A 54816-nucleotide genomic window follows, 5' to 3' on the forward strand; every position below is an offset into this window, starting at 1 on the left:
CTGAGCTCCTTTTCCCCTTTTCCCCAGGCCCTACGACGACTATTTTTGTTTTTTATTTTTTAAATCCATAAGAACCAAACAGCCGAACAGAGGCTCCCGAACCGTTGGCCATTGCACTTCCCCTCAGCCTGTGAAACCGTGGGACACCTCAGCGCGCTCAGGTCTTCAGGACGATGAAGGTGGTCTGTTCACAGTCCGAACTGAATAGCGCTCTGCAATTGGTGAGCCGTGCAGTCGCCACACGCCCCACGCACCCGGTTTTGGCCAATGTCTTGCTCACCGCCGATGCCGGCAGCAACCGCCTCAGCCTGACCGGTTTTGACCTAAGCCTGGGAATTCAGACGTCCCTCGCCGCCAGTGTGGAAACCAGCGGCGCCATCACACTGCCGGCCCGGCTGCTGGGAGAGATCGTGTCGCGCTTGTCCAGCGATTCTCCGGTCACCCTCGCCGTAGACGATTCTGGTGAGCAGGTTCAGCTCACCAGCCTCAGCGGTAGCTACCAGATGCGCGGCATGAGCGCTGACGACTATCCCGATCTTCCGATGGTGGAGAGCGGCATGACGCTCAAGCTGCAACCTGAACGGTTGGTGCAGGCCCTCAAAGGCACTCTGTTTGCCAGCAGTGCTGATGAAGCGAAGCAACTGCTCACCGGCGTGCATCTCAAATTCAACCAGCGAGCTCTGGAAGCGGCTGCCACCGATGGTCACCGCCTTGCCGTGCTCAATGTTGAGGATGCCCTGCAGGATGCGGCCGTGACCGATGCGGTGGACGACGAGGGGTTCGCCGTGACTCTTCCATCGCGCTCACTTCGGGAGGTGGAGCGGCTGATGGCGTCTTGGCGGTCCGATGAACCGGTCAGTTTGTTCTGTGATCGCGGCCAGGTGGTGTTTCTTGCGGCCGATCAAATGGTCACCAGCCGCACCTTGGAAGGCACCTATCCCAATTACGGCCAGCTGATCCCCGACGGTTTCACCCGCACCTTTGGAATGGACCGTCGCGCCCTGATCGCTGCTTTGGAGCGGATTGCTGTTCTCGCTGATCAACACAACAATGTTGTGAAATTCAGCAGTCAGCCCGAGGACGGTGTTGTTCAGATCAGTGCCGATGCGCAGGATGTGGGCAGTGGCTCTGAATCGCTTCCCTCCAATTTGGAGGGTGACGCCATGCAGATCGCCTTCAATGTTCGCTATCTGCTGGATGGCCTGAAAGCCATGGGCTCTGATCGGATTGTTCTGCACTGCAACGCGCCCACCACGCCGGCTGTGCTCCGTTCCGAGGAAGCGTCCGAAGCCTTCACCTATCTGGTGATGCCTGTTCAGATTCGTTCCTGATGTGTCGCTACCGGATCAGCTGCTCCTCAGTGATCTTCTGAGTCATACGGTTCGTTGTGATCTGGGTCTGGATCACGGGCCTGGGGTCATGGCCTGGATGCATCCGCCGGTGCATCGTCTTCTGGGCTGGGTCAGCCGTCCATCAGCCCTGCGCATGTCACGGGATGTCTGGCGTTTGAACCAGTGTTGTGGTTTGAGCGATCAACAGGTGTTTGTGCGTGGCGAGCCGGCGGTCACCGATCAGGTGACTCTGGAGCGCTTGCCCACGCTGATGGATGCAGCCTTGCTGGATCGTGACGGTGAGCGGATCGGCAGCGTTGTGGACCTTGATTTTCGACCTGCCGATGGCGCGATTCTTCACTACCTGATCGCCCGCAGCGACCCGCGGTTGCCGGGGAGTTCCCGATGGCGTTTGGCTCCCGATCGCATCCTTGATCAACAACCGGGTCAGATCCAAACCGGCCTGATGGGATTGGACGATCTGCCTATGGCCCGCGCCAGCGTTCGGCACGATCTGCTCCAACGCACCCAACACTGGCGGGACCAGTTGCGTTCCATGGGTGATCGGGCCAGCGATCGCCTGGAGGGTTGGTTGGACGACTCGCCCATCGATGAGTTGCGATCGGAAAGCGTGCGCTTCAGATCCGACGACGAGGATCAACCAAGAGAGGTGTCTGGACCTGAAGTCTGGGACGACGAAAGCTGGGATGAGCCCCCCTCTCGTCGCCGCCGCGAGGACGAAGATCCCTGGGTCTGACAGGCGGTCGGCAACACTGGGGGGAGGTGCTCCGCGATTCGTGGTTTCCTCCCCTGCGTACGACATAGCTGCAGCCCTGAAGCAGGAAGGGCTCAAGCCCACTGACTGGGATGAGATCTGTCGGCGTCTCGGCCGCGAGCCGAATCGAGCCGAACTGGGCATGTTCGGGGTGATGTGGTCCGAACACTGCTGTTATCGCAATTCCCGGCCTCTGCTGAGTGGTTTCCCCACGGAGGGACCACGCATCCTTGTTGGACCCGGCGAAAACGCTGGTGTGGTGGATCTCGGTGGGGGCCACCGGTTGGCCTTCAAGATCGAAAGCCACAACCACCCCTCCGCCGTCGAACCCTTTCAGGGGGCGGCCACAGGGGTGGGCGGCATCCTGCGTGACATCTTCACGATGGGGGCCCGTCCGATCGCGCTGCTGAACGCTCTGCGCTTCGGCCCACTTGAGGATCCCGCCAACGTTGGCCTGATGGAAGGCGTTGTGGCCGGCATTGCCCATTACGGCAACTGCGTTGGGGTGCCGACGGTGGGTGGCGAGGTGGCTTTTGATCCTTCCTATTCCGGCAATCCGCTGGTGAATGCCATGGCCCTTGGCCTGATGGAGACCGAGGAGATCGTCAAATCCGGTGCGATCGGCGTCGGCAATCCTGTGGTGTACGTGGGCAGCACTACCGGTCGGGACGGTATGGGGGGAGCCAGCTTTGCCAGTGCTGAGCTCAGTACCGATTCCTTGGATGATCGCCCCGCTGTGCAAGTGGGCGATCCGTTTTTGGAGAAAGGGCTGATCGAAGCCTGCCTTGAGGCCTTCGCCAGTGGTGATGTGGTGGCTGCTCAGGACATGGGCGCCGCTGGTCTCACCTGCAGCTGTTCGGAAATGGCTGCCAAAGGGGGCCTGGGGGTGGAACTGGATCTGGACCGTGTTCCGGCCCGTGAAACCGGGATGACGGCTTACGAGTTCCTGTTGTCGGAATCCCAGGAACGGATGTTGTTCGTGGTGAAGGCCGGCCGGGAGGACGCCTTAATGCAGCGCTTCCGTCGCTGGGGCCTGCAGGCGGCGGTTGTGGGCAAGGTCCTCCAGGAACCGATTGTGCGGGTGTTGCATCACGGTGCCGTCGCCGCTGAGGTGCCGGCCACGGCTCTTGCCGATGACACTCCAATCGAAAAACATGCCCTGTTGCAGGAGCCCCCGGCAGACCTTCAGGAGCTCTGGAGCTGGACCGAGCAGGAGCTTCCGGAGCTGAGTGATGCAGCGGCAGCGCTGCTTCAGCTTCTGGATGACCCCACCATTGCGAGCAAGCAGTGGGTTCACCGTCAGTACGACCAGCAGGTGCTGGCCAACACGGTGGTCTCGTCTGGAGCCGCTGATGCCGCCGTGGTGCGGTTGAGACCTCAGCAAGGCGATGGATCCATGGCCGCATCCAATCGTGGTGTTGCTGCCACGGTGGACTGCCCCAACCGTTGGGTTGCCCTGGATCCCGAACGCGGCGCTCAGGCGGCCGTTGCAGAAGCGGCACGCAACCTGAGTTGTGTGGGGGCGGAGCCCCTGGCGGTAACCGACAACCTCAATTTCCCGTCACCGGAAACACCCAAGGGCTTCTGGCAGCTGGCCATGGCCTGCCGCGGGATCTCCGATGCCTGCCGTGCCCTCAACACTCCCGTCACTGGAGGCAATGTCTCGCTCTACAACGAGACCAAACAGGACGACGGCACGATGCAACCGATCCACCCCACGCCGGTGATCGGGATGGTTGGTGGTGTGGATGACATCAGCCGTGTGACTGGCTTGGCCTGGCAACAGCCCGGCGATGCGATCTTCCTCATCGGTGTCCCCCCGGAGGATGGTGCCGATCCCAGCCTTGGTTTGGCCGGCAGTGCCTATCAGCAGCAGACCCTTGGCTCCTTGGCCGGACGACCGCCCAAGCCCGATCTTGCCCTCGAAGCAGCGGTGGGGCATTTGGTGCGTGAGGCCATTGCTCAAGGTTTGTTGGCCTCGGCCCACGATTGCAGTGATGGCGGCTTGGCCGTGGCGTTGGCCGAATCCTGCATCGCTTCTGATCTGGGCATCAGCGTGACCTTGTCCACAGGCTCAGCGCGCCTGGAGCGGGTTCTGTTCGCCGAAGGTGGCAGCCGGGTGATTGTGTCGGTGAATGCAGCATCCCTCCCTGCATGGGAGCAGTTGATCGGATCCAAGCCAGAGCTTTGCGTCACCCAGCTGGGCAGCGTGACTGCGGAGCCTCGATTGGTGATCCGATCCGAATCAGCCGTTCAGCTTGATCTTGAGGTGCAACGCTGTGCTGCTGTTTTCCGTGATGCGTTGCCCCGACGGATGCATTCGGAGTGATTGAGTCAGGCGTTGCCTGACGGTCGTTTCTCTTCCTTATCTCTCTGACTTCGGATTCATCATGTGCGGCATTATCGGAATGTTCTGTGTTGACTCAGTCAACCAACAGATCTACGACAATCTGCTTCTGCTTCAGCACCGTGGTCAGGACTCGGCAGGGATTGTCACGATGGACAATCACACCTTCCATGTGCACAAACAAAGGGGACGTGTGCGTGAAGCCTTTCGCACAAGAGACATGCGAAAGCTGCTGGGCAATGCCGGGATCGGTCACGTTCGTTATGCCACCCGTGGAGCTGCTGCGTCAGAAGAGGAAGTTCAGCCGTTCTATGTGAATGCCCCCTATGGCATCACTTTCGTTCACAACGGCAATCTCACAAACACCCTTCAGCTTGAGCAGGATCTGTTCAAGATTGATCGTCGTCACACCAATTCCACCAGCGATACGGAGATGCTGGTCAATGTGTTGGCCACGGAGATTCAATCCCAACTCACAGGTCGTGATCTGACACCGGATCAGTTGTTTGATGCGGTGGCGTCACTCCATCACCGCGTTCAGGGCTCCTATGCGGCGATCGCTTTGATTGCGGGCCACGGAATGCTGGCCTTCCGGGATCCCTACGGAATTCGTCCCCTGATTCTCGGCAGGCGGTTGTCTGACCAAGGTCGTGAGGAGTGGATTGTCGCCAGTGAATCCCTGGTGATTGAAAACAGCGGTTACGAGATCGTTCGTGATGTTGACCCTGGAGAAGCAGTGTTCATTGACGTTGATTCGAACTTGCACCAGCGTCAGTGTGCGGAATCTCCACGATTGATTCCCTGCGCATTTGAGTACGTGTATTTGGCGCGGCCGGATTCCGTCATGAACGGCATTTCGGTGTATGAGTCCCGGCTGCGCATGGGTGATCGCCTGGCTCAAACCATTGCCGAAACGTTGCCGGCTGGTGATATCGATGTTGTGATGCCGATTCCTGATTCAGCAAGGCCTTCTGCGATGCAGGTGGCCAAGCAATTGGGCCTTGATTATCGCGAAGGTTTCTACAAGAACCGTTATGTCGGTCGCACCTTCATTATGCCGGGTCAAGCGGAACGCAAGAAATCAGTTCGGCAGAAACTCAACGCTCTTGGTACTGAATTTGTCGGAAAGAATGTCTTGATTGTGGACGATTCGATTGTTCGTGGCACAACGTCCCGCGAGATTGTTCAGATGGCGCGCAGCGCTGGTGCCAACAAGGTGACGTTCACGTCGGCTGCTCCCCCGGTTCGCTATCCCAATGTTTATGGGATCAACATGCCAACCCGGGCTGAGCTCCTTGCCCACGGCCGAACAAGTGAGCAGATCTCAGATGTTCTTGGGGCTGATCATGTTGTGTATCAGACCGTTGAGAATCTGCTGGAAAGCATTGTTGAGAACACTGAGATCAAGGATCTCGAGATGTCTTGTTTTGATGGTCACTATGTGACCGGTGGAATCGACGAAGATTATTTCCAGTGGTTGGAGCAGAATTGCCGCTCCTGATCGGGGCTTAGGGATTCGGTTGAATGACGTTGATCACATCAACGATGGTCTCTCCCTTTTGAAGAGACGCCTGTTCCGTGGGTTTGTCTCCGGGTTTTGAGACGTTGATGTTGTCCGCATCTAGGCGCCCGTGACGATCCTTGCTGGTACGCACACCCACAAGACCTGGTCCGGTGCTGATGCCCACCAGACGATCAGATTCCGCATCAATCTGCACCGCCATGCTGCCGAGATCGCCTCGCTGGTTGTAGCGCAGGCCTGAGCAGTCGATTCGCATGATTACTCCCTGCCTGGTGATCAGCATCAGTGGGGTCTGTTCCGTGCAGACGGCTCCAACGATCTGTTCCCCGGGGAGCAATCGCATGGTCATGGGTCCCTGTGCCAATCGACCCATCAACGGAAGTGAATCTTCAGTAACTCGCAGTCGTAGAAGGCGACCGATGTCGCTGATCAGCATCAGCGTTCCTTGATCGCGGCAGATCACTGCACTGTTGAGCTCGACTCCCTCTTTCAACTTGAGAACGCTGGTGGCCCGACCGGAAAGGTCCACCACTTCGCTGAGGGGGAGCCGCTTGAAGCGTCCATCGCTGCTGAGCAAGCCCAGACTCAGGTCGTCGATGTTCTGGCTGGGCAGCGACAGCAGCGAAACGATGGGGTCCCCGTCGAGTCCCGTGGGCAGGAATCGGTCAATCGGGCCGGGTTGCTGTCCAGCAAATTCCCAGCGCACCTGGGCGATGCGTCCCCCCGCACTCACCGCCAACAGTCGTGGTGGTGGCTCGATCGGAAGGATCACCCGTGCCGGAGATGGTGCATCACCAATGGGGCATGGATCATTGAGGTGCAGTCGGCCCAGCACCTGGGGGGTGACGATCTTCACTTGGCCATCGGCCTGGATCAGCACCCGTCCATCTCCGGGCAGCGCAGCCAGGGCCTGCTGACGCAGCAGTTCTGTGTTCGGCCGTTGGCTGGCTGCCCGTTCGGCCATCAGGGCATCACCGCCCTCCACCAGGCGGGTTCGCCGCGGAGTGCTGAAGCGTTTTTTCAACGCCTTGAGCTCTGTCACCATCGCGTCCAGCAGCTGATCCCGGTTGTCCAGGAGCAACTTCAGGCGTTGACGTTCCGCTCGAAGCTCATCCAGCTCCTGGCGCAGGCTTTCCTGCTCGAGTCCGGTCAGGCGCCTCAGGGGCATGGCCAACACCGCATCCGCCTGCCGTTCGCTGAGGTCGAGACGCACCATCAGGCTGGCGCGGGCTGAGGCGGCGTCATTCGCCTCCTGAATCATGGCGATCACAGCCTGAAGACTGTTCAGGGCTGTGATCAGTCCTTCCACCACCTCAAGCCGGTCTTCGGTCTTGCGCAGGGCATGGCTGGTGCGCCGGATCAGGGTCAGTTCCCTGAAATCGAGGAAGGTCTGCAGCAGTTGGCGCAGCGACAGTTGCTGGGGTTGTCCATCCACCAAGGCGAGAAGGATGGCTCCGAAATTGCTCTGCAGTGCCGTTCGCCGTTGCAGATCCTTCAGCACCTTCTCGGGATCTGCATCGCGACGCAGCTCCACCACCACACGCATGCCTTCGCGATCGCTTTCATCGCGGATGTCTGCAATTCCGCCGATTTTTCCGTCGTTGACGGACTCCGCCAGTTTTTCGATCCAGCCGGCCTTGCTGAGCTGGTACGGCAGTTCGGTGACGACCACGGCATTGCGTTTGTGGCGCCCTTTGCCCGGTTGCACCTCTTCGGTGTGGGCCACGCCACGCATCGGGATGCTGCCGCGTCCATGCAGGTAGGTGTCCCGCAGGCCTGAGCTGATCAGCACTTCACCGCCTGTGGGGAAGTCGGGCCCTGGGATCAGCTCCAGCAGTTTTTCGTCACTCAGCTCCGGCTTGCGGATCAGGGCGATCAGGCCATCCACCACCTCTCCGAGGTTGTGCGGAGGAATGCTGGTGGCCATGCCAACGGCGATGCCGGAGCAGCCGTTCAGCAGCAGGAAGGGAAGCTGAGCCGGAAGAACGGTGGGTTCCTGTTGGGACCCATCGAAGTTCGGTGCGAAATCAACCGTGTCCTCACCGATCTCCTCCAGCATCGCCTGGTGAGAGATCGGCGCCAGGCGGGTTTCGGTGTACCGCATGGCCGCCGGTGGGTCGTCGTCCACCGAGCCGAAATTGCCATGGCCGTCGAGCAGTGGATGACGGCTGGAGAAGCTCTGAACAAGCCGCACCAAGGCGTCGTAAACGGCCTGATCACCGTGGGGGTGGTATTTGCCGAGGACGTCACCGACAACCCTCGCGCATTTCCGATAGGGGCGGTCTGGGGTGAGCCCCAGTTCCTGCATGGCGTACAGAATCCGCCGCTGGACGGGTTTGAGACCATCACGGGCATCGGGCAACGCCCGACCCACGATCACGCTCATCGCGTATTCGAGATAGGAGCGCTGCATCTCCTGATGCAGGGCGATCGGTTCAACGCGCTCCTCAGCCATTCGGTCTGTCGCTCTCCGACCGGAAGGCGCTCAGCCTACAGATGATCACTGGCTTTTCTTCCACGTTGCGTTGGCTTGGGCTCGCTCCACGCTGTTGGTGAGCTGCGGCTCGCTCAGCAATTCTGCCGTCGCTTCACGGATGCGCACACCCCAAAGCTGTTCGGCTTGATGCAGGGGCAGAACGTAGTTGGGGTTCTTGGCCAATGCTGTGGATGCCAGCTGGATCGCCTCGGTCTTCTCACCCTGTTGATGCAGCGCTGCGGCCAGGGCCAGCATCGGTTCTGCGTTGGACTCCAGCTTCAACACCCGGCGCCAACGCCGCACGGCTTCCTGCCGCTGGCCCATCTCAAAAAGCACCAGGGCCTGGTTGTTCAGGGCTTCCCAGAACTCCGGCTTCAGGGCCGTGGCTTGTTCGAACGACTTCAGGGCCAGAGGGAGTTCGCCCTGCATGATCCTGGCGTTGCCGAGGTCGAAATAGGCCGAAGCGTTGTTCGGATCTAATTGGAGTCCGCGGGTAATCAAGGGAACGGCATCGTCCGGTCGCTCCGCCCGCAGGGCGATCGCTGCTTCGGCGAACCACAGGCCGGCTTTTTCAGGATTCAGCTGCTTGGCCCGGGCCAGAGATCGGCTTGCGTCCTTGAGGTCGTTGTTGCGCAGTTGAGCCTCCGCAAGGATCGACCAGAACCGTTCGTCATTGGGGTTGAGCCGCACCGCCAGAGCCGCCAGTCGTGCTGCGTCCTTGGCTTGCCCCAGCTGAAGCAGCTGTGCAGCAGTCCGACCGATGCCGATTGATGAGCCCTTGAGTTCCGCTTCGGTGGGCAGATAGACGTAGGGGATCAGGGCGTTGGCTGCTGGGGCGCCGAACCAACCCCCCAGAACGACCAGTGCAGCCGCCAGCGTTCGACGCAAGCCAATTCGACGCAGCACTGGAGCGAGGGTGGAGTCGCTAAAGCGTAGGTGTGGGATCCGGTTGTGCTGCAGCGGCGTTGCGACGCCACATCCAGGGTTTGATCCGTCGCAACGCCGATCCCCGCAGGTTTTGGTCCCAGACGCTGTCGTCCCAGCTCTGGATCTGCTCCTTCTGCAGATTCAGCAGCCATGGGCGTGGCTGCACCTCGGGATCACTGCTTTGGGGCAGGCTTCGGTGGTTCCAGGGGCAGACGTCCTGGCAGATGTCACAGCCCGCCACCCACGGTCCAAGGGCGGCGCGAATGTTTTCCGGTAAGTCGTCCCCACGGTTTTCGATCGTGTGAAAGGCCAGGCAACGTCTTGCATCCACCACAAAAGGTTCACGGATCGCATGCGTGGGGCAGGCATCGATGCAGGCGCTGCAGCGTCCACAGAGGCTGCGGGCTGGTGGGTCGGCATTCAAGGGCTCCGTTGTCAGCAGATGGCCGATCACCATCCAGGAGCCCCGTTCGGGGTGAATCAGGTTGCTGTGCTTGCCGATCCAGCCCAGGCCGGCTTCCTCAGCCCAGGCCTTGTCCAGCAGCGGTGTGGCGTCAACACAGGCGCGCCAACCGCAGTCGGGCCGTTGTTCCGAAAGCCAGCGACCGATCCGTCGCAGCCGTTGATCCACAACCCGGTGATAGTCACGCCCCCAGCCGTAGCGGGCGACTTTGAGGGAGCCGGGGGAGGATTCAGCGTCGACGTAATAGTTGAGGCCAACGGCGAGAAGGCTCTTGGCTCCGTCCAACAGCAGCCTGGGGTCTCGCCGACGGGGGGCGGCCATCCAGGCCATGTCAGCTTGATGACCATGGTCTAACCAGCGCTGCAGAGCTTTGGTGCGCAGCTGCAGCCGAGGACTTCCCGGGATTCTGGCAATGCCAACGGGATTGAACCCTTCCTCAGCGGCGCGGCGCTTCAGAGCCTCGCTTAAACGAGTTTGCTGATCGGTGACATGCCCTTGCATCGACCTTAAGGTTGGGCGCTTATCAGCATCTTCTCTGTGACCGGCACTGAGACAGGACGGCTTGCTCCCTTGCTGCGCTGGCTTGGTTTGACCCTCGTGGTGATCCTCGTCCTGCAGATGCTGGCTGTTCTTGTCGGTGTCGACTGGGGTGCGGATGCTCCACGCCCGCAGGTCACCGGACCGCTGGTGGCCCTTGCTCCTCTGGGATTTGCCGGTTTGTTGATCTGCCTGATCGGATCACGGCTGGATCACCCCCATCAGCAGCGCACTCCTTTGCGTCTGCTGATCGCCGTCCTTTCAGCGCTGTTGGCCCTCGGCATGGTGATTGCCGTGCCCATTTCCCTGGATGGGGGTGCGGGTGACGTGGCCCGTCAGCGCAATCTGGATCAGGGCCGCGAAGCGCTGAAGGATGCTCGAGCCTTCCGAGCCGATGCAGCGCAAGTCACCTCCCTTGGTGAGCAGCTGGCCCAGGCCGGTCAACTCGCTGCCGATGCCACCGAGGACGACAAGTTGCGGGCGGCACAAAAGATGGTTGACGATCAGATCGCCCAGATGGAAGCCCAACTCAAGACCGTTGAGACCGGCCAGGCCCGTGAATCCCAGCAGCGGTTCATCGGTGGAACCATCACGGCTGTGGTTCTTGCGATTGCGTTTGCGCTCCTTGCGTTCACGGCAGTGCTCTGACCGCTGGTTAGGTTGGTCAGACTTCACTCAAAGCTGGGCGCAGTAGCTCCTTGGTCCAGTCCAATCCCAGACCTGATCTGCCGCTGTCCGCAAGGCTTCGGCAGGATCTGAAAAACGACCTGATTGCAGGGTTGCTGGTGGTCATCCCGCTGGCGACAACAATTTGGCTGTCAACGATCGTCAGTCGCTTTGTTCTTGCGTTTCTGACCTCGATACCGAAGCAATTCAATCCGTTCATCACCCTGAATCCACTGCTTCAGGATCTGATCAATCTGGCTCTCGGTCTCACGGTGCCTCTGATGGGCATCCTTCTGATCGGCCTGATGGCCCGAAACATCGTGGGTCGCTGGCTGTTGGAGTTCGGTGAAGGCACCTTGAGCCGGATTCCCCTGGCTGGATCGGTCTACAAGACGCTGAAGCAGCTGCTTGAGACCTTTTTCCGCGACAACTCCTCTCGCTTCCGTCGTGTTGTTCTCGTTGAGTACCCACGGGAGGGATTGTTCAGCGTTGGTTTTGTCACCGGGGAGGTGGGGCCTTCCCTGCAATCCGATCTGAAGGAGCCTCTGTTGAGTGTGTTCATTCCCACCGCTCCGAATCCCACCACCGGTTGGTACACCCTTGTTCCAGCTGGATCCGTCCGAGAGCTTGAGATCAGCGTTGAAGAAGCGTTCCGAACGATCATTTCGGCCGGCATCGTCAACCCCGATGATCGTGAAGCTCCAGTGAATCGGAGTTTCTCCAGCCTCATGGCCCAGTTACGGGCTTCTGCATCTCCTTCCAGCTGAGTCATGGCCACACGATCCCTTACACGCGAGCTGGCCTTGCTGGTGCTTGGTCAAGTGCCGGAACAGAAGTCAGCCTCAGTTGCTGATCTGGCCCTTGATTCGATCCTGGACCAAGCCCTCGACACCCTCACCCAGCACTGGCGTGAGTCGCTTGATGCCAGTGCTGCCGAGCTCGATCAAGCACAGCAGTCTCTGCTGGACAGCGAGCTACAGCAGGGCGAACCAGGAACCCATGACACCGTCCGCATCCATCTGCGCGCCTCTTTGAGTTCCGCTGAACAGGTGCTGAATGGTTTGTCAGCCAGCCTTGAGTTGCCTCGGCTGTTGCTGCTTGGCGACCAGGAGCAGATTCGCCGCGGCGCCATGGAGCGGGTTCAGAAGGTGCTCACCCAGCGCGAGGGCATCGACAAACGGTTGGATCAGGTGATGGAGGGCTGGAGACTGACCCGGCTTCCGCGGATCGATCGAGACATCCTCCGGTTGGCTGTCGTTGACCTGGAAAGCCTGCGTACTCCCGCTCCGGTGGCGTTCAACGAGGCGGTTGAGCTGGCCAACCGTTACAGCGATGAGCAGGGTCGCCGGATGATCAATGGTGTGTTGCGTCGCTTCCATGACGCTCAATCGAAAGCATCGGCCTGATGGTGTTCAACTGGTTCGAACGACAGGCTGAGGAGTCACCGACGCCGGAGCCGACGCCCACCCCCGCGCCGACGCCGGAACCGATGGCTGGTGGGACTGATGCCCCCGTTTCAGCGGCGCCGGAGCCGACTCCAGCTCCTGCAGCCAGTGAGGAAGAGGATGAGGCTCTGATTTGGGCCCGTGAGGCCTATGCCCGGCTGAAGGCTCAACAACAGGCCGCGGCCTCTGTCGCCGAAGCGGCCCTCCAGCCCACCCCTGCGCCCAGTCCAGAACCAGCGCCTACACCTTCACCAACCCCAACTCCAGGACCGGCACCGTTACCAACGCCGTCCCCGCTCCCGAGTCAGCCACCAAATCCCACGCCGACTCCAGCGCCAGCCCCCGGACTGTCGCTGCTGGAGCAGGCCGCGGCTCAACGCCAGCAGCGTCAGCAGGATCTGGATGAACGGGCTCTCGAGGTTCCCCCTGCACCCACGCCGGCTCCCACCCCTGCGCCAGCTGTCGACTCAGAAGAGCCGCAGTTGGGTGACTTTGATCAGGATTTCACCTGGTCTGCCGAAGTGCTTGCGGCCCAGGGCCGTCGCGTCGATCAGGTTTCCCTTGAGGAAATCGATTGGTTGGGTCGGCTGCGCCGCGGCCTTGAAAAGACCCGTCAGGGGTTTGTCACCAGCCTTCTGGAGAATCTCGGTGATGATCCGCTGACGCCGGAGGTTCTCGACGATCTCGAAACCCTGTTGCTCCGGGCTGATGCCGGCGTCCAGGCCACCGATCAGGTGCTGGATGCCTTGCGACAGCGGATGAATGAGGAGGTGGTCGATCCTGCGGAGGGGATTCGCTTCCTCAAGGAACAACTGCGTGGCCTGTTGGATGCCCCGATCCAGGCCAGTGGTGTTCCCCTTCTGGCGCCCGAACGGGATCGCCTCAACATCTGGTTGATGGTGGGGGTGAATGGGGTTGGTAAGACCACCACGCTTGGAAAACTTGCCAACCTTGCTGTTCGCAGCGGCTATTCAGCTCTGATCGCGGCCGCCGACACCTTCCGGGCTGCAGCTGTCCAGCAGGTTGAGGTCTGGGGAGAGCGCAGTGATGTTCCAGTGGTGTCCAACCCCAGCAGCAACGCCGATCCCGCTGCCGTTGTCTTCGACGCGATTGGTGCCGCTCGCTCGCGCAAGTCTGATCTGTTGTTGGTGGACACCGCCGGACGCTTGCAGACCAAGCACAACCTGATGGAGGAACTCCAAAAAGTCAGAAAGATCATCGATCGTTTGGCGCCGGAGGCGAAGGTTGAATCCCTGCTGGTTCTTGATGCCAGCCAGGGTCAGAACGGGCTTCGCCAGGCCATGGCCTTTGCCCAGGCGGCAGGTCTTACCGGCGTTGTGATCACCAAACTCGATGGCACGGCCCGTGGCGGAGTCGCGCTGGCGGTGTCGTCTGAGGCTGGATTGCCGATTCGTTTCATCGGCGCTGGGGAAGGGATTCGCGATTTGCGCCCCTTCAACAGTTTTGAATTCGTTGAGGCTCTGCTGGCTGGACGCTGAAGCGTTGCTACCTTGCGGACCCTGGGGGTGCGAGGTTGAGCAGCAAGCCGCCCGGACGTCATCCCAGCTCAGCGCAGCGGACCGGGAACCCCTCGCCCGAGGCGATGGCCTCGTTGCGTCAGCTGTTTGACAGCCTCAGCAGCGAACAGCGCCGCAATCAGGATCTGTTGGTCTCCCTGGGGTTTGCCCTCCGCAGCTTCACCAACCTCCAGCGCTTTCTTGAGCTTGTGCCTGTGGTGGCCTCGCGTCTGGTGGGTGTTGAGGGGGCCTTGCTTGTTCCGTTTCAGTCGGATGGTCGCCTCTGGCGTGATCAGCTGCAGGGGACTCCAGCTGAGCCGTCCCAGGATCTGCTGCGGCGTTTGGCAGCCTTTGAACCCGGCTCTGCCGTGGGCTTCGGCAGCGACGATCAGCAGCTGCTGGCGCTCGACCGGCTGGTGCAACGCTGCCTTCCCAAAGCGGCTTTGTTTGCCACGTCTGTGACGGCTCGTGGTCGGACGCGGGGCCGCCTTTACGTGTACGCCCGTAACGGCGCGTTGGTCTGGACCGAGGTGCACCGTCGGCACGTTCAGTTGGTGGCGGATCTTGCTGGCGTTGCTATCGAAAATGATCAGATGCTGCAGGACGCCCGCCGGCATGAGCGGGTGGATCGACAACTCAGCATCGGTGCAGAGATTCAGGCCCAGTTGTTGCCGGACCGTTGCCCCGTGATCGAGGGCGTTGATCTGGCCGCGCGCTGTCGGCCTGCGTTTCAGGTGGGCGGTGACTACTACGACTTCATCCCCACCCGTCCGGAACTCATCGGTCGACGCCGTGAGCGGGGTCGCTGGGCCCTTGTGATGGGTGATGTCATGGGCAAGGGCGTGCCCGCTGGTTTGCTGATGACGATGCTGCGCGGAATGCTGCGCGCGGAGGTTCTAAGCGGTCTGCCACCGGATCGGATTCTTCACGACCTCAACCACCTGGCGCAGGAAGACCTGGCGCAGTCGCACCGGTTTGTGACGCTGTTTTATTCCGACCTGGATCCGCGCACGCTGCGGCTGCGTTATGCCAATGCGGCCCACAACCCGCCCCTGCTTTGGCGTGCCGAGCGACGGGTGATCATGCGGCTCGATGCGGCTGGGCTGCTGATCGGTCTCCAACCCGAAGCTGAGTTCGCACTTGGCGAGATTCGCCTTGAACCGGGAGACGTGTTGCTCTACTACACCGATGGCGTCACCGAAGCACCGGGGATAACGGGCGATCGTTTCGACGAAGCGCGGCTGATTCGTGCCCTTGAAACGGCCTGTCGCAGTGGTCAGGGAGCGCAGGGAATTCTTGAAAGCCTGTTTGAACGCTTGGACCGTTTTGTTGGTCCGGATCGTCAGCTGGAGGACGACGCGTCGCTTGTGGTGCTGAAAGTTCCGGAGGCGGTCACGCTGCCGAGTGTGCAGGGACGGTCCATCGCCTGACAAGCTGAAGAAATCGACGGATGAATGATGGCTGGTGGGGTGACCGGTGGTGCAGCAGGCACCTGGAGCGATCGTTTTGAGCAGGGTCTGCATCCCTTCATCGAGGCGTTCAACGCCTCCATCGGTTTTGACCTGACCCTTCTTCAGGAGGATCTTGATGCTTCGATCGCCCATGCCCGGATGCTCGCCAGCGTGGGAGTGATCACGGAAGCGGAGGCTGAGCAGCTGGTGGAGGGTCTTGAGACCGTTCGTGCTGAGGCGGCATCCGGCAGTTTCCAGCCCGGCCTGGCAGATGAGGACGTTCATTTCGCCGTGGAACGCCGGCTGATTGCCCTGCTCGGTCCCGTGGGCAAGAAGTTGCACACCGGACGCAGCCGCAACGATCAGGTTGGGACTGACCTCCGCCTCTGGCTGCGGCGACGGCTGGATGGCCTGGATCAGGATCTGCAGCGGTTGCAGGGGGCGTTGTTGACCCAGGCGGATCGCCATCGCCGCACCATGATTCCTGGGTACACCCACCTGCAGCGGGCCCAGCCGCTCTGTCTCGCCCATCACCTGCTCGCCTATGTCGAGATGCTGGAGCGCGACCGTGAGCGACTTCAGGATGTGCGCAAACGCGTGAACATCTGCCCGCTTGGCGCTGCCGCCCTGGCGGGTACGCCGGTTCCGATTGATCGCCAGCGCACCGCGAAGGAGCTCGGTTTTTCAGCGGTTTATGCCAACAGCCTCGATGCGGTCAGTGATCGCGATTTCTGCGTTGAGTTCTCCGCTGCCGCCTCCTTGGTGATGGTGCACCTCAGCCGTCTGGCGGAAGAGGTGATCGCCTGGGCATCCGAGGAATTCGGCTTCGTGCGGCTCAGTGACCGCTGTGCCACGGGCAGCAGCCTGATGCCCCAGAAGAAGAATCCCGATGTGCCTGAGTTGGTTCGGGGCAAGACCGGACGGGTCTTCGGACATCTCCAGGGATTGCTGACCATGATCAAGGGTCTTCCTCTGGCGTACAACAAGGATTTTCAGGAAGACAAGGAGGCGCTGTTTGATGCCTTCCGCACAACCCGTGATTGTGTTGAGGCGATGGCGATTTTGTTTGAGGAAGGCCTTGATTTCAGGGTCGAGCGCCTCAATGAAGCGGTGGAGCAGGATTTCTCCAACGCAACGGATGTTGCCGACTATCTGGTGTCTCGCGGTGTTCCATTTCGCGAGGCTTATCAATTGGTCGGCGCTGTCGTCCGGCGCTGTCTGGAGCAGGGATGTCTGTTGCGGGACCTTGATCTGAGTGCCTGGAAGGAACTCCACCCGGCCTTTGAGGCGGATCTGCACGACGCCTTGGCTCCCCGTGCTGTTGTGGCCGCCCGTCGCAGTGAAGGGGGGACAGGATTTGAGCGTGTTGATGAACAGCTTCAGCGCTGGTTACAGCGTTTCAACGGAACTCAGCCGGTGGGATGACTCTCACCCATAACCGGGTCTACGCTTAATCAGCCAGAGGTATGTCACTTCGTTCCGGAGTCATGGCCCGATGGCAATGTTCAAGGCCTCATCGGTCCACTGTTTCGTACCCGGTCCACGCAAAACGTGAGCATTTTTGTCGGCAACCTTCCCTTCCGCGCTGAGCAGGAAGATGTGATCGAACTGTTTGCCCAGTTCGGTGAAGTGACCAACTGCGCGCTGCCCCTCGAGCGGGATACAGGCCGCAAGCGTGGTTTTGCCTTCATTGAGATGGCCGATGAGTCCACCGAAGAGGCAGCGATTGAGGGGCTGCAGGGTGCCGAACTGATGGGCCGTCCTCTGCGGATCAACAAAGCGGAGCCCCGCGGCAGCGCCCCCCGTCGTGGTGGCGGCGGTTATGGCGGTGGCGGCGGTGGTGGCTACGGCGGCGGTGGTGGCGGTGGCGGTTATCGCGGTGGTGGTGGCGGCTATGGCGGTGGCGGCTATGGCGGTGGCGGCTATGGCGGTGGCGGCGGCGGTGATCGTCCTTCCGGTGCACGGGGCTGGGAAGACCGCAGCTATGGCGCCCGCGATAACGCTGGGGAGGGCAATGCCTACGACGAAGGGCGCAGCCGTCGTCGCCGTGGATCGTCCAGTGGCGGTGGCGATGACTATTCCGGTTACGGCGGAGCTGAGGGCTGACCTCAGCCGTTGATCAGAGCCCTGCGTCCTTGAGCTGCTGCCCGGCATTGAGCAGCACATCCAGATCGGCCCCGGGGCGCTGGGCTTTCTCCCCCAGCTCCCGGCGCCAGTGCCGTGCACCCCGGACGCCTTCCACGAGTTGCACCAGGTGACGGCAGAGGTCCCAGATTCGTCCTCCTCGCTCCAGATGAGCGGCCGCATGGGGAAGCAGTCCGTTCACAACGTCTGACGCCAGGATCTGGCGTGATTCCTCTCCAAAAATGAGGGCATCGACGCTGGTCCAGCGCAGGGGATGGCTGTAGGCCGCTCGGCCCACCATGGCGCCATCGCATCCTTCCAGTGCCTGAAGGCAGTCTTCAGGGGATTCCAGCCCCCCGTTGAGTTCAATCACCAGGTCGGGGCGGCGTTGCTTCAGCGCCACTACGCGCTCATGCTGCAGCGGAGGAATCGTCCGGTTCTGCTTGGGATCAAGGCCCTCCAGCCAGGCCTTACGGGCATGAACAGCGAAGCGGCTGGCCCCTGCCAGCGCCACCCGATCCACGAAGTTCGTCAGCAGCGCATCGCTGTCGAGATCGTCAATGCCGATCCGATGCTTCACGGTCACGGGGAGTCCCCCTGCGTCCACCATGGCTTCCACGCAGCGGGCAACCAGATCCGGTTCCGCCATCAGGCAGGCTCCGAAATTTCCGGCCTGCACCTTCTGGCTGGGGCAACCCACATTGAGGTTGATCTCGTCGTAGCCCCAGTCCTGCGCCAGTTGTGCCGCTTCGGCCAGCAGGGCTGGGTCGTCCCCCCCCACCTGCAGGGCGATGGGATGCTCCACAGGATCGAAGTCCAGCAGCTTGTTGCGTCGCTTGCTGTGGTGCAGCGCCTGGGCCACCACCATTTCGCTGTAGAGCAGGGACCTGCGGCTGATCTGCCGCATCAGCACCCGGAAGTGGCGGTCGGTGCAATCCAGCATCGGGGCCACACTGAAGCGGTAGGCAGCGGTGGATCCGGAGGCAGTCATCAATCCATTAGAACCGCCCGAGATTCCCGCTTCAGCACCGATGAGCTTGAGTGCCGCCGTTCTGTCCCGTCGATCGTTGCTGTTGGCGGCAATAGCAGGGGTGTTTGGCAGTCTCTGGAGACCTCAGCCTGTGCTGGCCGCATCTAAAGCTGGCGATCCCTCCTGGGATCTCAAGGCTGACCAGTGGCGTGAGCGGTTGTCTCCCCAGGCCTATGACGTGTTGCGCAATGAGGGAACGGAGCGCCCGTTCACCAGTCCGCTCAATGGGGAGAAGCGTTCCGGCATGTATCACTGCGCTGGTTGTGATGCAGCCTTGTTTTCGTCGGAGGCCAAATTCGACAGCGGCACCGGCTGGCCCAGCTTCTGGCAGCCCCTGGATGGAGCCATCGCCACGAAAGTAGATTTCAAATTGATCCTGCCGCGTACGGAATACCACTGCAGCCGTTGTGGTGGGCACCAGGGCCACGTGTTCAATGACGGACCGCGACCCACCGGCAAGCGCTACTGCAACAACGGTGTCGCCCTCCGCTTCCAGCCCGCTTGATCTGATTGTTGTTGGCGGTGGTCCTGCCGGGTACATGGCGGCTATCACTGCAGCTGAGCAGGGGGTTCGGCGGGTGCTGATGCTGGAAGGCACCCCTGAGCCTCTCCAGAAGGTGCGGATCAGTGGTGGCGGTCGCTGCAATGTGACCCATGCCTGCTGGGACCCCAGTGAACTGGCGACCCATTACCCCCGTGGCAGTCGACCCCTGCGGGGGCCCTTCAGTCGCTTCGCCTGCGGCGATGCGATCGCCTGGTTTGACGAGCATGGGCTCACGCTGGTGGAGGAACCCGATGGACGGATGTTTCCGCAGCAGAACCGTTCTGAGGCCGTGATTCAGTGCCTGCAGAAGGCGGCAAGGGCGTCGGGTGTCCAGCTGCGCACGAAGGCGATGGTCCAGCAGGTGCGCGTTCACCCCGAGGGGGGGTTTGTGCTCGAGGGCCGCGGCCTCGAGCCTTTGCATGGGGGCTGCTTGATGCTGGCCACGGGTGGGCATCCCAGTGGCCGAAACCTGGCGGCAGCCCTCGGCCACCAGGTGGTGCCGCCGGTGCCATCGCTGTTCAGCCTTGCCCTGCAGGCACCGGCCCTGTCGGCCTGCAGTGGCATTGCCATCGACGATGTGGGTCTTGATCTCAAGCTGGGCGATCAGCGCTTCCGCCAGATCGGGCGGGTCCTGATCACCCACCGTGGTCTGAGTGGACCCGCCACGTTGCGCCTCTCAGCCTTTGCAGCCAGGGCCCTGCATCAGAACCGCTACAGGGGTGAGCTGAAGTTGGATTGGAGCGCAGGCTTGGGACGGTCGGGGCTGACCGAGCGGTTTCAGCAATGGCGACAGGAGCAGGCCCGGCGAACCCTTGCAGCCGCGAAGCCCTTCGAACATCTGCCGCGGCGGTTGTGGCAAGCCTTTTTGACCATGGCTGGGGTGGAGCCAGAGCGCCGTTGGGCGGATCTGCCGATCAAGGCGGAGCGTCGATTGGTGGAGCTGCTCTGTGCGCAGAGTGTGCCGATCCAGGGACGTGGACCCTTTGGGGAGGAGTTCGTCACCGCCGGCGGTGTCGCCTTGGGGGAGGTCAACCTGGCCACGATGGAGAGCCGCCGCTGTCCCGGTCTTTACCTGGCGGGTGAACTGCTGGATGTGGATGGGGTGACCGGCGGTTTCAACTTTCAGGCTTGCTGGAGCGGTGGTTGGCTGGCGGGCCAGGCCATCGCTGCAGTGCTCACTGGATCTGATCAAACACGGTGAACATCGGCAGGTACATCGCCAGCAGGATGGATCCCACGATTCCGCCCACCACCACAATCATCGCGGGCTCGAGCATCGAGGTGAGCGCTTTGACCATGGCGCCGACTTCGTCTTCGTAGAAGTCCGCCACCTTGCTGAGCATTTTGTCCATCTCACCGGTTTCCTCGCCAATGGCCAGCATGTTCAGGGCCATGTCGGGCAGCACCTTCTGACGGATCAGCGCATTGCTCAGGAGCACCCCCTCCTGAACCATGCCCCGCGAGGCAAGGATGGCATCGGAAATGATCGCGTTGCCGGCGGTTTCGCTCGAGATCTCCATTGACATCAGGATCGGCACACCGGCTCGCGTGAGCGAACTGAAGATCCGGCAGAACTGAGCTGTCGCTGTCATCAGGATCAGTTCGCCGAACAGTGGCAGCTTCAGCATCAGGCGGTCGATCGTTCGATGACCGTTGTGGGTGGCGTAGAACCGGTTCAACATCCAAATCGCCAGCAGGATCACTCCGACTGCATAAAGCGAGGCCGAGGAACGCAGCAGGGCGCTCAGATCAACGAGCAGCCTGGTGAAGGCCGGCAGCTCGGCGCCCAGATCTTCGAAGATCCCCGCGAACGTCATCACGGGTTTCTCCCACCAGCAGAACGTCAGGGTCCTGGCGCATGAAGGCCCGCAGTGCCGTGGCGAAATCGAAGCCCTTGTCACGGTTCACCTGGCACTGGGTGATGCCCGGCAGGGTGTATTCGATCGGGTCCTCCACCGTGGAGATGTTGATGCCCGGATCGTTGCGCTCGGCGAGAAGTGAATAGAGGGTGGTCGACTTTCCGGAGCCCGTTGGTCCTGTGACCAGGATCATTCCAAAGGGTTTGGACCCCAGCTTCCGCACCAGGGCCAGGGCATCGGGATCGTCGATCAGCTTGTCCAGCCCCAGTTGGGTCGCTCCACTGTCCAGCAGGCGAAGACAGACCTTTTCACCGAAGCGACTGGGCAGCGGCTCCACGTATTGCTGGAGCACACCGTCCTGGCGGAAACGCAGACGCAACCCCTTCTGCTGTGGCTCCACATGGATGTCACTGGCTCCCACTGACATGGCCTGCAGCAGGATCCTGTCCACCAGCGTCACCACGGGCGAGGCCTCCGCATCATTGAGGCTGGTCTCAAGGTCAAGGGCATCCCGAGCCAGTTGGGCGTCGCTGTCTTCCTCGCTCTCCAGCACCTCATCGGGGCTGAAGTCGTGGAGAAAGGACTCAGCATTCAGATCGAGAGTGCTTGCTGTCTCTGCCGGAGCAGGGTTGCTCGAGTGTTCTGCGGCTGGCGGGTTTGGTTCCGTCGTTGGCTGGTCTGTTTCTGTGGCCAAGGCCCGCTGCAGATCCGCTTCGATGGCGGGGTGTAGGCGGATCGTGCGGTGTTGCTCCGGCAGCTGATCGTTCAGTTGTTGCCATTCCTGGTCTCGCCACTGGCTGGGGATTGCGATGTCCAGGTGGTCAGCACCGATGGCGATCGGCATGGCCTGCAGTGCCCGCCATTGATCCGGGCTGACGTCCGGGAGGGCGTCGCTGAGCAGCTTGCGGCTTTCCAGCAGTTGCTCTGGGCCCGGAACCGGTTGCTGCAACAGCAATTCAAGGGCGAAACGCTGCCGTGCCGTGTCGCCGGCATCGGGGGTGGGCAGCGTCAGAGTCATCGATGGCGACAGAGGTGCGGGCTTCCGCAGCTTGTGGGAGGTAAGCGTTGCCCTTCAACATGTCTAGACAGCAATCCCTGAGCGGTCAGCATGAGCGGCGACGCCTCCACCCCAGAGCAGGACCAGACCGTTGAGTCCGGTGCTGTTCCAGCCACGCCGGAGTCCGCTCCAGATGCGCCCGAGGTGACGTCTGAACAGGCTCCTGCAGCGGTGGATCCGGCCGATCGGATGCAGCAGCTCGAGCAGGAGTTGAGCGGGTTGAAGCAGGAGCACGAGACGCTCAACAGCCAATACATGCGCATTGCGGCGGATTTCGACAACTTCCGCAAGCGCCAGAGCCGCGACCAGGACGACATGCGTCAGCAATTGGTCTGCTCGACCCTCACGGAGATTCTCCCCGTTGTCGACAACTTCGAGCGGGCCCGTCAGCAGCTGAATCCTGAAGGTGAGGAAGCCCAGGCGCTGCACCGCAGTTACCAGGGTCTGTACAAGCAACTGGTGGAGGTGCTGAAGCAGCAGGGGGTGGCCCGGATGGAAGTGGTTGGCCAGGAGTTCGACCCCAACCTGCATGAGGCCGTGCTGCGGGAGGAAAGCAGCGAGTTCGCTGAGGACGTGGTGTGTGAGGAGCTCCAGCGCGGCTACCACCGCGATGGGCGTGTGCTGCGCCACGCCATGGTGAAGGTGTCGATGGGTCCAGGACCATCCGATTCAGCGTCAGCGCCTGCTGAGGCCGCAGCGGCAGCGGATCAGACGGCGGAGGAGGCCTGATGGCCGACTTCTACGACCTGCTCGGCGTCAGCCGGGATGTGGATCCCGACAGCCTCAAGCGGGCTTATCGGCGCATGGCGCGTCAGTACCACCCCGACATCAACAAGGATCCGGGAGCTGAAGACCGTTTCAAGGAAATCGGCCGCGCCTACGAGGTGCTCAGTGATCCCCAGACCAGGGCCCGTTATGACCAGTTCGGTGAAGCCGGACTTGGTGGTGCGGCCGGTGCTCCCGACATGGGGGACATGGGCGGATTTGCCGATCTGTTCGAGACGTTTTTCCAGGGCTTCGGTGGACCTGGGGGTGCTGGAGCTGGTCGGCCGCGGCGTCAGGGCCCTCAGCAGGGGGATGACCTGCGTTACGACCTGACGATTGATTTCGAGCAGGCGGTGTTCGGTCAGGAGCAGGAGATCAAGATCCCGCATCTGGAGACCTGCGACACCTGCGGCGGTAGCGGTGCCAAAGCGGGCAGTGGACCCACCACCTGCGGTACCTGTGGCGGCGCCGGGCAAGTGCGCCGTGCCACCCGAACTCCCTTCGGCAGTTTCACCCAGGTCGCCGAGTGCCCCAACTGTGGCGGTACGGGCCAGGTGATTTCGGATCCCTGCGGGTCCTGTGGTGGCCAGGGTGTCAAACAGGTGCGCAAGAAGCTGCGGATCAACATCCCTGCCGGGGTGGACACCGGAACACGGCTTCGTGTGACCGGTGAAGGCAACGCCGGACCCCGGGGAGGCCCGTCCGGTGACCTTTACGTGTTCCTCACCGTTCGCAATCACCCGCGCTTGCAGCGGGATGGCCTGAACATCTTCTCGGAGGTCAAGGTCAGCTACCTCCAGGCGATTCTTGGCGACACCATTGAGGTGGAAACCGTGGATGGCAGCAAGGAGCTGGACATTCCCGCCGGCACCCAGCCCGGCACGGTGCTCACCCTGCCGAACCTGGGCATTCCTAAGCTCGGGAATCCAGTGGCACGGGGCGATCAGCGCGTGACGGTCACCGTGGATCTGCCGAAGCGGATCAGTGATGTGGAGCGGGAGCTCCTCGAGCAGTTGGCGGGTCACCATTCCGCCCGCGGCAAGCAACACCACCACCACAACAGTGGTCTGTTCGCTCGCTTGTTCGGTCAGAAGGGATGAGCAGGCGTTCCCTGGATCTGCGGGGAACGCCCTGTCCGGTGAATTTCATTCGCTGCAAGCTCACCCTCGAGCAGATGAGCAGCGGTGACTGTCTGGAGGTCTGTCTCGATCGGGGTGAGCCTGAGGCCATGGTTCTTCCAGGTCTGAGGGATGCAGGCCATCATGTGGAGTGCATTGATCAAACGCCGGATGCCATCACCATCGAGGTGATCCGCGGTGGCTGACACCGGCCGTTCGGTGGCATCCGGGATGGTGGTGGCGCTCCAGGCCAACTACCTGGAGGTGGAGCTGGATGCCGCACCTGATGGATGCCCAGGGCGGCTGCTCTGCACCCGTCGCACCCGGCTCAGCCATCGGGGTGAAGCCGTTTATGTGGGCGATCGGGTTCGCGTCGAGGCGATTGATCAAGGCCAGGGGCGTGCCGTGGTGGCCGAGGTCGAGCCACGCCACAGTTTTCTCACACGCCCACCGGTGGCCAACGTCTCCTTGGTGGCTGTGGTGTTGGCAGTGGAACAGCCCAGTTTTGACCCTGATCAGGCCAGTCGCTTTCTGTTGACGGCGGAACGGACCGGGCTGGAGGTGATCCTGCTGCTCACCAAGACAGACCTTCTTTCAGGTGCAGCGCTCGAGCGGCTGGTGACCCGGTTGAAAGGGTGGGGCTATGACCCGCTGGCGCTGTCAAGTGCAGCCGGAACGGGCATTGATGCTTTACGGCAGCGTTTGGCTGGTGCGCAGCTTTCGGTGCTGTGTGGGCCTTCTGGGGTGGGCAAGAGCAGCCTGCTGAACCAGTTGCGCCCTGACCTTCAACTGCGCACGGCTGCGGTGTCCGGTCGACTGCAGCGCGGGCGCCACACCACCCGCCACGTGGAGCTGTTTCCCCTGGGGCCGAGCGCGAGGGTGGCTGACACTCCCGGGTTCAACCGCCCCGATCTGCCGGATGACCCCCAGGAACTGGGGGTTCTCTTTCCTGAGCTGCGTCAGCAACTTGATCCCTGGCCTTGTCGCTTCCGCGACTGCCTGCATCGCGGTGAGCCCAGCTGCGGTGTGTCCACGGACTGGGAACGCTATGCCCTGTACAAGGCCGCGTTGATCGAGCAGAGCAGCCTCAGCCGCCCATCCCGGGGAGGTTGAGATTTAGGCCACCGGTGAGTTCTTCCATCCGGCCCTTCATCGTGGCGGTGGATTGCTCATAGGCCGCCTGCAGAGCTTCAAGGGTTGCCGTTTCGCTGGCCTGTTGGCCCTCCTGCAGCAGGGCTGGGTCCAGTCTTACCCGCAGGGGTTGCTGGTTGCCCGACAGCCAAACGCTGGCGCGGCCATCGCTGCTCTTGCCTTCGATCTCCATCCCGTCCAGTTCGTCTTGCAGGGCCTGAGCGTTCTGCTGAATCTCCTGGGCCTTCTTGAAGGCTTCGGTGAGCTGGCCGAAATTGGGGAGTCCGAACCCTGCCATGGCGATCCTGTGGGAGCCGGAAGGTTAAGCCGCCGAAGCGAATCCCAGCCGTTTCACTTCGGGGTGCAGACGGATTCCGTGTTCGGCTTCGATGCGGTCCTGCACCAGCTGGATCAACTGGGCGATGTCCTTCGCCTCGGCATCACCGGTGTTGACGATGAAATTGGCATGCACGGTTGAGATTTCGGCGCCGCCGATCCGGGTTCCCTTCAGTCCTTGCTCTTCGATCAGCCGTCCGGCCTTGAGCGGTTCGGGATTGCGGAAAACACTGCCGCAGCTGGGTTGTTGGTAGGGCTGCGTGGTGGTGCGGTGACTGAGGTTCGCCGTGGTGACCCGCTTCAGTTCATCCGGATCGTGACCGGGCTGCAAGCGGAATCGTGCCGACAACACCACGAGGTTGTCGTCTTGAAGACGGCTGTGCCGGTAGGCGAAGTCCAGTTGATCCCGCTGCAGCTCAAAGCAGTTGCCCCCTTCCATGGGCATGACCCGCACCGACTCCAGCCATTCCGCTGTGCAGCCTCCCTGGGCTCCTGCATTCATAACAGCCGCACCGCCAGCGGTTCCCGGGATGCCTACCGACCACTCCAGACCATGCAATCCAGCGCGGGCAGCGCGTCTTGCCAGTGACGGGATCGGTTCGCCGGCGAGCACCTCCACGGTCCCCGTGGTGGCATCAAGCTGCAGCCCCTGAAGTTTGCGCAGACAGAGCGAGAGCCCCGGCAGGCCGTCATCGTGAATCAGCAGGTTCGACCCAGCGCCGATGACGCGGCAGGGCATGCCCTGGTGAGCAGCCCATTCGATCCAGGCCTGGGTTTCCTCAAGGCTGGCGGGTTCGGCCAGCCATTCGGCCGCTCCTCCCACCCGCCAGGTGGTGTAGTCCGCCAGCTTGACTCGGGCCTGCGGTAGGCGGGCATCGCACTGCTTGGTCATGACGTCAGCCTTGACCACAGTCCATTCACGTCGCCAGCACCCATGGCCAGAACAAGATCGTTCTCGCGGCTGTGCTGGATCACCAGCTCGGTGAGTTGATCGAGAGTGTCTGCGACGGCGATTTCAAGATTCGGTTTCAGCTGGCGCACCCGATCCGCCAGGGCGTTGCTGCTGATGCCCTGCAGCGGTTGCTCGCCTGCGGGATAGACGGGAGCCAGCAGCAGCAGATCACAGTTCTGTAGGGCTTTGGCGAAGCCATCGAGGAACTGCCTGGTGCGGCTGTAGCGGTGCGGCTGGAACACCGCCAGGAGCCGTTGTGGTGCTGTGGGGAGCGGACTGCGTCCACTGCGCACCATCAGGCGTGCCATCTCCAGGGTTGCCTGCACCTCACTGGGATGGTGGGCGTAGTCATCAACGATGTGACGGCCCTTCCAGGTGCCCCGAAGATCAAATCGGCGGCCCGGTGTTTTCAGGCCAGCGAGGCCCTCCACCAACTGGTCGAAGGGGAGACCTTCCATGCGGCAGGCGGCCAAGGCGCCTGTGGCATTGCTCAGGTTGTGCAGCCCGGCCATCGGCAGGGTGAAGTCGCCGACGGGGTGGCCGGCTTCATAGAAACGGGCGACGCAGCGATCGCCTTCAAGGCTCAAGGGCAGGGCGGCGAAATCAACGGATTCGGCGCTCTGGTTGGACCACCAGGCCGTTGGCTGGAAGTGTTCCTGAAGGATTGGGCAGTCGTGATTGGCCAGCACGCGATCGCAACCCCCTGCGAAGCGTTGCAGGGTGGAGATCAGCTCGTCGAGGTTGGAGTAGTGATCGGTGTGATCCAGCTCCAGGTTGGTGATCACCCCCAGGCTGGGACTGAACTTCACCAGGGACCCGTCGGATTCATCCGCCTCGGCCACGAGCAGCTTCCCCTGGCCGGCGTGACCATTGCTGCCGAGGCTGGGGACGATGCCTCCAATCACAGCTGTTGGGTCCTGATCGGCCTCCAGCAGCAAGGTGGTGATCAAGGTGCTGGTGGTGGTTTTGCCGTGGCTGCCGGCGACCGCAATGGAGGGTTGCTGCTCGATCAGAGCCGCCAGTAGATCGGAGCGATGCCAGATCTCCAGCCCCTGCTGACGGGCCCGCTGCAGTTCCGGATTGCTCTCGGGGATGGCTGTGCTGATCACCACCACCGGCGAGCCAGCGGCTGTTGCTTCCGTGACGGCATCAATGCAGGTGGCGTCCTGCTGACGGAAGACCTTCACTCCGAGGGTCTTCAGCTGTTGCGTTGTTGCATTGTCACGCGGGTCTGAGCCGCTGACGAAGTGACCGCGGTCAACGAGAATCCGGGCCAAGGCCGACATACCAATTCCGCCGACACCGATGAAGTGGACTGGTGTCTGACGGTCGAGCAGGCGCGGCAACGGAGGGCTTCAGTCGGAAGAAAGATAAGTCAGTTGCCGCTGCTTGTCTGCCGTGCTGAGGGCCGGATCGAGCTGATTGAAGCGGGGTTGAACAAGGTATTTCTGCTGATTTCTGTATGATCGGCGGCCAAAACCCTTGCGCGGCTTTGCCGCTTCTGCCATGACCCTGCGCGTTGCGATCAATGGATTCGGCCGGATCGGTCGCAATGTTCTGCGGGGATGGATCAGCCGGGGTGCTGACACCGGCCTGGAAATCGTGGGGATGAACTCCACGTCCGACCCCGCCACCAGCGCTCACCTGCTGACCTACGACTCCATCCTTGGGCGTCTCGATCCCTCCGTGGATATCAAAACCACGGACAGCTCGATGTTCGTCAACGGTAAGGAGATCAAGTTCTTCGCTGACCGCAATCCCCTCAACTGCCCCTGGAAGGAGTGGGGCGTTGACCTAGTGATCGAGTCCACTGGTGTGTTCAACACCGATGAGAAGGCCAGCATGCACATTCAGGCTGGCGCCAAGAAGGTGATCCTCACCGCCCCTGGTAAGGGTGATCGCGTCGGCACCTTCGTTGTGGGCGTCAACGACGACCAGTACCGCCACGAAGACTGGGACATCCTCAGCAACGCCAGCTGCACCACCAACTGCCTGGCACCGATCGTCAAGGTTCTGGATCAGAACTTCGGCCTCGACTGGGGTCTGATGACCACCATTCACAGCTACACCGGCGATCAGCGGATCCTGGACAACAGCCACCGCGACCTGCGCCGCGCCCGTGCTGCAGCTCTGAACATGGTTCCCACCACCACCGGTGCAGCCAAGGCCGTGGCTCTGGTTTACCCCGAGGTGAAGGGCAAGCTCACCGGCTTCGCCATGCGCGTTCCCACCCCGAACGTCTCCGCTGTTGACCTCACCTTCGGCCCCTCCCGCGCCGCCAGCGTCGACGACATCAAGGCCGCCATCAAGTCGGCTTCCGAGAACGGCATGAAGGGGATCATCAAGTACAGCGATCTGCCCCTGGTGTCCACCGACTACGCCGGAACCAACGAGTCCACCATCTTTGATGCCGACCTCACCTACGCCATGGGTGACAAGGCTGTGAAGATCCTGGCCTGGTACGACAACGAGTGGGGCTACAGCCAGCGTGTTGTTGACCTCGCCGAAGTGGTGGCCAAGAACTGGAAGTGATCGCCCGTTGATCGCTTTTTTGATCCCTCCCGACCTGGGGGGGATTTTTTTTGGTCAGGCACGGTCGCTTAGGGGCCGCTCAGGGCTGCTCAGGGCTGACCGAAGTGATCAAATCCGCTTGTGTCCACTGGCTCGTGGTTGTGGGCCCAGCGGATGACGCCCGCTTCAGCATTGATCTGGCCGATGCGCTGGCTTTCGGGGATGCATCGCTGCAATGCATCGGCCCAGGCCTCGGGAAGGCTCAGCACCAACTCAAAGTCCTCTCCTCCGGCGAGGCACCAATCCGTCCATCGAGCTCCCTCAGGCCAGCCTTCGGCCGTTGGAAGCTGGTCGTTGTGCAGCACCGCTCCGCAGCCGCTGCTGCTGCAGAGACCTGCGACGGCAGAGAGCAGTCCGTCGCTGCTGTCGGTTCCCCCGGCCCGCCAGGGCAGATGCTTCGGTTTGCAGGCCAGCAGCTGCTGGACGTCCTTCAGCCGAGGTGTGGGGCGTTGGTGGCGTGCGATCGCCTGGTCCCGCAGGGTTGAGCACAAAGCGATGTCACGCACGTTTGGATCGTTCTGGAGGAGGGCGAGGCCCAGTCGGCTGAGCCCATGGGGCCCACTGGTGACCAGCACATCGCCAGGGCGGGCTGCGTTGCGATGCAGACGCAGGGGTCCGAGACGGCCGAGTGCCGTGATCGAGAGCAGCCTCTGTTCTCCTTTGGAGCAGTCACCTCCCAGCAGAACGCCGCCGTACTGCCCCAAGGCGGCACTGATGCCTTGATACACCCCGTCCACCCAGTCCCAACGGGTGTGGCCTGGGGCGACCAGGGCCACGGTGATTCCATCGATGGCGACGGCACCACTGGCGGCCAAGTCGGACAGGTTGGCGGCAACGGCGCGCCAGCCCACATCCATGGCGGTTGTGGTGGCATCGCTGAAATGGATGCCATCCACCAGAACGTCGGTGTTGATCAGCAGTGGCCGGGCGTCGGCGGGCAGGGCTGCGGTGTCGTCACTGAGCTGATCGGGCGGAGCGAAGCGAGCCAGCCGCCTGAGCAGCTCCGCTTCAGTCAGCTCCGCCAGGGTCGGGCTCATGCGTGGGCTTTGAGCTGCTCCGCTCCCTCCACTACCTTCACTGCGGTGATCCGGTCATCGACGCCCAATTCCTCCACAACATCGAATCCATCCACCACGTAGCCGAAGGCTGCATTGCGGCCATCCACGAGGTTCAGACCAGCCGGGGTGAGCTCTGCCTCGTAGAGAAACATGAAGAACTGCGAGGATCCGTCGTCGAGGGCCTGGTCTGAATGGGCCCAGCCAAGGGTGCCCAGGGTTGCGAACGGAAGGGTTGGTGTGGCCATGAACAGGCCCACGTCTTCAAAGGTTTCGTTGTAGATCGTGTCGTCTTCGCCCGGCACGCGGATCTCAAGGGGCACATGGCGCTCCTGCTTGGTCTTTGGATCCACGTAGCCGATCTCCGGACCTTCCGGATCACCGCTCTGGAGCACGTAGAAGTCTTCGGCCCGGATGAAGGGCAGTCCGTCATAGAAGCCCTTGAGGGCCAGATCCACGAAGGCGCCTGCGGTGAGTGGGGCGTTGTAGCCATCCACCACGGTGGTCAGCTCCCCCTGGGTGGTGCTGATGTTGAGGGTGGCTCGTCCCTGCAGCCGTGGCAGGGCATCGAATTCTGCGGGGATCTCCCGTTCAAAACCTTCGGGCACCAGCAGGGCCTCCACATCGCCGATGAAGCTCAGCGTCCGTCGTCGATCGGCGATGAAGCCTGGTTTGTCGGTGGCTTTGACCTTCTCTTTGAGGTCTTCAAGGCCCAGATCCACGCGCTCAAACAGTGCTTCAGCCGTACCGCGTTTGGCTTCAGGGACCGCGTTCAGGATGGTGTCGCGGCGGGTGTTGAGCAGCGATTCAGTGCGTGACACCGTCTTGCCGAGGGCTGTCCAGCGTTTGGCCCGCAGATCGTCACTGGTGAGTTCCAGCCGATGCTGCAGTTCGCGGATGTCGTCCTGATCGAAGGGCAGCGCGTCCCGAAGAATCGCGGCAGGGTCCTTCACAGCATTGCCCTGGGGCAATGCGGCCCAGGCAGGGGCGGCGATTGTGATCAGAGCAAAGCTGATCAGAACAGCAAGGACGGCGTTCAAACGCTGATGGACCAAGGGGGAACCCCAGTACTGACGGGACTTTGGCACAGCCGTATAGTCCGATGAACCGTTCGGTGGGAATGATCTCCAGTAACGACTTCCGCACCGGCACCACGATTGAGATCGATGGGGCCGTCTGGCGTGTTGTCGAGTTCTTGCACGTCAAGCCCGGCAAGGGATCTGCCTTCGTGCGCACCAAGCTCAAGGCGGTGAAGTCCGGCAACGTGGTGGAGAAGACCTTCCGCGCCGGGGAAATGCTTCCTCAGGCGATGTTGGAGAAATCCTCGCTTCAGCACACCTACATGGAAGGTGAGGACTATGTCTTCATGGACATGGCCACCTACGAGGAGACCCGCCTCAGTGCCGACCAGATCGGCGAGAGCCGCAAATACCTCAAAGAGGGCATGGAGGTGAACGTGGTGTCCTGGAACGACACCCCCCTCGAGGTTGAACTGCCCAACTCCGTGGTTCTGGAGATCAAAGAAACCGACCCTGGCGTCAAAGGCGACACCGCCACCGGTGGCACGAAGCCCGCCATTCTTGAGACCGGTGCACAAGTGATGGTTCCGCTCTTTCTTTCTGTGGGAGAAAAGATCAAAGTGGACACCCGCAACGACAGTTACCTCGGGCGCGAAAACGGATGACCATGCAGCTGGATCACGAACAACTGCACCGCTTGCTGGAAGCGCTCGGCGAGAGCGACATCCAGGAGTTCCGATTGGAAGGGGACGACTTCCGTCTGGAAATCCGTCGCAACCTGCCGGCCCAAGCCGTCATGGCCCCGGTCATGCCCGCTCCCGTTGCTGCTGCACCAGCGTCCGTTGCGCCCGCCGAGCCTGCAGCTGCACCGCCTGCATCCACCGCAACCCGCAGTGACCTGCTCGAAGTCACGGCTCCCATGGTGGGCACCTTCTATCGCGCTCCCGCTCCGGGCGAACCTGCCTTTGTTGAGGTGGGCAGCCGGATCAACGTCGGCCAGACCGTCTGCATCCTTGAGGCGATGAAGCTGATGAACGAGCTGGAGTCTGAGGTTGGCGGTGAAGTGGTGGAGATCCTGGTGGACAACGGCACGCCCGTTGAATTCGGTCAGGTTCTGATGCGGGTCAAGCCGGCCTGAGTCAGCTCAGGTCCCAGGCGGCCTGAAGGGCTGCCGTCGTGCTCTCAGGGCTGGCGATCCCTTGGCCTGCAATGTCGAAGGCGGTGCCGTGGTCGGGGGAGGTGCGTAGGAACGGCAGTTCCACAGTGGTGTTCACCGCTGCGTCGAAGGCCAGCAGCTTCACGGGAATGAGCCCCTGGTCGTGATAAAGGGCCAGGATCCCGTCAGGACCAGGCTGGTTTGGCGACTGCCAAGCGCGAGCAGCGCTGATCCAGCAGGTGTCCGGAGGAACGGGACCCACCAGCTGCACCTGAGGATGGTCCTTCCGCCATTGATCCAGCAGCGGCAGCAGCCATTCGGCTTCTTCGTGGCCCAGTTGACCGGCTTCACCGGCATGGGGATTCAGACCGGCAATGCGCAGATGTGGTGTGCTCGTGAAGCGTCGACAGAACTCCTCCAGCACGTTCAGTTTGTGGTGTACCAGGTCTGGTGTCAGCGCTTCAGGGACCTGGCTGAGGGGGATGTGGGTGGTGGCCAGCAAGGTGTTCAGGCGCCAGCCGCTGGTTGGAGAGACGGCCGTGAACAGCATTGAGGAGCGCTGGCGTCCAGCCAACTCAGCCAGGCGTTCGGTCTGCCCGGGATAGCGGTGGCCGGCCGCATGCCAGAGGTGTTTGGCGATGGGCGCGGTGACCAGGGCGCGGGACCCTCGTTCCTGCAGCAGTTCGACGGCGCGGGTCAGCCAGCGAAACCCCGCATCGGCTCCGCTGGTGGTGGGCTGTCCTGGCTGAACGCTGGCCTCCAGCGGTTGGTCGTCGATCCTGAGGGCTGCGGGGTTGGCAAGGGGGTGGCTCGTTTGCCGCTGCAGTCGCGCGTGGGTGCTGATCAGCGTGCGTCGGCAACCCACCAGCAGGGGCTGGAGCTCTGGGGGGAGCGTGGGTGAGGCGAGGGCTTTGAGCACCACTTCCATGCCGATGCCCGCGGGATCGCCGAGAGCGATCACCAGCTCATGCCTAGGGTTCGTGGAATCGTGGGGGCCCATCGCTGTGCTGCGTTTGCTGCTGCTGGGGTGTCTGTTGGTGGGATTGGCCGCTGGCCTGAGCAATGGCTGGATCGAACTGCATCTCTCCCGTTTCCTTGAGGATGTGGGGCTATCCCTGCCTGAGGAAGGCGAGGGTTTCGATTTCAACCGTTGGCTGATTGAGGGGGAGAACGCAGGTCAGACGGATTGAGTTTGTCCTGGTTCAGGCAATCCTGCAGCCCAACGTGGTAGTTCGGATGCAGCAACGCGTAACCGAGCTCATGGCAGAGCCTGTGGTTGCTGACGCGGCGGTTCTCGCTCCAGAACGACTGCGCCATTGGACTCATGCTGTCCACGATCTGGTCGAACGGCTCCAGCGGCGGCAGGGCACAACCCAACAGGTCTGCCGCATACCGCATCAGTTCGGCGGTGGGAGCCGGGAGGTCATCCACCACATTCACGATGCTTCCATTGCCCGGGCTTGCCGGAGCGTCCTGTCCGGCGCGATGCATCAGGTGCCAGCAGGCCCCTGCGATGTCTTCCACATGGATGCGGCAGAACACCTGGCCAGGCTTGTCGATCAAGCGGGCCCGCCCTTGCTGTAAGCCGTTGAGCACTGACCGGCCCGGTCCATAAATGCCTGGCAGACGCAGAATCTGGATCGGCAGACCTGAGCGCAACCAAGCTTGTTCGCAGTTGAGGCGGCGCATGCTGCGGTCCAGCGCTGGTGCCGGGTCGTCCTGTTCCGACACCCAACCGCCCTGACGATCGCCGTAAACCCCTGTGGTGGAGAGATAGCCCGCCCAGCGCAGCGGCAGGCTTCTGAGCGTTGGCAGCAGCTTCAACAAGACCGGATCGTTGCCTTCGCGATCCGGGGGGATGGTGGACAGCAGATGGGTCACGCCCTCCAGGGCGGCAGGGTCGAGCTGGTCTTGACCATTGCTGTCGAAGAGCAGATCCGCCTCGGCAGAGTCGAGGGAACGGCGGGTGCAGAGCACCGGTGTTCCCAGGGCTCGAGCCAGCCCGGCCAGACAACGTCCGCTGTATCCGCCGCCCAGCACCAGCAGCTTGGTGTCAGCCGCCAGCGGCTGCGACCGCTTGACAAGATCAGCAAGCATCAGTACACCTGTATTAGATCAAATGTACTGTCGTGACGTCGTCGTCTCTCCATCGTTCCCGTTCCGGGCCCATCGTGCTCCGGGCCATCCTGACGGCTGCCCTGCTCGCCGGTGCTGTGGTGCTGGCGCCTGAAGACCCAGGCGTTCAGGCCTCCATCTGCCAGCGTCACCACTCCTCGGATGTCTGTCGGGTTTGGTGAGCCTCAGGCCGCCTGAGCCGCGATTGAGATGTCGTCCGGCTCGTTGATGGGCTGATCCGGTTGGGCCCACTGCAGCAGGCGAACGGCGAGCCGAAGGTCGCCATCCATCCAGGCCCGAATCGCCATAGCGCGGCGTGGGTCATAGAAGCGCTGTCGCCGGTACCAGTCGAAAACGTCGGCGTCCGATTTGCGGCCATTGCAGGACAAGCAGGCCGGTACGCAGTTTTCTGTAACGCTTGAACCCCCTTTGGCCTGGGGGTGAATGTGATCAATTGACTCGGAAGGTTTGCCGCAATAAATACAACTTTTGCCGGTAAAAGTGTGAAGAGACTGTCGCCATCTTCGAACGCGTAATTTGGGACAGAGTTCGTCGAGAAAAACCGCGTCCCTGCTATGCATCCAAATGCATCGGTTAAGGGAATTCTGCCTTGAACGAAAAGCCCGTCAATGTGTCGAGCGCTGCATTTTCGATAATTTTTCAGCCTGTGATGTGAATCTTGACCTCAATGCTTGCGCGCTGATCTGGTTTCACTAAAATAATTGTTTGTGGGGGCCTGTTGGTGGCGTCAAAACCCACATTTACCTGTTGCCTGGATCTGTCCCCAGCGGGTCTGATTCGCGTGGTCAGCCCCTTTGATGCGGTGACCCAGTCCCAGTTGCGTCGGATCAAGCCACGCGGGCGTTGGAACGGTGTTGGCCAGGGTTGGGATTTCCCCTTGGCTGCAGCCGATGCGCTTCAGCAGGCCCTGGGGCGTCGTTTCCCCGTCACCTCCTCATTGCAGCAGTGGCTCGACTGGTGTCAGCAGCCGCTGCCGCCGCTGCCGCCGCACCGGACCCTTGTTGCTGCAGCGGATCTCGACGAAGTCCTGCAGGATGGTCGTCGGCCTCTGCGCCATCAACGCTCCGGGGTCCGCTGGCTCCTGGCCCGTCGCGGCGCCGTTCTGGCCGATGAGATGGGGCTGGGGAAGACCCTCACAGCTCTGTTGGCGGCCCGTGCCCTGATGCGCTGCGCTGAGCTGCGGTTGCTGGTGGTGGCTCCCGTTGGCCTGCATCCCCACTGGCGCCGGGAATCAGAGGCTCTCGGGGTTCAGCTTGATTTGGCGAGCTGGGCTCGGCTTCCCGACACCCTGCCACCAGCGGGAACGCTCCTGGTGGTGGATGAAGCGCACTACGCCCAGTCGCTTCAGGCGCAGCGCACGGCCGCTTTGCTGCGTCTGGCCCGTCATCCCCGTCTGCGGGCGATCTGGATGCTCACGGGAACCCCGATGAAGAACGGTCGCCCGTCCCAGCTGTATCCCCTGCTGGCGGCGATGGATCATCCGATTGCTCGGGATCAACGCCAGTTCGAAGAGCGGTATTGCCAGGGGCACTGGCGGGAGGGTCGAACCGGTAAACGCTGGCAGGCGTCCGGCGCCAGTCAGCTGGAGGAGCTGCGGCGCTTGACTCGACCGTTGATCCTGCATCGCCGCAAGCAGCAGGTGGTAGACCTTCCTCCCAAGCAGCGGCGTCTTCACCCCGTGGAGCTGTCGGAGGCTGAGCTCACGGGTTTCGACCATCGTGTCGAGCTGGTGTTGGATGACTACCGCCGTCGGGCTCAGCTCGGAGAGGTGCGACGGGATGCAGAGCACCTGGCTTTGCTCACCTCCATGCGCCAGATCGCTGCGGAATTCAAATTGCCGGCGGCGCAGCAGCTGGTGGAGTCACTGCGCCGGCAAGGCGAGGCTGTAGTGCTGTTCAGTGGCTTTGTGGCCCCATTGCAGCTGTTGCAGCAAACCCTTGGCGGCGAGTTGTTGACCGGTCGCCAGCGCCCTGCTGAACGCCAGGAGAGTGTGGATCGGTTCCAGCAGGGTCAGAACGATTGTCTGTTGGCCACCTTCGGCACCGGTGCCCTTGGCTTCACCCTGCACCGGGCCCGTCATGTGGTGTTGCTGGAACGCCCCTGGACGCCAGGCGATCTCGACCAAGCCGAAGACCGCTGTCATCGTCTGGGAATGGGAGATGGCCTGACCTGCCATTGGCTGCAACTAGGCGCAGCCGACCAGCTGGTGGATGGCTTGTTAGCGAGCAAGGCGGAACGGATCCAGGTGTTGCTGGGGCCCCGGCGCTTGTCGCTGCAACGTCAATCACTCCCCGCCATGGTGCGGGATTGTTTGCAATTGCTCTGACGCACCTGGAGTTCGTGCTGCAGCATCGGGTCGACCGGCTGGCTCGACCGCTTCAGCAGCGACACTGCCGTTGTGACGTCGTCGCAGGCTTTGGCTTGATCGCCAAGCAGGGTCAAGACAAGGGCGCGGTCGCGATGCAGATAGGCCTGATTCGGTGTCTGCTCGATGGCCTCATCACATCGTTTGACCATCAGCTCAAGGTCATCCATGCGGAACCCGCTGAGGCAACTGGAGACGAGCGGCGTCGGTGTCTTGGCAGGCGTCGCGGGTTGCTGGCTTTGACAGCCAGCCACAAACACGGCAGCCAGAAGCATCAGCCCCAGAAGCCCTGAGGGCTCAGTAGCTGTAGCGCGTGGTGTCGTCGCTGCTCTCGATGCTGCTTTCGGTGTCGGATGAGGAGTTTGCAAGGGCGGCAGCGGTGGCTGGTTGAGTGTTCCCGCCGAACAGATCACCAAGGAACTGGCCACAGTCGGGGAAATTGCCGGGGTCCTGGACGACGGCTTCTGTAATCATCACCGAGGCATGCTCCGGGGATGTTTTGAACACGCCGCTGCGCTGCCGCTTGATCACGGCGTAGGCGGCATTCCAGCTCACCTCGTGGTCGTTGCCGCTGGACCGCATGAAGCAATAGATTTTCGCCCCTTTTATTTCGCCGGCTCCGGCTGCTTGAACAGGAGTGGCCACGCTGCCTAGAGCGCCGATCAGGGCCGCGGCGGAGAGAACCAGCGATGACCTGATGGGACCCATGACGTCAGTTGTGGATTGGTTCCAAGGTATCGATCAGCTTCCAGCTGTCGAGGGGACGATCAGCCGCACCACCAACGGCAGCACCAGCAGCACGGTGATCAGCCGCACGGCATGGAGGGCGGCCACCGCGGCACCGACGCCGAATTCGGCACCGACCAGGCTCATGCCACTGATGCCACCCGGGGCAGCGCCAAGCAAGGCCACGACGGGATCAATGCCGAGCAAGCGGCTGGTCCAGAGGCCGACGACCAGTCCTGTTAGCACCAGCGCCAGGGTGATCAGAACCGCTGGTTTCCAGAGAAGTTGCAGTTGCTCCAAGGACGCTCGCGTCAGGCCAGTTCCGATCACGGTGCCGATGCCGATCTCCAGAACCGTGCGCGTTCCCGCTGGCCATGTGGCTGGTTCCAGCTGGCCGCTCATGCTGACGATGCCAGCACCCAGCAAGGCTCCCGCCAGAGGTGCGGCGGGAATGCCGCTGAACAGAGCCAGCAGTCCGATGGCGGTTCCAGCCAGTAGGTACAGCGCCAGCGTTGCCAAGGAAGGCATCGGTCTCGATCGCGTCATGTCAGCTTGATCTTGAGACAGCGGCGCTCCTGTGTTGTCATCAGCGCAACCATCAGCTTTTCGGTGATGACGTCCTCCGTGTCCTTTCGGATCACCCGCACAGCGGAAGATCTTGCTCAAACCATCACGGCTCTGTCGCAGCGCTTGGTGAAACTGGAACAGCGTCAGGAAGCGCTCGAGCTCCAACTGCGCTATCAGCAGCAGAATCTGAATGCTGTCCCAGACGAAGAGATCTCCACTCTCGAGGGCGTAGAAGCTCTGCTGCGGGAAACGCGGGAGCTGCTGGAGAGCACAGCTCCGATGCCAGAGCCTGAAACGGCTGAGGAGTCCTCCCAGAACCATGCCTGGGGTCAGCAGGCCGAAACAGAAGCGGGCCGCGACGTCGCGTAGGGGTGGCGTGCGGTGTCAAAATAAAAAGAAAGGCAACTATGGCGACCACCATCCCTGCCTCCAATGCTTGTGCATCTCGCACCTTGCATGGCATGACCATCTGGACCCGGTCAGGTTTCCTTGAAGGTGGTCATCAGCTCGAGAAGCTGGAATTCGCGCTTGCCCTCGCTGAAGCCAAAGGTGATCAGCGCCGTTGCTCGCAGTTGCGCGACCGAATTGCCGATCTGGGGGGTAACGCAGAGGAACCTGGTACTTGATCTGAATCCAAGCAATTGACGGGGTTGATCGGCAATCGTGCAGATCGCGTGTGGGATGGTCTAAATATCAATTAGAGCTAATCTTTTGTTGATAAGGGACTGGAACGTTGACCCTGACGCTTACGAAAACAAAACAACCTGAGACGGCTGCTCAACAACGTCAGGACCACGAATCGGCAGCGCAAGCCTTGTTCACCAAGGCCCGTCATTGTGCTGAGGATGGCCGAATCAACGAAGCGGGCTCTTTGATCTTGAGGGCCTTGGGGCACGAACGTCGTGCTGGTTGTGCTGGTCCTCAAGTTCTTCAGCTCATCAAGCCTCGTTCTTGATGAGCTCTTGAAATTCGTTCAAGCGGGTGACCGGACTCGAACCGGCGACGTTCAGCTTGGGAAGCTGACATTCTACCACTGAATTACACCCGCAAAGGGGCGAGATCGCTCTCGCCACCTGTGTTTTAGCTAAGAGCAGCGGAGGCTGCAGCAACCCCTGCTCCCATGCAGCCTTTGTGGAGACCAAGGGACTGAAGGGTGGATTCGATCGCAGCGACGGCGGTCAGAACATCCCGGTCGCAGACGTAGCCGAGATGGCCGATGCGGAACACCTGACCTTTCAGGTGGTCTTGTCCTCCAGCCAGAAGAATGTCGAACTTCTCCTTCACGGCTTTGCGCAACTGTTCGGCATCGATGCCTAAAGGGGCAACTGCGGTGATGGCCGGGCTGCCGCAACCCTCGGCAGCAAACAGGGGCAAGCCCATCGCTTTCATGCCCGCCTGGGCAGCAGCGCGGTGGCGGGCGTGGCGGACAAAGATCGCCTCTAGGCCCTCCTCCTGCATCATGTCCAGAGCAGCTTCCAGCCCGAAATAGAGGTTCACGGCCGGGGTGAAGGGGTTGCTGTCCTTCGCCGCTGTTTTCCGGTAAGGGCCCAGATCGAGATAGAACTTGGGCAGATCGGAGCGCTCATAGGCCTCCCAGGCCCGTGCACTCATGGCCACAAAACTCAGACCCGGTGGAAGCATGTATCCCTTCTGCGCGCCTGATGCCACCACATCCAGTCCCCACTCATCCATCGGGACGTTGGTGGCGCCAAGGCTGGTGACGCAGTCCGCCAGGGTCAAGGCCGTGCCGTGGGCCTTCACGTGACGGGCAATGCTCTCCAGGTCATTGATTACCCCTGTCGAGGTTTCCGAGTGGGTGAGGATCACGGCCTTGATCGCTTTAGCGCTGTCGGCTTCCAACGCTGAGCGGAAGGCCTCTGGATCGAGGGGTTGGCCCCACTCCGCCTTGATCACCTCAACATCGAGTCCGTAGGCGCGGGCCACCTTGACCCAGCGTTCGCCGAACTTGCCGTTGTCACCGCAGAGCACCTTGTCGCCGCGGCTGAGGGTGTTGATGATCCCCGCTTCCATGGCGGCGGTTCCGCTACCGGTGATCACCAGCACGTCGCTTGTCGTCTGGTGCAGCCACTTGAGCTGTTCGGTGGTGCGCCGCACGATGGCCTGGAACTCCCCGCTGCGGTGGCCGATGGGGTGACGACCCATGGCCTTCAGCACCGTTTCCGGCACCGGGGTCGGGCCCGGAATCATCAGGGTGAGCTTGTCCTGCATGGCGCGGGGGATGCCAATCGGCGACTCTAGAAAACAGCTTGTTCGGTTCCATCGCCCCCTCCAGCCCTGGATTGACCCTGCCGGTGTGGGTGGCGGCGGCGGCCAAGGCGGCCCTGCAGGTGTTGCTTGGTGAGCCGTTTGAGCCTGAGCAGCAGTTGAGTCAGGGGTCAGATCAACCCTCGATGCAGGTGCCGGTCTGCTCGGCGGCTCCTCTGGCACCAGGTGAGGCCTTGGGCATCAGCCGTTGTGATCCAGGGCCTGGCCTTGATCTGACGCGGGATCTTGAGGTCTGGGTGCGGGTGGCCTGGATCGCTGCATCCCAGCCGGTGCTCGAGCTGCAGGCCGGAGAAGGGGTGGGTCGTTTTGGCGCTGAGGGGGACGTTTGCCTCTCCGGTTTTGCCCGTGAGCTGTTGGAGCGGAATCTGCTGCCCCTAGTGCCGCCGGGTCGGGGCTTGCTGGTGCAGCCGATTCTTCCGAGGGGCCGCGTCCTGGCCGAACGCACCAGCAATGCCGCCTTCGGTGTTGTTGATGGTCTGGCGTTGATCGGCACCCAGGCGGAGGTGCAGCGCAGCGCCGCACCGGATCAACTTCAGCAGGTGCTTTCAGAGCTGGGCGCGCTCGCTGCGGATCGGGCCTTCCAGGGACGCCTCGTGCTGGTGATTGGAGAGAACGGATTGGATCTGGCCCTTCAGCAGGGTCTGGGGCCCGTGCTCAAGGTGGGCAACTGGGTGGGGCCGGTGCTGGTGGCCGCGGCGGAGGCTGGTGTTCGCCATCTGTTGCTGCTCGGTTATCACGGCAAATTGATCAAGCTGGCCGGCGGCATCTTTCACACCCATCACCACCTGGCTGATGGTCGTCTGGAGGTGTTGGTGGCGCTGGGGCTGGATGCGGGTCTGTCAGTGGCCCAGTTGCTGCAACTGCGTCGCGCCGCCTCCGTTGAGGAGGCCTTCCAGCTCCTGGACGCTGATCAATCCGCTGCCCTCGGCCAGCATCTGGCCACGATCGTGGAGCGGCGCAGCCAGTCCTATGTGTCCCGCTATGGCGAGTGGTCGATGCGGATCGGTGCTGTCCTGTTCGATCGGAGCCGCACCCTGCGCTGGTGGGGAGCGGAGGGGGAGAAGCGCTTCTTTACATTGAGGGATTGACGCTCGTCCGCGAGCGGTACCTCCCAGGATCGATGTCCCAGCCCTCGTCCGACGGTCAGCGTCAGCCGGCCATCGTCATCCTTGATTTCGGCTCCCAGTACTCGGAACTGATTGCCCGGCGCGTGCGCGAAACCGAGGTGTTCTCGGTGGTGCTCGGTTACAGCACGTCGGCCGAAGAGCTGCGACGGATGGCTCCGAAGGGAATCATCCTCAGCGGTGGCCCAAGTTCCGTGTACGCAGAGCATGCTCCGCTCTGCGATCCCGGCATCTGGGATCTGGGCATTCCCGTGCTGGGGGTTTGCTATGGGATGCAGCTGATGGTGCAGCAGCTTGAGGGCGTTGTGGAAGCCGCCACGGGCAAGGCCGAATACGGCAAGGCGCCCCTGGAAGTGGACGACCCCACGGATCTGCTCACCAACGTCGACAACGGTTCGACGATGTGGATGAGCCATGGCGACTCGGTGAAGGCTCTGCCCGATGGGTTTGTACGCCTGGCCCACACGGCCAACACTCCGGAGGCGGCTGTGGCGCACCTGCAGCGCAAGCTCTACGGCGTTCAGTTCCACCCCGAGGTGGTGCATTCCACCTGCGGAATGGCCCTGATCCGCAATTTCGTCTACCACGTTTGCGGTTGTGATCCGGACTGGACTACGGCGGCGTTCATTGATGAGGCCGTTGGCCTGGTGCGAGAGCAGGTGGGCGACAAGCGCGTCCTGCTGGCTCTCTCCGGTGGCGTCGATTCATCAACCCTCGCCTTTCTGCTCAAGAAGGCGATTGGTGATCAGCTCACTTGCATGTTCATCGACCAGGGCTTCATGCGGAAGGGTGAGCCCGAGTTCCTCATGGACTTCTTCGATCGGAAGTTCAACATCCATGTGGAGTACATCAATGCCCGCCAGCGCTTCATCGGCAAGTTGAAGGGAATCACCGATCCAGAGGAGAAGCGCAAGATCATCGGCACCGAATTCATCCGTGTGTTCGAAGAGGAGAGCAAGCGCCTCGGACCCTTCGATTACCTCGCCCAGGGCACGCTCTATCCCGATGTGATCGAAAGCGCTGGCACCAACGTCGATCCCAAGACCGGCGAGCGGGTTGCCGTGAAGATCAAGAGTCACCACAACGTTGGTGGTCTTCCCAAGGATCTTCAGTTCAAGTTGGTGGAGCCCCTGCGCAAGCTGTTCAAGGACGAAGTGCGCAAGGTGGGCCGCAGCCTCGGTCTGCCCGAGGAGATCGTGCGCCGCCATCCCTTCCCGGGGCCTGGTCTGGCCATCCGCATCTTGGGTGAAGTCACCGACGAGAAGCTGGATTGTTTGCGTGATGCCGACCTGATTGTTCGCCAGGAAATCAAGGAAGCAGGGCTTTATCACGACATCTGGCAAGCCTTTGCGGTGCTGTTGCCGGTGCGTTCTGTAGGTGTGATGGGCGACAAACGCACCTATGCCTGGCCGATCGTGCTGCGCTGTGTGTCCAGTGAAGATGGCATGACCGCCGATTGGTCCCGCCTTCCCTACGACCTGATGGAAACCATCTCCAACCGAATCGTGAATGAGGTGAAAGGGGTGAACCGGGTGGTGCTTGACATCACCAGCAAACCCCCCGGCACGATTGAGTGGGAGTGATGGCTTGGGATTGGTTGCGGCCCAAACCGGGCCGCATCTTTTTGATCGGTCACAACAAGTGCGGCACGCGCTCCTTCCACAAGCTGTTGCGGAAGAACGGCTACAGCTCGATCCATTACGACAAGGGACGGCTGGCCCGTCGGATCCAGGCCAACTTCACCTTTTCCAAGCCGCTGCTGGATGGGGTTGATGGCTATTGCGGCTACACGGACATGGAACTCTGCGGTGAGTTCTACGCCTACCGCCTTTTCCCCCTGTTGGACCTGCAGTACCCGGGCTCCTGCTTCATCTACAACACGCGCGACGTGAGCCGCTGGGTGGACTCACGCATGAATCACCGCAAGGGCAAGTACGCCCGTGCCTACCTCGATCGGATGCGTCGGGCCTACGACGATCCCTCGTTGACGCTGGAGGACCTTCGCCAGCACTGGGAGGAGGCCTGGCAGCGCCATGACCTCGACCTGAAGCGTTATTTCGCCGGACGCAGCAATTTCTTCGCGTTCAACATCAGCGTGCCGTCGGAGCAAGCCGCCCTCTGCCGTTTCCTCAGGCGTCGGGGCTACCGGATCCGCGGCAAGGTTTTGCCTCATGCCGGGGCGCGATCTTCGCAGGCCTCAAGCTGATTCACGGCTGGCGACGGCCCTGCATCACCGATACCTTGGGCCACCGGCCTTTGGGATATGACTGCGACACAACAGCAGGATGTTCAGCTGCAGCGTCGGCGGCAGCAGGACAGCATTCAGCTGGGTGGCCGCACGATCTATCTGAACCCCTTCCTCTATTGGCGGCGGTTCGACAGCAACACCGATCGCTGGCTGCGGGAGCCCGGTCAGCTGACGGAAGATCAGATCACCGCAAACCGCAGCCGTTTTTACCCCGAACTCGACTGGGGTCAGCTGGATGATCACGCCACCGCAGTCCACGACGGCGCTGTGGAGATGTTCCTCAAGAGCCTGGAGCTGATCAGCACCTTCCATCCCGAGCTGGGTTCCGGGCAGATGCTCGAGGTGGAACGCAAGATGACGATCACCAAGAAGCGGGCCTTTGAGCGCTGGGTGGACAAGGCGATCCGGCGGCGTCAGCGTGACGAAACCCGGGAGCACCGCCGCTTTGAGCGCAGCCGCTTCTGGCGTGCCTGGCGCGAGTGGATCCTGCTGGACACCACCCAGAAAGCCCTGGTGCCTGTGGTGATGCTGATGGTGCTGAGTGGGGTGATGGGCTGGTCCCTGGCGGCGGACCGTTCCGCTTGTCCAACATTGGCGCTTCCTTCGGGACAGACTGGGGTCCGTTGACCTGGCCCCATGGCCGCCGATTCCAACTCCGACAACCCGCTCGATCAGTTGCGTCTGTCCTTGATGCAGGACGTGCTCCCTGTGGGGCTGGCCGTGCTGGAGCGGGCCCGGCAAGGGGGTCCCGGCAAGGTGGTGGAGGCCTTCACGGCGGGGTCGGAGGACCCCATCGCTGATTTGCGTCAGGAAGGGGAGCCTGTGGCGCGCGATGTTCGAGAACAGCTTGATGCCGTGAGCCCCGGGCTGGGCAATCCGGTGATGCCGGTCTCGGTTTCTGTTGACGAACCGGCAACAGTCGAACAGGACCGCCCCGACGACTTGCTGCCCACCTTGCGGCGGATCGAAGAGCGCCTCGAGGAGTTGCGCCGCCGCTTGCCAGCGCAGCAACAGGAATGACCCGTTCCGCCCAGCACCGTCAGACCGGTTTGCGTCAGCAACCCCTGGTGCTGCTGATGCTGGTGTTGCTGTTCTGCAGCGCCATGGTCAGCCGTCTTGTCTGGATGCAGCTGCTGGAGGGGGCGCGCTTTCGCGAACTGGCGGATGAAAACCGCATCCGTCTTGTGCCCCGTTCGCCCATTCGCGGTCGGTTGCTTGATCGCAAAGGCCGGGTCCTGGCCACCAGCAAGCTCACCTACTCCCTGTATCTCGAGCCGCGTCTGGTCAGCGATGACGACTGGCCTGATCTGAGGGATCGTCTGGCACGGCTGCTGAATTTGAAGCCTGATCTGCTCGACCAGCGCCGCCAAAAGGGCCTGGATCGGGATGGTTACCGCACCACGTTGGCCCTCGATCTCAAGCCGGAACAGGTGCTGCGCTTCCGTGAACAGGCCCTGGGGTTGCGGGGTGCCCAGGTGGATGTCGACATCCTGCGCTCCTATCCCAATGGAACCCTGGCGGCCCATGCCCTCGGCTACACCCAGCCGATCACGGAAAGCGAATTCGAAATCCTGGCGGAGAAGGGTTACAAGATCCGCGATCGGATTGGTCGTACCGGTGTTGAAGCGGCTTACGAGCGCCATCTGCGCGGGAAGTGGGGCGGCCAGATGCTTGAGGTGAATGCCATGGGCGAGGTCCAGCGCAACCTGGGCGATCGACCCTCTCAAGCAGGAAAGGATCTGGTGCTCACCCTCGACCTGGATCTGCAGCGGGTGGCGGAGCAGGCGCTGGCCGACAAGCCCGGTGGCGCCGTGGTGGCGCTGGAGGCGGCAACGGGTGCCGTGTTGGCTTTGGCCAGTCGTCCCAGTTTTGATCCGAACTTCTTCTCCAAGCTGATCACCACCCAGAAGGAGTACGACGCCCTCTTCTCCAATCCGAAGAAGCCATTGCTGTCCCGGGCCATGAATCCCTATGACCCCGGCAGCACCTGGAAGCCGGTGACGGCGATGGCGGGCATGGAGTCGGGCCAATTCCCGCCTGACACCAAGCTCCACACCACGGCCTGCATCACCTACGGCGGCCATTGCTTTCCGGATCACAACGGGGCTGGCTTCGGCCATATCGGCTATGCGGATGCCCTGCGTTTCTCCAGCAACACCTTCTTCTACCAAGTGGGCGTTGGGGTCGGCTCCAAGGCCCTCAAACAGGCGGCTGATCAGTTGGGCTTCCAGCAGAAAACCGGCATTGAGATCGTCTGGGAAGAGAGCGTCGGCCTGGTGGGAGATGAAGACTGGGCTGCCCGTGGCCGCGGCTGGACCGATCCCGGCACCACTCCATGGATCCCTGAGGACATGGCCAGTGCCTCCATCGGTCAGTCCGTTGTGCAGATCACTCCCTTGCAGTTGGCCCGCGCCTATGCGGTGTTCGCCAATGGCGGTTGGTTGGTGACGCCGCATCTCGCCGCCGGCGACAGCGACTGGATGAGTCCGGAGCACCGCACCAAGGTGGCGATGAAGCCATCAACGTTGCAGACGATCCGGGAGGGCCTGCGCAAAGTGGTGGAGGCCGGAACTGGTGCCGGCCTCAATGGCCCTGGCATTCCTGCGGCGGCTGGCAAAACCGGAACGGCTGAAGACAGCACGGGAGGGCCTGATCACGCCTGGTTTGGCTGCTATGCCCCCTATCCCGACGGCAAGATCGTGGTGGTGGCCTTTGCCCAGAACACCCCTGGAGGTGGGTCGGTCCACGCTCTGCCGATGGCCAAGAAGGTGCTGGCGGAGTGGGAGCGGACCCGGCAGCGCTAGGCAGCCGTGAGTTGAGGCGCTGACAGCACCGTGCGGTAGTAGGTCCGCAGTTGTTCGGTGGCGCCTGCCCAGCCCCAGCGCTCGGCTTCGGCGCGGGCAGCGCTGCGCAGGGCCTGGCGTTCCAGGTCGTTGCCCAGCAGGCGGCGGGTGGCTTCGATCAGGCTTGCAGCGCCACCATCGGCGCCGTCGGGTTCATAGAGGCAGCCGTTAACCCCGTCGGTGATGATGTCGGGGATGCCGCCACGGTTGGCACCGACCACGGGACAACCGGCTGCCATCGCTTCCAGCAGCACCAGCCCCAGCGTCTCTGTGCTGGAGGGGAAGAGGAAGGCATCGCCGCTGGCGTAGGCGCCTGCCAGGTCGTCCCCGGCGAGATAGCCGACGAAGGTGGTGGCGGTTCCCTCGAAGTGCTTCTCCAGTTGTTGGCGGTGGGGACCATCGCCCACGAGGGCCAGCCGTGCATCGGGAAGGGCCTCCAGCACAGGGCGGATTCGTTCGATCTGCTTCTCCGCGGAGAGGCGGCCGACGTAGAGCAGCAGCGCACCACGGTCGTCATGGCCGCCGAGAAGCCGCTGGCGCAGCTCCGCGCTGCGCAGCTCGGGACGGAACAACTCCGTGTCCACACCCCGCTGCCACAGATCAGTGTGCTGAATGCCTTTGTCGCTGAGCTCCTTCACCATGGCGGTGGAGGTGCACAGATTGAGCAGGGCCTGGTTGTGGGCGGCCTTGAGCATCTCCCACAGGAGTGGCTCCAGCATTCCCAAGCCGTAGTGCTCGAGGTACTTGGGCAGGTGGGTGTGATAACTCGCCACCAGAGGGATGCCTTTGTTCTTCGCGAGCCAGATGCCGCCGAGACCCAGCACCGCCGGGTTCACAACGTGGATCAGATCGGGTTGAAACGCATCGATCGCGTCTGACACTGCCGGGCGAGGCAAGGCCAGTTTGAGCTCGGGATAGAGCGGCAACGGCATCGCCGGCACGCCGATCAGGCGTGCCCCCATGTACTCCTCCGGACAGCCTTCCGGGCAGAAGACCACCACCTCATCGCCGGCGTCCACCAGATGCTTCACCGTCTTGGTGAGACGGGTGACGATGCCATCGACCTTCGGCAGGAAGGTTTCGGTGAAGAAGGCGACTTTCAAGGATGAAGCTCGATCAGGACGCGGTGCCGATGGCCTGGGCCTGGGTTTTGGTCCAAGCGGAGGTGCAGAGGATGCGGTTCCGGTCGCAACGGTCGGCGTAGCGGGTGGCGATCTCCACCACTTCCTTCAGCAGGCCGTCATCGAGGGTGGTGGGGTTGAGGCCCAGCTCGATGAAGCAGCGGTTGTCCACGATCAGGTCGTTTTCAACGGCCTCGTTGCGGGGGTTGGGCAGGTTGTTGACTTGAGCGTCGGTGAGGGCGGCCACCTTCTTGGCCAGTTCACCCACCTGATGGCTTTCGGTCATCTGGTTGAAGATCTTCACCCGCTCCCCTTGTTCCGGAGGGTTTTCCAGCGCCAGCTGGACGCAGCGCACGGAATCGCGGATGTGGATGAAGGCGCGGGTCTGGCCCCCGGTTCCATGAACGGTGAGCGGATAGCCGATGGCGGCTTGCATCAGGAAGCGGTTCAGCACCGTGCCGTAATCGCCGTCGTAATCAAAGCGATTGGTGAGCCGCGGGTCACGGTCTGTGGCATCGGTGTTGGTTCCCCAGACGATGCCCTGGTGCAGGTCGGTGATGCGGACCTTGTCGTTCTTGTTGTAGTAGAGGAAGAGCAGCTGGTCGAGCGTCTTCGTCATGTGATAGACGCTGCCTGGGCTTGCCGGGTGGAGGATTTCCTCTTCGAAGCGGCTGCCGTCGGGCTGGGGCACTTCCACCTTGAGGTAGCCCTCAGGGATGGTGGCGCCGCGGTGGGAGCCATAGCCGTAGACGCCCATCGTGCCGAGGTGCACCACGTGGATGTCTTGACCGCTTTCAACGATGGCCGCCAGCAGGTTGTGGGTGCCGTTGACGTTGTTATCGACGGTGTAGCGCTTGGTGGCGCTGCTCTTCATCGAATAGGGGGCGGCCCGCTGTTCAGCGAAGTGGACCACGGAATCCGGGCGCTCCTGCTGGAGCAGATCCAGCAACCGCTGGTACTCATGGGCGATGTCCATGTGGACAAACCTCATCGGCTTGCCGCCGGTTTCCTCCCAGGCTTTGAGGCGCTCACCGATGCTCACGATCGGCGTCAGCGACTCAACTTCAAGGTCGACGTCGATCTTGCGACGGCTGAGGTTGTCCACGATCAGAACGTCGTGGCCCTGATCCGCCAGGTTCACCGCACAGGGCCAGCCGCAGAAGCCGTCACCGCCGAGAACGAGAACTTTCACCCCAAACTCCTGCTGGAACGAGCGTGATGCTCAGTCTTGGCAAGCTACTACAGGGATTTTCAGTGTGAACCGTCTCAGCTGATGGCGACGGTCACCGCCACCATCGCGGCCACGATCAATCCACCGCTCACCAGCATCATCATTGAGCTGCGGTTACGGCTCTGGCTGGTGGCGACGTCCATCACCTCCATGCGTGGCTCCTTGGCGAAGGCGTTGAGACGACCGCCGTCTTCCGTGGTGACCGACATGGGTCCAATGCGACTGGTCGGACCTTATGAGTCCAAATGCTCATTGCCTGCCTTTGTGAAGCAAGCTTCACCTCACTTCACGTCTCTTCACTTCATTGGGGTGACTGCACCAGGCCCGTGGTCGGTGAGCTGGCAGAGGCCTGATCCCTCCGCGGCAAGCGCCCGGAGAGGTGGGCGGTCCGCCCGGCCATCACCGCTTGGCCCATGGCCTCGGCCATGGCGGCGGGGTCGCCCGCCAGGGCGATGGCGCTGTTGACCAGCACGGCATCGGCGCCCATTTCGAGGGCCTGTGCCGCCTCGCTTGGAACACCAATGCCGGCATCCACCACCACTGGAACCCCGGCGTTTTCGATGATTAAACCGATGTTGGCGGCATTGTTGAGTCCCTGACCCGAGCCGATCGGAGAGCCCAGAGGCATCACCGTGGCGCATCCGACCTCCTCCAGCCGTTTGGCCAGCAGGGGATCTGCATTGATGTAAGGCAGAACTGTGAACCCTTCCTTCACCAGTTGTTCTGCGGCGTTCAGGGTGCCGATCGGATCGGGCAGAAGATGCCGGTAGTCAGGAATCACCTCCAGCTTCACGAAGGTGTTGTCCTCCTGTCCAGCCAGCTTGGCCAGCTCCCGTCCAAGCCGTGCCACGCGCACTGCCTCTTCGGCATCGGTGCAGCCCGCCGTGTTGGGCAGCATCCAGATCCGCCGCCAATCAATGGCTTCCATCAGGCCCTCATGGCCTGCGGCCACGGTCTGCACCCGGCGCACGGCCACCGTGACCATGTCGCAGCCGGATCGCTCGATGCTCTGCTGCATCGATGCCATGGATGGATATTTGCCGGTGCCCGTGAACAGGCGGCTGTTGAACTGACGTCCGCCGATGGTCAGGGGGTCGGAGCTGGGGGAGGGCGAATCCATGACGCGTCTGAGCAAAAGGGCCTACCGTTCCTGCATCATCCATCGTCTTCCATGCCGTTCCTGCTCGCCATGGATCTCCCGGTTGGCAGCCAGGTGCCGTTTAAGACCAACCCTCAGCTGCCTCTGGATCCGATTCAGCTGGCGGTTCCTCTGGAGCTCGATGCCATCGAAGTCGAGAGCTTCGACCCTGTCGCACGCGCTGCTGAGTTGGCGGTATCGCTGCCCCGCCAATGGTGCGGCACGTTTGAACCCTTTGATGAAAATCCCACCGTTGATGTCACGTTGGACATCACCCAGATGACGGCCATGGGCCAGATGGTGGACCTTCGGGGCACGATGACCCTTGGCTCCGTGACCACACCGGTACAAGGCAATCTCCATGCCAGGTCGGATCAGCTTGATCTCATTCCCTTGGCGGATCCTTTGATTGCCGGCCTTGAGCCCGGTGGCGTCTTCCTTGGCCTGCAGATGTTCAGTCCCACCAGCTGGCAGGCACCTCGTCTGATTAACGTGGCCAATCCCAGCACTGGAGTGGGTGGACGTCTGGCGTTGACCAGTGGCTGTGAAGAAGAACCCCCGGTTCAGCCGCTCTGGTGACCATATTTTTGTGAGGCAACAAGGAGATCTGAAAGAACTCAGCTGTTCCGCCGTTTGAGTTTCTTCAGCCCTTTCTTCGCAGTAGCGTTGTCGGGTTCCAGTTGAAGTGTCTGCTCGTAGAGGGAGATCGCCTCAGCGTCCTTCAGCAGCTTCTCCTGAGCAAAAGCCAGGTTGTTGAGGGCGACGGGGTAGTCCGCTTTCGCCTTCAGAGCAAGCTTGTAGTGCTTGGTGGCACCGGAGTAATCCTTTTGTGCTGCCAAAGCAAAGCCGAGCGCGTTTTCGATCAGCGCACGGGCTTCATCCGGCTCACCACTCAGGCGTTTTAGGGCCTGGTTCAAGGTGGCAGCCGCCTGCGGGTACAACCGCTTTCGCAATTGAACGGATCCGAGTTCGTAGAGGTCAGATGCCTGTCGTGACGAGGCCGTGTCGGATTTCTCGAGCTCAATCAGGCGTGCTTCATCACGACGCACACGAAAAAATTGTCGGCCCACCACCACCGCAACGATGGCAAGCAGGCCGACCAGGCCCAGCAGGTAGGTCTGGGGCAGCAGGTTCACGGTTGGGAAATTCAGCTCTTAGCTGCAGCCACGACGTTGGTGAAGCTGCCGGGGTCAACAACTGCCAGCTGAGCCAGCATCTTGCGGTTCAGGCGCACATCGGCCTTCTTGAGACCGCCCATCAGACGGCTGTAGCTCACACCATTGAGGCGGGCAGCTGCGTTGATGCGGGCAATCCAGAGGCGACGGAAATCGCGCTTGCGACGACGACGATCGCGGTAAGCATTGCAGAGGGCTTTCATCACCCGCTGGTTTGCTGTACGGAACAGGGTTCCGTTGCCACCACGGAAGCCACGGGCCAGCCGCAGGATCTTGTTGCGGCGTTTACGGGCGACGTTGCCTCTCTTGACGCGGGCCATGAGGTTGGAAGGGTTGGATCAGGTCTTGTTGAACGGTCTCGTCTGAGCGGCTGTGCTCAGGCGTAGGGCATCATCAGGGTCACGCGCTCTTCATCGGTGCGGTCCACCACGGCCTTGGTGGCCAGATGACGCTTCTGCTTGGGCGTTTTGTGGTCCAGCAGGTGGTTCCGGAAAGCGCGACGACGCAGAAATTTGCCAGTGCCGGTTGCTTTGAACCGCTTCGCGGCAGCTTTGCGGGTCTTCAGCTTGGGCATTGGTCTGCTCGTTCGGACACAAACGACAACAATACGTCCCGACGTGCCCCCTGCTGAATGATTCGGTTCCTGACGCTCACATTGCTGCTTTGCGTGGGCCTGGGCTGCCGCGCCCGTGAGCAGGGTGATGGCCTGCAATCCGCCGTGTCTGAGCCCCCGGTGGTGGAACCGGTTCAGCGGGCGACGCACCGTTCCGTCGCTGACCCACCGCGGGTTGAAGGTCATGAACCGGTGCTCTGGGTGGCCTTGGAGGATCACCTTGGTGCCACGGCGACTGCCGCTGCTTTGAACCTGCGTGCCTTTGCCGGATCGCTCAGCCTTCGCGACGCCACCGGGGAGCAAGGCATTGGTTCAGGTTTCGTGATCACCTGGCGAAGCGTTGCCTTGGCCCGTCCGCTCAAGTTGGCCCGCCGGATTGCAGGTCCCTACGCCAGCTTTGAGTCGGCGGATCGTGTCGCCTCCCGTTGGCGTGCTCTTGGAGTTGCGGCCGAGGTGGCCCATCCCAAGGAGTGGGAGGTGTGGGCGCCGGAGAGCTCGCCTGTTCCCGACGGTCTGGCCGTGCGCGATTGGCAAGGCACCGTCACCAGCACCGTCGAACCGGTGTTGCAGACGCTGGAGGGTGAGCGCCCCCTGCAAGGACCTCTCTTGATTAAGGCCTCGGATGGGTTGCTCTGGGCGGGTGGACGTTTTGAGGGGCCCTTCCGCTTGCAAAGGGATGCCTACGGCAGCTGGACGCTGGTGGAGCAGGTGCCGGTGGAGCGTTACCTCGAGGGGGTGGTGCCCCATGAGATCGGTGCTGGTTCACCGATGGCGGCGTTGCAGGCCCAGACCGTTCTGGCGCGCACCTGGGCCCTGGCCAACAGCCATCGCTTCAGCGTTGATGGCTATCACCTCTGCAGCGACACCCAGTGTCAGGTTTACAGCGATCCCCGCCATGCGGGAGCTGCTGTGCGCGAGGCGATTGCAGCCACTCAGGGCAAGTTGCTCAGCCTGAACAATCAGCCGATCAGCGCCGTTTATCACGCCACGAATGGCGGGGTGATGGCTGCCGGGCCGGAAGCCTGGGCTATGCAGCCCACCACTTATTTGCGTGCGCAGCCGGATGGGGATGAGGGCTGGAGAAACCGTCATCCCTTGCCCCTGCAGCAGCGCCAGGCGGTGCAGGCGCTGCTGGCGGATCGCAGCGGGGCCTTTGGCCAGCGGCACCCCCGCTTCCGCTGGACCCGAATCCTTTCGGGTCCGACCTTGCGTCAGTCCCTCGGCGCAGCCGCAGACTCGCTGGTTTCGCCTTTGAAATTGAAGGTGCTCGAGCGGGGCGCCAGCGGCAGGGTGCTGGCCTTGCAGATCTCAGGCAGCAGCGACGCCGCTCCGGTCATTCTCAAGTTGGATGCCATTCGCCGGACCCTCCGCACGCTGCCCAGCACCCTGTTCGTCTTGGAGCCTCAGGGGACTGAACGCTGGTTGGTGGTTGGTGGTGGCTTTGGCCATGGGGCTGGTTTGTCGCAGGCTGGAGCCATTGATCTGGCCTGGCGTGGCTGGCCTGTGGAGCGGATCCTGAGCCATTACTACCCAGGGACTGTCTACGGCCCACTCTCAAGACTGATGCAGTCCCCTTAAAGTCCTTCCCACCTGGGCAGCTGGATGAGCTCGAACGCCACATCGGGTGATCACCGTCGGGTGAAATCGGCAGCGTTCCTGTTCGCATGCGGATGTGCTGGTGCTGCTCCCCACTGGCTGGACTCCGCCCGTTCGCTCTGGCCCGCCATCAGCCTTGCCCTGATGCTTGGGGGCTATGGCCTCCGTTCCGTCATGCGCGGGCAGCTGACTCGTGGGTCATCGGAGTCTGTGCCGGAGATTGATCGGGCGAAGCTTCCCAGCCTTGATGTGGTGGTGGCCGCCCGCGACGAAGAGGCGGTGGTGCAGCGTTTGGTGGAACGGCTTACTTCACTGCGTTATCCGTCCGGGCAGCTCACCACCTGGGTGATCGACGACGGCAGTCTTGATCGAACCTCTGAGCTGCTGGACGATCTGGCCGTGCAGCACCCTGAGCTGAACGTGATCCATCGCCAGCGCAATGCCGGTGGGGGCAAGTCGGGCGCGCTCAACACCGCTTTGGGCTGTCTCAAAGGTGAGTGGCTGCTGGTGCTTGATGCGGATGCTCAGTTGCAGGACGACTTGCTTGAGCGCCTTGTTCCCTACGCCCTGGAGGGTGGCTGGTCGGCGGTGCAGCTGCGCAAGGCCGTGATTGATGCCGATCGCAATTGGTTGACCCGGTCCCAGGCGATGGAGATGGCTCTGGATGCGGTGATCCAGTCGGGCCGACTGGCTAATGGAGGCGTGGCGGAACTGCGGGGGAACGGACAGCTGATCAAGCGCTCCGTGCTCGAGTCCAGCGGTGGTTTCAATGAAGACACCGTCACCGATGACTTGGATCTCAGCTTCCGCCTGCTGACCCATGGGGCCTTGGTTGGATTGTTGTGGGACCCTCCGGTCCAGGAAGAGGCGGTTCCCGATCTCCAGGCCCTGTGGAAACAACGGCAGCGCTGGGCGGAAGGCGGATTGCAGCGCTTCTTTGACTACTGGCCTGTGCTGACGTCGGCCCAGGTCAGTCTTCGTCAGCGTTGGGATTTGACTGCCTTTTTTCTGCTCCAGTACGCCCTGCCGGTGGTGTCCTTCGCTGATCTGAGTACGGCTCTGATCATCCGCAGCCTGCCGGTCTACTGGCCCTTGTCTGTGGTGGCCTTCAGCGTTTCAGGTCTGGCCTATTGGCGCGGCTGTCGCGGTGGTAGCGAGGGGCCGGAGATCCCCTCAGCAAGCCTGGCCAATCTCCTTGTGGCGATTGCCTACCTCGGCCACTGGTTTGTGGTGATTCCCTGGGTGACGCTGCGGATGTCACTGCTCCCCAAGCGCTTGGTCTGGGCCAAAACAAGTCATGGATCGGAACTCAAAACTGTGAATGCCCCTTAGTAATTCTGGGATTGTTTGGTTATTTGCAACAAGTTTTTTCTTTAATAGCCCTGGGCTTTTCTGGTCGACTCCCGGTAATGCCACTGTGGCTTATCCATTGGCTCTGAATCGCTTGCCTTTGGTGTACAGACTTTCTGTCTG

Annotated in this window: 58 protein-coding genes, 1 tRNA gene and 2 pseudogenes; 33 read left to right on the plus strand and 28 right to left on the minus strand. The window is 62.0% G+C overall.

Annotated features, from left to right (window positions below; all coding sequences use genetic code 11):
• The first annotated feature begins 173 nt into the window (after positions 1 to 173).
• The 4 genes from dnaN to purF all read left to right on the plus strand — a co-directional run bounded on the left by dnaN (position 174) and on the right by purF (position 5954).
• Complete coding sequence (dnaN, locus tag SynRS9902_RS00005; protein ID WP_186509507.1) at positions 174 to 1331, plus strand: DNA polymerase III subunit beta; 1158 nt, start codon at positions 174 to 176, stop codon at positions 1329 to 1331.
• 1 nt (position 1332) lies between these two features.
• The gene (locus SynRS9902_RS00010; RefSeq protein ID WP_186509508.1) at positions 1333 to 2088 is read left to right on the plus strand and encodes an RNA methyltransferase; all 756 of its coding nucleotides are present in this window, start codon (positions 1333 to 1335) and stop codon (positions 2086 to 2088) included.
• A 40-nt stretch (positions 2089 to 2128) separates the two neighbouring features.
• Complete coding sequence (purL, locus tag SynRS9902_RS00015) at positions 2129 to 4435, plus strand: phosphoribosylformylglycinamidine synthase subunit PurL (RefSeq protein ID WP_186509509.1); 2307 nt, start codon at positions 2129 to 2131, stop codon at positions 4433 to 4435.
• Positions 4436 to 4496: 61 nt separating this feature from the next.
• Positions 4497 to 5954, plus strand: a complete 1458-nt coding sequence (purF, locus tag SynRS9902_RS00020; RefSeq protein ID WP_186509510.1) for an amidophosphoribosyltransferase — start codon at positions 4497 to 4499, stop codon at positions 5952 to 5954.
• Positions 5955 to 5961: 7 nt separating this feature from the next.
• Here the strand turns inward: purF and SynRS9902_RS00025 are convergent, their stop codons facing one another.
• Genes SynRS9902_RS00025 through queG form a run of 3 tightly spaced genes read right to left on the minus strand, consistent with a single transcriptional unit; the run spans position 5962 to position 10342 of the window.
• Entirely contained in the window at positions 5962 to 8430 is a 2469-nt protein-coding gene (locus SynRS9902_RS00025; protein ID WP_186509511.1) for a DNA topoisomerase (ATP-hydrolyzing) subunit A, read from the minus strand.
• A gap of 45 nt (positions 8431 to 8475) precedes the next feature.
• Positions 8476 to 9357 carry a tetratricopeptide repeat protein gene (locus SynRS9902_RS00030; protein WP_186509512.1) on the minus strand — a complete coding sequence of 294 codons (882 nt, stop codon included), beginning with the start codon at positions 9355 to 9357 and terminating at the stop codon, positions 8476 to 8478.
• Between the two features lie 19 nt (positions 9358 to 9376).
• Positions 9377 to 10342 carry a tRNA epoxyqueuosine(34) reductase QueG gene (gene queG, locus SynRS9902_RS00035; protein WP_186509513.1) on the minus strand — a complete coding sequence of 322 codons (966 nt, stop codon included), beginning with the start codon at positions 10340 to 10342 and terminating at the stop codon, positions 9377 to 9379.
• 36 nt (positions 10343 to 10378) lie between these two features.
• Here queG and SynRS9902_RS00040 point away from each other — a divergent pair, with 36 nt between their 5' ends.
• The 7 genes from SynRS9902_RS00040 to SynRS9902_RS00070 all read left to right on the plus strand — a co-directional run bounded on the left by SynRS9902_RS00040 (position 10379) and on the right by SynRS9902_RS00070 (position 17563).
• Complete coding sequence (locus SynRS9902_RS00040; protein ID WP_186509514.1) at positions 10379 to 11026, plus strand: HpsJ family protein; 648 nt, start codon at positions 10379 to 10381, stop codon at positions 11024 to 11026.
• 50 nt (positions 11027 to 11076) lie between these two features.
• Positions 11077 to 11811, plus strand: a complete 735-nt coding sequence (locus SynRS9902_RS00045) for a DUF502 domain-containing protein (protein ID WP_006849770.1) — start codon at positions 11077 to 11079, stop codon at positions 11809 to 11811.
• Positions 11812 to 11814: 3 nt separating this feature from the next.
• Positions 11815 to 12450 carry a transcription antitermination factor NusB gene (gene nusB, locus SynRS9902_RS00050; RefSeq protein WP_186509515.1) on the plus strand — a complete coding sequence of 212 codons (636 nt, stop codon included), beginning with the start codon at positions 11815 to 11817 and terminating at the stop codon, positions 12448 to 12450.
• Positions 12450 to 13988 (plus strand): signal recognition particle-docking protein FtsY, encoded by a 1539-nt coding sequence (gene ftsY / locus SynRS9902_RS00055; protein WP_186509516.1) that lies wholly within the window; start codon positions 12450 to 12452, stop codon positions 13986 to 13988. Before nusB ends, ftsY begins: the two co-directional genes overlap by 1 nt.
• Positions 13989 to 14023: 35 nt before the next feature.
• Positions 14024 to 15436 carry a PP2C family protein-serine/threonine phosphatase gene (locus SynRS9902_RS00060; RefSeq protein ID WP_186509517.1) on the plus strand — a complete coding sequence of 471 codons (1413 nt, stop codon included), beginning with the start codon at positions 14024 to 14026 and terminating at the stop codon, positions 15434 to 15436.
• Positions 15437 to 15463: 27 nt separating this feature from the next.
• Complete coding sequence (argH, locus tag SynRS9902_RS00065; protein ID WP_186510456.1) at positions 15464 to 16882, plus strand: argininosuccinate lyase; 1419 nt, start codon at positions 15464 to 15466, stop codon at positions 16880 to 16882.
• Positions 16883 to 17008: 126 nt separating this feature from the next.
• Positions 17009 to 17563 (plus strand): RNA-binding protein, encoded by a 555-nt coding sequence (locus SynRS9902_RS00070; protein ID WP_186509518.1) that lies wholly within the window; start codon positions 17009 to 17011, stop codon positions 17561 to 17563.
• 13 nt (positions 17564 to 17576) lie between these two features.
• On the opposite strand, the gene dusA is transcribed toward SynRS9902_RS00070, so the two are convergent.
• Positions 17577 to 18572: a tRNA dihydrouridine(20/20a) synthase DusA gene (gene dusA / locus SynRS9902_RS00075; protein ID WP_186509519.1), complete on the minus strand. Its 996-nt coding sequence runs from the start codon at positions 18570 to 18572 to the stop codon at positions 17577 to 17579.
• Positions 18573 to 18612: 40 nt separating this feature from the next.
• Here dusA and msrB point away from each other — a divergent pair, with 40 nt between their 5' ends.
• Both msrB and SynRS9902_RS00085 read left to right on the plus strand, forming a co-directional pair.
• The gene (msrB, locus tag SynRS9902_RS00080; protein WP_186509520.1) at positions 18613 to 19116 is read left to right on the plus strand and encodes a peptide-methionine (R)-S-oxide reductase MsrB; all 504 of its coding nucleotides are present in this window, start codon (positions 18613 to 18615) and stop codon (positions 19114 to 19116) included.
• Positions 19088 to 20356 (plus strand): NAD(P)/FAD-dependent oxidoreductase, encoded by a 1269-nt coding sequence (locus SynRS9902_RS00085; protein WP_186509521.1) that lies wholly within the window; start codon positions 19088 to 19090, stop codon positions 20354 to 20356. The genes msrB and SynRS9902_RS00085 overlap by 29 nt, the downstream gene beginning before the upstream one ends.
• On the opposite strand, the pseudogene SynRS9902_RS00090 reads toward SynRS9902_RS00085, so the two are convergent.
• Positions 20331 to 20975 (minus strand): annotated as a pseudogene (locus SynRS9902_RS00090) (type II secretion system F family protein); the annotation flags it as partial. The gene SynRS9902_RS00085 and the pseudogene SynRS9902_RS00090 sit on opposite strands and share 26 nt — an antisense overlap.
• Positions 20971 to 21858 (minus strand): annotated as a pseudogene (locus tag SynRS9902_RS00095) (GspE/PulE family protein); the annotation flags it as partial. The pseudogenes SynRS9902_RS00095 and SynRS9902_RS00090, both read right to left, overlap by 5 nt.
• Positions 21859 to 22122: 264 nt before the next feature.
• On the opposite strand from SynRS9902_RS00095, the gene grpE reads away from it, so the two are divergent.
• The 4 genes from grpE to rsgA are packed head-to-tail and all read left to right on the plus strand — an operon-like array spanning position 22123 to position 25067.
• Positions 22123 to 22800 carry a nucleotide exchange factor GrpE gene (gene grpE, locus SynRS9902_RS00100; RefSeq protein ID WP_186509523.1) on the plus strand — a complete coding sequence of 226 codons (678 nt, stop codon included), beginning with the start codon at positions 22123 to 22125 and terminating at the stop codon, positions 22798 to 22800.
• On the plus strand, positions 22800 to 23936 hold the full coding sequence (gene dnaJ, locus SynRS9902_RS00105) for a molecular chaperone DnaJ (RefSeq protein ID WP_114988830.1): 1137 nt from the start codon (positions 22800 to 22802) through the stop codon (positions 23934 to 23936). The genes grpE and dnaJ overlap by 1 nt, the downstream gene beginning before the upstream one ends.
• A complete protein-coding gene (locus SynRS9902_RS00110; RefSeq protein WP_186509524.1) occupies positions 23933 to 24160 on the plus strand; it encodes a sulfurtransferase TusA family protein in 228 nt (75 codons plus the stop codon). The genes dnaJ and SynRS9902_RS00110 overlap by 4 nt, the downstream gene beginning before the upstream one ends.
• 25 nt (positions 24161 to 24185) lie before the next feature.
• Complete coding sequence (gene rsgA, locus SynRS9902_RS00115) at positions 24186 to 25067, plus strand: ribosome small subunit-dependent GTPase A (protein WP_186510457.1); 882 nt, start codon at positions 24186 to 24188, stop codon at positions 25065 to 25067.
• On the opposite strand, the gene SynRS9902_RS00120 is transcribed toward rsgA, so the two are convergent.
• Genes SynRS9902_RS00120 through SynRS9902_RS00135 form a run of 4 tightly spaced genes read right to left on the minus strand, consistent with a single transcriptional unit; the run spans position 25042 to position 27881 of the window.
• Entirely contained in the window at positions 25042 to 25383 is a 342-nt protein-coding gene (locus SynRS9902_RS00120; protein ID WP_011363068.1) for a YbaB/EbfC family nucleoid-associated protein, read from the minus strand. The genes rsgA and SynRS9902_RS00120 overlap by 26 nt on opposite strands.
• Before the next feature lie 24 nt (positions 25384 to 25407).
• Positions 25408 to 26313 carry a UDP-N-acetylmuramate dehydrogenase gene (murB, locus tag SynRS9902_RS00125; RefSeq protein ID WP_186509525.1) on the minus strand — a complete coding sequence of 302 codons (906 nt, stop codon included), beginning with the start codon at positions 26311 to 26313 and terminating at the stop codon, positions 25408 to 25410.
• Positions 26310 to 27719, minus strand: a complete 1410-nt coding sequence (gene murC / locus SynRS9902_RS00130) for a UDP-N-acetylmuramate--L-alanine ligase (RefSeq protein WP_186509526.1) — start codon at positions 27717 to 27719, stop codon at positions 26310 to 26312. The genes murB and murC overlap by 4 nt, the downstream gene beginning before the upstream one ends.
• A 9-nt stretch (positions 27720 to 27728) precedes the next feature.
• Entirely contained in the window at positions 27729 to 27881 is a 153-nt protein-coding gene (locus SynRS9902_RS00135) for a hypothetical protein (RefSeq protein ID WP_186509527.1), read from the minus strand.
• On the opposite strand from SynRS9902_RS00135, the gene gap reads away from it, so the two are divergent.
• Entirely contained in the window at positions 27880 to 28905 is a 1026-nt protein-coding gene (gap, locus tag SynRS9902_RS00140; RefSeq protein ID WP_038556735.1) for a type I glyceraldehyde-3-phosphate dehydrogenase, read from the plus strand. The two genes, SynRS9902_RS00135 and gap, sit on opposite strands and share 2 nt — an antisense overlap.
• An 89-nt stretch (positions 28906 to 28994) precedes the next feature.
• Here gap and thiL read toward each other — a convergent pair whose 3' ends face one another.
• Both thiL and SynRS9902_RS00150 read right to left on the minus strand, forming a co-directional pair.
• Entirely contained in the window at positions 28995 to 29981 is a 987-nt protein-coding gene (gene thiL, locus SynRS9902_RS00145; RefSeq protein WP_186509528.1) for a thiamine-phosphate kinase, read from the minus strand.
• Positions 29978 to 31054, minus strand: coding sequence for a peptidylprolyl isomerase (locus tag SynRS9902_RS00150; protein WP_186510458.1), 1077 nt, complete (start codon positions 31052 to 31054; stop codon positions 29978 to 29980). The genes thiL and SynRS9902_RS00150 overlap by 4 nt, the downstream gene beginning before the upstream one ends.
• Before the next feature lie 65 nt (positions 31055 to 31119).
• Here SynRS9902_RS00150 and efp point away from each other — a divergent pair, with 65 nt between their 5' ends.
• Both efp and accB read left to right on the plus strand, forming a co-directional pair.
• A complete protein-coding gene (gene efp, locus SynRS9902_RS00155) occupies positions 31120 to 31683 on the plus strand; it encodes an elongation factor P (RefSeq protein ID WP_011363074.1) in 564 nt (187 codons plus the stop codon).
• Positions 31680 to 32156, plus strand: a complete 477-nt coding sequence (gene accB, locus SynRS9902_RS00160) for an acetyl-CoA carboxylase biotin carboxyl carrier protein (RefSeq protein WP_186509529.1) — start codon at positions 31680 to 31682, stop codon at positions 32154 to 32156. Before efp ends, accB begins: the two co-directional genes overlap by 4 nt.
• 1 nt (position 32157) lies before the next feature.
• Here the strand turns inward: accB and pdxA are convergent, their stop codons facing one another.
• Entirely contained in the window at positions 32158 to 33174 is a 1017-nt protein-coding gene (pdxA, locus tag SynRS9902_RS00165) for a 4-hydroxythreonine-4-phosphate dehydrogenase PdxA (RefSeq protein ID WP_186509530.1), read from the minus strand.
• 4 nt (positions 33175 to 33178) lie between these two features.
• Between pdxA and SynRS9902_RS00170 the strand changes: the two genes are divergently transcribed.
• Positions 33179 to 33364, plus strand: a complete 186-nt coding sequence (locus tag SynRS9902_RS00170) for a hypothetical protein (protein ID WP_186509531.1) — start codon at positions 33179 to 33181, stop codon at positions 33362 to 33364.
• On the opposite strand, the gene SynRS9902_RS00175 is transcribed toward SynRS9902_RS00170, so the two are convergent.
• The 3 genes from SynRS9902_RS00175 to SynRS9902_RS00185 are packed head-to-tail and all read right to left on the minus strand — an operon-like array spanning position 33318 to position 34870.
• The gene (locus tag SynRS9902_RS00175; protein ID WP_186509532.1) at positions 33318 to 34271 is read right to left on the minus strand and encodes an SDR family oxidoreductase; all 954 of its coding nucleotides are present in this window, start codon (positions 34269 to 34271) and stop codon (positions 33318 to 33320) included. The two genes, SynRS9902_RS00170 and SynRS9902_RS00175, sit on opposite strands and share 47 nt — an antisense overlap.
• Entirely contained in the window at positions 34271 to 34441 is a 171-nt protein-coding gene (locus tag SynRS9902_RS00180) for a hypothetical protein (RefSeq protein WP_186509533.1), read from the minus strand. The genes SynRS9902_RS00175 and SynRS9902_RS00180 overlap by 1 nt, the downstream gene beginning before the upstream one ends.
• A gap of 33 nt (positions 34442 to 34474) precedes the next feature.
• Positions 34475 to 34870, minus strand: a complete 396-nt coding sequence (locus SynRS9902_RS00185) for an HNH endonuclease (RefSeq protein WP_114988841.1) — start codon at positions 34868 to 34870, stop codon at positions 34475 to 34477.
• 242 nt (positions 34871 to 35112) lie between these two features.
• Between SynRS9902_RS00185 and SynRS9902_RS00190 the strand changes: the two genes are divergently transcribed.
• Positions 35113 to 36636: an SNF2-related protein gene (locus tag SynRS9902_RS00190; RefSeq protein WP_370586311.1), complete on the plus strand. Its 1524-nt coding sequence runs from the start codon at positions 35113 to 35115 to the stop codon at positions 36634 to 36636.
• On the opposite strand, the gene SynRS9902_RS00195 is transcribed toward SynRS9902_RS00190, so the two are convergent.
• The 3 genes from SynRS9902_RS00195 to SynRS9902_RS00205 are packed head-to-tail and all read right to left on the minus strand — an operon-like array spanning position 36591 to position 37929.
• Positions 36591 to 36950: a hypothetical protein gene (locus SynRS9902_RS00195; protein ID WP_255446154.1), complete on the minus strand. Its 360-nt coding sequence runs from the start codon at positions 36948 to 36950 to the stop codon at positions 36591 to 36593. The genes SynRS9902_RS00190 and SynRS9902_RS00195 overlap by 46 nt on opposite strands.
• 22 nt (positions 36951 to 36972) lie before the next feature.
• Complete coding sequence (locus tag SynRS9902_RS00200) at positions 36973 to 37383, minus strand: DUF6554 family protein (protein ID WP_186509534.1); 411 nt, start codon at positions 37381 to 37383, stop codon at positions 36973 to 36975.
• 33 nt (positions 37384 to 37416) lie between these two features.
• A complete protein-coding gene (locus SynRS9902_RS00205; RefSeq protein ID WP_114988843.1) occupies positions 37417 to 37929 on the minus strand; it encodes an AbrB family transcriptional regulator in 513 nt (170 codons plus the stop codon).
• A gap of 84 nt (positions 37930 to 38013) precedes the next feature.
• Here SynRS9902_RS00205 and SynRS9902_RS00210 point away from each other — a divergent pair, with 84 nt between their 5' ends.
• Entirely contained in the window at positions 38014 to 38337 is a 324-nt protein-coding gene (locus SynRS9902_RS00210; protein WP_186509535.1) for a chemotaxis protein, read from the plus strand.
• A gap of 38 nt (positions 38338 to 38375) precedes the next feature.
• The gene (locus SynRS9902_RS00215; RefSeq protein WP_038551887.1) at positions 38376 to 38594 is read left to right on the plus strand and encodes a hypothetical protein; all 219 of its coding nucleotides are present in this window, start codon (positions 38376 to 38378) and stop codon (positions 38592 to 38594) included.
• A gap of 350 nt (positions 38595 to 38944) precedes the next feature.
• Here SynRS9902_RS00215 and SynRS9902_RS00220 read toward each other — a convergent pair.
• Positions 38945 to 39016, minus strand: a tRNA-Gly gene (locus tag SynRS9902_RS00220).
• 32 nt (positions 39017 to 39048) lie between these two features.
• Positions 39049 to 40197, minus strand: coding sequence for an alanine--glyoxylate aminotransferase family protein (locus SynRS9902_RS00225; protein WP_186509536.1), 1149 nt, complete (start codon positions 40195 to 40197; stop codon positions 39049 to 39051).
• Between the two features lie 38 nt (positions 40198 to 40235).
• On the opposite strand from SynRS9902_RS00225, the gene cbiD reads away from it, so the two are divergent.
• From cbiD to mrdA, 6 genes are read left to right on the plus strand one after another with little or no spacing between them, the layout of a single operon-like run.
• Positions 40236 to 41342: a cobalt-precorrin-5B (C(1))-methyltransferase CbiD gene (cbiD, locus tag SynRS9902_RS00230; RefSeq protein ID WP_186509537.1), complete on the plus strand. Its 1107-nt coding sequence runs from the start codon at positions 40236 to 40238 to the stop codon at positions 41340 to 41342.
• 32 nt (positions 41343 to 41374) lie between these two features.
• Complete coding sequence (guaA, locus tag SynRS9902_RS00235; protein WP_186509538.1) at positions 41375 to 42961, plus strand: glutamine-hydrolyzing GMP synthase; 1587 nt, start codon at positions 41375 to 41377, stop codon at positions 42959 to 42961.
• Positions 42961 to 43584 carry a sulfotransferase gene (locus tag SynRS9902_RS00240; RefSeq protein WP_186509539.1) on the plus strand — a complete coding sequence of 208 codons (624 nt, stop codon included), beginning with the start codon at positions 42961 to 42963 and terminating at the stop codon, positions 43582 to 43584. The genes guaA and SynRS9902_RS00240 overlap by 1 nt, the downstream gene beginning before the upstream one ends.
• A gap of 57 nt (positions 43585 to 43641) precedes the next feature.
• The gene (locus tag SynRS9902_RS00245; protein WP_186509540.1) at positions 43642 to 44253 is read left to right on the plus strand and encodes a hypothetical protein; all 612 of its coding nucleotides are present in this window, start codon (positions 43642 to 43644) and stop codon (positions 44251 to 44253) included.
• 9 nt (positions 44254 to 44262) lie between these two features.
• Entirely contained in the window at positions 44263 to 44646 is a 384-nt protein-coding gene (locus SynRS9902_RS00250; protein WP_186509541.1) for a hypothetical protein, read from the plus strand.
• The gene (gene mrdA, locus SynRS9902_RS00255; RefSeq protein WP_186509542.1) at positions 44643 to 46430 is read left to right on the plus strand and encodes a penicillin-binding protein 2; all 1788 of its coding nucleotides are present in this window, start codon (positions 44643 to 44645) and stop codon (positions 46428 to 46430) included. Before SynRS9902_RS00250 ends, mrdA begins: the two co-directional genes overlap by 4 nt.
• Here mrdA and SynRS9902_RS00260 read toward each other — a convergent pair.
• The 4 genes from SynRS9902_RS00260 to SynRS9902_RS00275 form a co-directional block, all read right to left on the minus strand.
• Entirely contained in the window at positions 46427 to 47572 is a 1146-nt protein-coding gene (locus SynRS9902_RS00260) for a glycosyltransferase family 1 protein (RefSeq protein WP_115009694.1), read from the minus strand. The two genes, mrdA and SynRS9902_RS00260, sit on opposite strands and share 4 nt — an antisense overlap.
• Before the next feature lie 13 nt (positions 47573 to 47585).
• A complete protein-coding gene (locus tag SynRS9902_RS00265) occupies positions 47586 to 48782 on the minus strand; it encodes an NAD-dependent epimerase/dehydratase family protein (protein WP_186509543.1) in 1197 nt (398 codons plus the stop codon).
• Positions 48783 to 48856: 74 nt separating this feature from the next.
• Positions 48857 to 49030, minus strand: coding sequence for a photosystem II assembly protein Psb34 (psb34, locus tag SynRS9902_RS00270; RefSeq protein WP_114988853.1), 174 nt, complete (start codon positions 49028 to 49030; stop codon positions 48857 to 48859).
• A 92-nt stretch (positions 49031 to 49122) separates the two neighbouring features.
• Positions 49123 to 49941 (minus strand): thiazole synthase, encoded by an 819-nt coding sequence (locus tag SynRS9902_RS00275; RefSeq protein WP_186509544.1) that lies wholly within the window; start codon positions 49939 to 49941, stop codon positions 49123 to 49125.
• A 51-nt stretch (positions 49942 to 49992) separates the two neighbouring features.
• Between SynRS9902_RS00275 and SynRS9902_RS00280 the strand changes: the two genes are divergently transcribed.
• The gene (locus SynRS9902_RS00280; RefSeq protein ID WP_186509545.1) at positions 49993 to 50538 is read left to right on the plus strand and encodes a hypothetical protein; all 546 of its coding nucleotides are present in this window, start codon (positions 49993 to 49995) and stop codon (positions 50536 to 50538) included.
• Between the two features lie 38 nt (positions 50539 to 50576).
• Here the strand turns inward: SynRS9902_RS00280 and SynRS9902_RS00285 are convergent, their stop codons facing one another.
• The 3 genes from SynRS9902_RS00285 to rpmI are packed head-to-tail and all read right to left on the minus strand — an operon-like array spanning position 50577 to position 51708.
• Positions 50577 to 51095, minus strand: coding sequence for a hypothetical protein (locus SynRS9902_RS00285; protein WP_186509546.1), 519 nt, complete (start codon positions 51093 to 51095; stop codon positions 50577 to 50579).
• A gap of 11 nt (positions 51096 to 51106) precedes the next feature.
• Complete coding sequence (rplT, locus tag SynRS9902_RS00290; RefSeq protein WP_011363098.1) at positions 51107 to 51454, minus strand: 50S ribosomal protein L20; 348 nt, start codon at positions 51452 to 51454, stop codon at positions 51107 to 51109.
• Between the two features lie 56 nt (positions 51455 to 51510).
• Complete coding sequence (gene rpmI / locus SynRS9902_RS00295) at positions 51511 to 51708, minus strand: 50S ribosomal protein L35 (protein ID WP_006852081.1); 198 nt, start codon at positions 51706 to 51708, stop codon at positions 51511 to 51513.
• A 57-nt stretch (positions 51709 to 51765) separates the two neighbouring features.
• Here rpmI and SynRS9902_RS00300 point away from each other — a divergent pair, with 57 nt between their 5' ends.
• On the plus strand, positions 51766 to 53325 hold the full coding sequence (locus tag SynRS9902_RS00300) for a SpoIID/LytB domain-containing protein (RefSeq protein ID WP_186509547.1): 1560 nt from the start codon (positions 51766 to 51768) through the stop codon (positions 53323 to 53325).
• 24 nt (positions 53326 to 53349) lie between these two features.
• Positions 53350 to 54675 (plus strand): glycosyltransferase family 2 protein, encoded by a 1326-nt coding sequence (locus tag SynRS9902_RS00305; protein ID WP_186509548.1) that lies wholly within the window; start codon positions 53350 to 53352, stop codon positions 54673 to 54675.
• Positions 54676 to 54816 lie beyond the last annotated feature (141 nt).

Origin of the sequence: Synechococcus sp. RS9902 (assembly GCF_014279635.1) — a bacterium.
Taxonomy (GTDB): Bacteria; Cyanobacteriota; Cyanobacteriia; order PCC-6307; family Cyanobiaceae; genus Parasynechococcus.

Bases quoted from the DNA above. Each gene is read 5' to 3' on its own strand.
- dusA (WP_186509519.1), bottom strand. From the start codon at position 18,572: ATGACTGCCTCCGGATCCACCGCTGCCTACCGCTTCAGTGTGGCCCCG.
- nusB (WP_186509515.1), top strand. From the start codon at position 11,815: ATGGCCACACGATCCCTTACACGCGAGCTGGCCTTGCTGGTGCTTGGT.
- SynRS9902_RS00110 (WP_186509524.1), top strand. From the start codon at position 23,933: ATGAGCAGGCGTTCCCTGGATCTGCGGGGAACGCCCTGTCCGGTGAAT.
- SynRS9902_RS00305 (WP_186509548.1), top strand. From the start codon at position 53,350: ATGAGCTCGAACGCCACATCGGGTGATCACCGTCGGGTGAAATCGGCA.
- SynRS9902_RS00135 (WP_186509527.1), bottom strand. From the start codon at position 27,881: ATGGCAGAAGCGGCAAAGCCGCGCAAGGGTTTTGGCCGCCGATCATAC.
- SynRS9902_RS00025 (WP_186509511.1), bottom strand. From the start codon at position 8,430: ATGGCTGAGGAGCGCGTTGAACCGATCGCCCTGCATCAGGAGATGCAG.
- SynRS9902_RS00250 (WP_186509541.1), top strand. From the start codon at position 44,263: ATGGCCGCCGATTCCAACTCCGACAACCCGCTCGATCAGTTGCGTCTG.
- SynRS9902_RS00195 (WP_255446154.1), bottom strand. From the start codon at position 36,950: ATGCTTCTGGCTGCCGTGTTTGTGGCTGGCTGTCAAAGCCAGCAACCC.
- rpmI (WP_006852081.1), bottom strand. From the start codon at position 51,708: ATGCCCAAGCTGAAGACCCGCAAAGCTGCCGCGAAGCGGTTCAAAGCA.
- SynRS9902_RS00225 (WP_186509536.1), bottom strand. From the start codon at position 40,197: ATGCAGGACAAGCTCACCCTGATGATTCCGGGCCCGACCCCGGTGCCG.
- efp (WP_011363074.1), top strand. From the start codon at position 31,120: ATGATCTCCAGTAACGACTTCCGCACCGGCACCACGATTGAGATCGAT.
- mrdA (WP_186509542.1), top strand. From the start codon at position 44,643: ATGACCCGTTCCGCCCAGCACCGTCAGACCGGTTTGCGTCAGCAACCC.
- grpE (WP_186509523.1), top strand. From the start codon at position 22,123: ATGAGCGGCGACGCCTCCACCCCAGAGCAGGACCAGACCGTTGAGTCC.
- dnaJ (WP_114988830.1), top strand. From the start codon at position 22,800: ATGGCCGACTTCTACGACCTGCTCGGCGTCAGCCGGGATGTGGATCCC.
- SynRS9902_RS00205 (WP_114988843.1), bottom strand. From the start codon at position 37,929: ATGCCTTCCTTGGCAACGCTGGCGCTGTACCTACTGGCTGGAACCGCC.
- pdxA (WP_186509530.1), bottom strand. From the start codon at position 33,174: ATGGGCCCCCACGATTCCACGAACCCTAGGCATGAGCTGGTGATCGCT.
- SynRS9902_RS00185 (WP_114988841.1), bottom strand. From the start codon at position 34,870: ATGCATAGCAGGGACGCGGTTTTTCTCGACGAACTCTGTCCCAAATTA.
- SynRS9902_RS00175 (WP_186509532.1), bottom strand. From the start codon at position 34,271: ATGCTTGCTGATCTTGTCAAGCGGTCGCAGCCGCTGGCGGCTGACACC.
- rsgA (WP_186510457.1), top strand. From the start codon at position 24,186: ATGGTGGTGGCGCTCCAGGCCAACTACCTGGAGGTGGAGCTGGATGCC.
- dnaN (WP_186509507.1), top strand. From the start codon at position 174: ATGAAGGTGGTCTGTTCACAGTCCGAACTGAATAGCGCTCTGCAATTG.
- SynRS9902_RS00120 (WP_011363068.1), bottom strand. From the start codon at position 25,383: ATGGCAGGGTTCGGACTCCCCAATTTCGGCCAGCTCACCGAAGCCTTC.
- SynRS9902_RS00215 (WP_038551887.1), top strand. From the start codon at position 38,376: ATGGCGACCACCATCCCTGCCTCCAATGCTTGTGCATCTCGCACCTTG.
- SynRS9902_RS00200 (WP_186509534.1), bottom strand. From the start codon at position 37,383: ATGGGTCCCATCAGGTCATCGCTGGTTCTCTCCGCCGCGGCCCTGATC.
- SynRS9902_RS00275 (WP_186509544.1), bottom strand. From the start codon at position 49,941: ATGGATTCGCCCTCCCCCAGCTCCGACCCCCTGACCATCGGCGGACGT.
- SynRS9902_RS00240 (WP_186509539.1), top strand. From the start codon at position 42,961: ATGGCTTGGGATTGGTTGCGGCCCAAACCGGGCCGCATCTTTTTGATC.
- SynRS9902_RS00245 (WP_186509540.1), top strand. From the start codon at position 43,642: ATGACTGCGACACAACAGCAGGATGTTCAGCTGCAGCGTCGGCGGCAG.
- queG (WP_186509513.1), bottom strand. From the start codon at position 10,342: ATGCAAGGGCATGTCACCGATCAGCAAACTCGTTTAAGCGAGGCTCTG.
- murB (WP_186509525.1), bottom strand. From the start codon at position 26,313: ATGACCAAGCAGTGCGATGCCCGCCTACCGCAGGCCCGAGTCAAGCTG.
- psb34 (WP_114988853.1), bottom strand. From the start codon at position 49,030: ATGTCGGTCACCACGGAAGACGGCGGTCGTCTCAACGCCTTCGCCAAG.
- purF (WP_186509510.1), top strand. From the start codon at position 4,497: ATGTGCGGCATTATCGGAATGTTCTGTGTTGACTCAGTCAACCAACAG.
- guaA (WP_186509538.1), top strand. From the start codon at position 41,375: ATGTCCCAGCCCTCGTCCGACGGTCAGCGTCAGCCGGCCATCGTCATC.
- SynRS9902_RS00300 (WP_186509547.1), top strand. From the start codon at position 51,766: ATGATTCGGTTCCTGACGCTCACATTGCTGCTTTGCGTGGGCCTGGGC.
- rplT (WP_011363098.1), bottom strand. From the start codon at position 51,454: ATGGCCCGCGTCAAGAGAGGCAACGTCGCCCGTAAACGCCGCAACAAG.
- msrB (WP_186509520.1), top strand. From the start codon at position 18,613: ATGAGCTTGAGTGCCGCCGTTCTGTCCCGTCGATCGTTGCTGTTGGCG.
- ftsY (WP_186509516.1), top strand. From the start codon at position 12,450: ATGGTGTTCAACTGGTTCGAACGACAGGCTGAGGAGTCACCGACGCCG.
- gap (WP_038556735.1), top strand. From the start codon at position 27,880: ATGACCCTGCGCGTTGCGATCAATGGATTCGGCCGGATCGGTCGCAAT.
- thiL (WP_186509528.1), bottom strand. From the start codon at position 29,981: ATGAGCCCGACCCTGGCGGAGCTGACTGAAGCGGAGCTGCTCAGGCGG.
- SynRS9902_RS00210 (WP_186509535.1), top strand. From the start codon at position 38,014: ATGACGTCCTCCGTGTCCTTTCGGATCACCCGCACAGCGGAAGATCTT.
- SynRS9902_RS00280 (WP_186509545.1), top strand. From the start codon at position 49,993: ATGCCGTTCCTGCTCGCCATGGATCTCCCGGTTGGCAGCCAGGTGCCG.
- argH (WP_186510456.1), top strand. From the start codon at position 15,464: ATGGCTGGTGGGGTGACCGGTGGTGCAGCAGGCACCTGGAGCGATCGT.
- accB (WP_186509529.1), top strand. From the start codon at position 31,680: ATGACCATGCAGCTGGATCACGAACAACTGCACCGCTTGCTGGAAGCG.